Source organism: Acinetobacter sp. Root1280, assembly GCF_001425285.1.
GTDB classification, from domain to species: Bacteria; Pseudomonadota; Gammaproteobacteria; order Pseudomonadales; family Moraxellaceae; genus Acinetobacter; species Acinetobacter guillouiae.
On record NZ_LMED01000001.1, the window covers coordinates 518,098 to 575,768 of the forward strand.

The following is a 57,671-nucleotide window of genomic DNA, read 5'->3' on the forward strand; positions in this document are numbered from 1 at the left end:
TACAATTAAATTCATTCCTTATCCCTGCTGGATTAAGTTTAATACTCAGCTTAACGTATTGGTTTATTTATTTTCGGCATGGTTCGAAACACATTTAATGGTTGGTTATTGTTATGGTCAAAAACGCATTGCAAGCACAGTTACTCAAAGCTGGCTTAGTGGATAATAAAAAAGCAAAGAAATTGTCAAAGCAGGCACAGCATGAGCAACGTACAGGTCAGAGTAATGAAGCTGAGCTTAAAGCTAAAATTGAACAAGACAAACAAGAGAAAATCAGTAAAGACCAAGCGCTGAATCAAGAGAAACAACGCATTTTAGATCAAAAAGCCTTAAAAGCTTCAATTATACAAATGATTGGTCAACATAAAATCAAAGATACAGATGGCGATGCGGTCTATCAGTTTATTGATGGTTCGGTTAAGAAAATCTATATCAATCAGCAAGTTTATAATGCCCTAGTTTCAGGCAGTTTGGTAATCGCACATGACAATAATGATGCCTATGCAATTTTACCTAAAGCTTTGGGTGAACGTATCAATGAAAAAATGACTGGATTTATTATTGTCAATAATTCTGAGAAGAATGAACAAGTGACAGATGAAGAAGATCCTTATGCTGCTTATGTTATTCCAGATGACTTGATGTGGTAATCCTCTGTTCTATTTTTCAGTTTATATTTTTAGAAATTTCATCAGCCTAATGCTTCACTCATTAGGCTTTTTTTTGATTTAAATAAAAAAAATTCAGTATTAAATTTATTTTTCATCCATGCACTTTTCCTCAAAATTTCTACATAATTGTGCGCTAATCTTACGTGAAATTACATAAATGGAACGATGCAACATGCACCGTACAAAACTTTACTGGGGTACATTGAGTACTTTAAGCCTTGCTATATTCGCCATCACCTCTGCAAGCCTTGCAAATGATGAAACGACAGCTACAAATAAAACTACTGAAGCGACTCAACTTAAACAAAATGAATCACCAAAACAATTAAAAACCTTAGTTTTTGCAGCGGAACAAACGCCTGCTAAATATCCTGATATCAGTGCGGTCGCTAAAACCATTGTGACACGTGAAGAAATGCTGCAATTCGGCGATCAATCGGTCAATGATGCTTTAAGACGTGCAGCAGGTTTTCAAATGCCAACACCTGGACAAGGACCACGTGGATCAAGCGGTTCTGGCAGCATGCGTTTTCGTGGTGGTGGCGCACCAGTATTTTTGATTAATGGCGAAGCCGTACAAGGTGGACCACGTGGTGGAATGTCTATTGTTGACTCAATTACGCCTGAAATGATTGAACGAATTGAAATCACCAAACAGCCTAGTGTAGCTCAAGCCTCAGTTGCCTCATCCGCAGTGATCAATATCATTTTAAAAGAACCCTTAGACGATGCTCGAATCAGTGGCAATGTTAAATTAGGATATGGCATCACCCAATCGGATCAAAAAGAAGAACAGCGTAAAAATATCAGTGTACAAGCAGATGGGCGTGATGGTGCATGGATTTACAGTGTTTCAGCCAATCAAATGTGGAATGACAGCAAATCAAGCACAGAAATCGAAAATATAAATGGTACACGCCAACAAATACGCAGTACCAATCGTACAAATACCATGTTTGCACCACGTGTTGAATATCAAATTGATGATCAACAAAAACTGGTTTCAGAAATTTTTTATCGTAAGAATGAACGTGATGGCTCTAGCAGTAATCAAGTTCAAAATGATCAGAATGACAGTATTCGTTTAAACACCCGATATGAGCGTAAAGATAAAGGTGACTCAGACAAAGTCCGCTTGTCTATTGAAAAACAAAATGAAACTGAATCCACTCGTTCCAATCAATATAGTTCTTATATTGATGAAACTGTGAATGAATACGGCTTAGCGTATGATGGGGTACGCAAGTTTGATGAAAGCAAACAAGTAAAATTTGGACTTGATGCGCGTGCCAATGAATTAGCAAGCAATATTGCTGATACATTAGATGAGCAACGTTATGCACTTTATTTAGAAAGCAGTTGGAAGTTTACAAAACACCAAACCCTTACCTTGGGTGCACGTCAGGAATGGTTAGAGCGTTCAGGTTTGGTTGAATATAGTGATCAAAACCTAAGCCCTGTACTTGCACATCGTTTTGACTTTAGCGATCAATGGTCTTTGCAAACCAATATTAGTCGCGCCTTTAAAAGTCCAAATAGTAACAATCTCATGCCAACTGTTTCCGTTTCAACAGATGCTGATGCAGGCTCTATCAATAACCCAGACCGTGGCGGTAATCCCAATCTTCGACCTGAAAAAATCACCGCACTGGAAACGACCTTGGGTTATAACACTACAGCAGGTGGCGTAAATATTACGGCTTTTCATCGAGATATTGATGACTATATCGAAAAAGTGATTCGTCAAGAAGGCACACGCTTTGTTGAACGTCCGTATAACCAAGACCAAGCAACAACCTATGGTGTAGAAATTTCAGGTCGCTATGCTTTAAAACAAACCGAAAATGGTCATTCATTTATGTTGAATGGACAATTATCGACAATACGCGCCAAAATCGAAGACTCAGACCACAATACACGTTTAGCCAGCGATGTTGCCCCTTATACAGCAAGTACAGGCGTTTCATACAATTACCAGCCTTGGCAATTGGCAAGCAGTATTAATCTAAGCTACACGCCAGAATTTACCCGCGCTTTAGACAATCTCCCCTATGATCGTACAAGCAACAAACGTGTAAATGTTGATATTAGTGCGACAAAACGCTTCCCTAAAGGCTGGGCAACGACACTGAGTGCTCGTAATATTTTGAGTACAGATTATAAAGAGCGCTTAAATAATCAAAGTGATGGTGCTTTATATGAAGCTCGGGTCAATGATGCTATTCCAAGTTTCTTGTTCAGTGTAGAGAAAAAATTCTAATCTTGATTAGTATAGATGTATATAAATCAAAATCTTATCAATTATTTACTGATAAATAATGAGTAGATAAACGTAAATAAGTGATCAATTTAAAAACCGAAGTTTAAAAACTTCGGTTTTTTCTTAATCTGATTAAATATAAAAACCACAAATGATAAAACAGAGTAAACAGACGGTTTCTGCGATTTCTATACTGGCACCAATGGTGTCACCCGTAATCCCATCGATTCGTTGAATAAACTTATAGCGTAGATAAATTAAGGTCAAAATAAAAATCGTCGCGGTCACTAAACCCACCCAGACAAAATAACCTGCGCCTAATAAACTGATACCAAAAATGATCATTGCCCAAGTTTTAGGAATATATTGGGCAATAGACCAGCCTAAGCCCTTTTCACGGACATATTCAGTGGTCAGAAATAAAAATAATGGTGTTAAACGCCCTAAAATAGGAAATAGAATCAAAGCAGTATAGTGTTGTTCCTGTAATAACACATACAGTGCAGACCATTTAATCAAACAGATAACAATTAAACTCAGCACACCAAACGGTCCACATGCTGGGTCTTTCATAATTCTTAAGGTATTTTCTTTATCACCAAAGCCACCGACCCAAGCATCCGCAGTATCCGCTAAACCATCTAAATGTAAGCCACCCGTGAGCAAAATCCAGATGACCAGAATAATGGTACTGAGTAAAACTACAGGCAAAACATGTAGAAAACTGGCAACGGCAAACAGAACCAAACCAATCAAAAGTCCAATCACTGGATAAAATAGCAGTGACTGACCATTTTGTTTTGGCGAAGGCATATTTTTTAAATAAACAGGGAAAATCGTTAAAAATTGCAATGCAATAAAAAATGGAGTCATCTATTGTCCCCCAATAACTCTAACTGCATGGTTTCACTGTCCAAAATAAATCTGTTTAATTGCCCAAGTTCTGCTGACATTTTTAAAATGTCATCAAGAGATTGTTGTAGCGCCATACATTTTAAAAGTTTGATCACACCACCATGCGTTACAATCAAAGCTGTTTGGCTTTGTGTAACCAGCATCTGCTCTTTGATCGCTTGTAATGCTTGCTTAATTCGATACTGAAAATCTAAATATCTTTCAGCATTTGGCGGGGTAAAGTGTGTCGGAGATTGCCAAAAATTTTCTAATAACTCAGGCGTTTTTGCATAGATCTGCTGTGTTGAAATACCTTCCCAATCACCAAAATGAATTTCTTGTAGTCTGTGATCTTGCATTAGTGGTATTTGAACTTGTTCAGAAAGTCTCTGTGCAAATGAGAAACAGCGCTTTAAAGGCGAGCTAAACATAAAATCCCATTGTGTTTGCACAGAGGATTGATCATAGGAAATGGTCTGGTGCATTTGTTGCCAGCCCAATTCTGTCAATTCATCATCAGTCGAACCACGCAAAGTATGATTCAGCGTAGTTTCCCCGTGACGTAATAGATCAATCCTCAATTTCATGCATATGCTCTTTTTGAATTATGAATAAATTTAAACTTTCTCGCCAATTACCGCAGCTTCTGCAAAAGTGGCCATATTGTTATGTAAACTACATGCCAACTTAATCACACCCAAGGCAGCACCCGCACCACTACCTTCTCCCAAACGTAAATTAAGCTTTAATAATGGATCAGCATTCAATTCTTGTAATAGGCGTTGATGCCCATATTCAGCAGACTGATGACCGAACAACATCCATTGTCGAACTTCAGGATTGAGTCGTACTGCGACTAATGCCGCCACAGAACTAATAAAGCCATCGACAATTACAGGCATCCCGAGTTGAGCACAGCGAATATAAGCTCCTGTCATTGCAGCAATTTCTAAGCCACCTACGGCACACAAAACTTTAAATGCATCATTTTCAACATAATTTTTATGTAACTCAAGTGAATGCTGAATGATATTTTTTTTATGAATCAACTGATCAGCACGAATCCCCGTGCCTACACCTGTCAGTTGCTCAGCAGGTTCATTTAATAAGAAACATGCAATCGCTGAAGCTGAACAGGTATTTCCAATCCCCATTTCTCCAGCGATGTAAATTGAAGCACCCTGTGCAATGGCTTTTTCTACACTTTCGCGACCTAGCGCCATGGCTTGCTGACATTGTTGCTCAGTCATTGCCACTTGTTGAGCGAAATTAGCAGTCCCTTGAGCAATACTATGACGCTCAACCCCTTGATATTGGTAAGCCTCACCCACTGTGCCACAATCAATGACTTGTAAGGTCGCGACATATTCTTTAGCAATCACACTGATACAAGCCCCACCCGTTGCAAAGTTTTGCAACATTTGGCGCGTTACAGCTTGCGGATATGCTGAAATATTTTCAGCCATTACCCCATGATCACCTGCAAAAATTGCAATCCAAGGTTTATCTACATTGGGTTTTGAGTTACTTTGCAAAGCAGCCAATTGCACGGCGACATTTTCCAAAACAGACAGTGAGCCTGTTGGCTTGGTCAATTGTAATTGACGTTCTTCAGCCTGTTGTTTTGTTTCTGCGTTTGGCACTTTACATGCTTCTAACCACCAATTCATTGTTGCTCTCCATCTCGTATTTTAAAAATTCATTGTTAATCGTTAAAATGCTCAAGTTTATATGATAAAAATCACAATATTTATCCTTTTAATAACATCGGAAAACCAGCGACACAAAACACTACTTTATCAGCAATTTGACCTAATAGTTGATGTAAACGTCCTGATTCATCAACAAATTTTCGGGTTATTTCACCCATTGGTATAACACCTAGTCCTGTTTCATTGCTGACTAAAACAATTTTAGACTTTAATGTAGGTAGAATTTTCAGCAATTTTTCACATTCGATGCACTGCAGATTTGAGTTCTCATGCATCAATAAATTACTTATCCATAAGGTTAAGCAATCCACCAAAATCACCTGCTTTTCTTGATCTATTTGTTTTAAACAATCGGCTAGGTAAAGTGGTTCTTCAATCAGCCGCCATCCATCAGGTCGTTGTGTCTGATGGTGTGAAATACGTTGTCGCATTTCATCATCCCACGCTTGGGCGGTAGCAATATAAATGACCTCTAGATTTGAGTCTTTTGCGATTTGTTCAGCTAATTTACTTTTGCCTGAACGCGCGCCACCTAGGATTAATTGCAACATAAATTTGACTCCCAAGATCCATCTGTTTTTTTCGGATTGAGTATAAGCTGATGTAACGCGGTTAAAGGCCCCTGTAAGACTTGTGCCTGATATATACCAAAATTAAGCTGCTCAATACTAATTTCAAAACTTTTTTGATCAATCTTTTCAATAGCTTTAAATATTTGTTGGGCTTTAAATTCTGCTGAATACAAACCCAAGGTGATATGCGGGCAATAATCTAAAGCAGCAATTTCTTGGCTTGAGTGGGATAATAACTGTCGAATATTGCTTAGGCTATTTTCATGATCTTGAATTTCTATAAATAAAGCACTGCTAAAACTATTTATTTTTCCAGTTGTTAATTTAAAACTATTTAACTGGTTTTGGATCAAAATTTTAAGCTGTTGCTGAAATTTACTATAGATAAAATCATCATCAAATTGCTTTTTATCTTCTGTTAGAAAGCCACAAATATACAATGTGATATGAAATTGGCGTGTGTTGGGTTGCAATAAATAGTTCGAGAATTTTTCTGTTAAATCATTTAAATAAGCTAATAATTCAGGATGATGAATTTCGATGTACCATAAGGCGTAGTATTTTCTCCCTTTGTGCCACTCGGGATAATCATGTGTCTCAGTTGGAGTTGTTAAACTTTGAGAATCTAAAAACACATCAAATTCACATTAATTTTAATGCTTCTATTAAAGCACGTAATCATCATGTTTAAATCTTGAATTGACTGAGTGTTGTTCAATTGAAAATGAATTTTATTCAGTCAGATTTTATGATTGCCTGATAAAAATCCAACATAGATTCAAAGTAGTAATCTGTTCTCGCCAGCATGGTCTGATTTGGCACTTTAATATCCTCAATCAAAATCGTTACTCCCCCAGCCAAATCTGCTGAAGTAATCCCATTTTCTGAATCTTCAATCATCAAGCTGTGTTGCGGATTTAGATTTAATAAGGTGCAGGCTTTGTTAAAAATTTCTGGATGTGGTTTGCCTTGTATCACCTCATCGCCACACACCAACAAGGTAAAATAATGATCAATTTTTGCAAGTTTTAAATATTTTTCAGCAATTTTTCGGGTACTAGATGTAGCGACAGCCAATAAGATATTTTGAGATTGCAAATAAGCTAATATTTCTAAAATTCCAGCTTTTAATGGTACGCCTTGCGACAAAATCCTCTCAAGTTCAATTTGTTCAGCACGTTGCCGAATTTGTTGGTAAGGGATATCTTGACCATAGAATTTTTGTGCTAAGTGTTCTGAGTTTAACGCATTGAGCCCTAAACATTGCATCAAATAATCTAAACCAAATTCAACACCGATGACTTCCAAAGACGCTTGTTTTAACACATCAAACCTAAGCCGTTCAGTGTCCAGCATCGTACCGTCCATATCAAAAATAGCAGCTTGAATCGTATGTTGCTGGAATTTCACAGTGTTCCTTTTATTAGCCGATTAAAAGAGAGAAACCAGCTCCCCCTCAAATTTTATAGCAATCTATTGAATACTATAACATTGTTTCAACTTTAAATAATCATAATAATAGCTGTTTGCTTTATAGCGGGCATAATCACAATCTTTTTTAAAAGCAATCTCTTTTTCGTTATAGAGCATTTTTAACAAAGTTTGCCCTTGCGAATTTTGATAAATATCCCATTGTAAGTTTGCTGCCATCGGTGAGATATCTTCACCACGCCATGCACTATTTGAATAATTAAATGTCTGCGTCAAGGGCACAGATTGCATCATCCCCTTTAACTCTAAGCTGGTGGCTAAAGGGATAATGATTTCAGCATGAGCAAACCTTAATACAGCAGCATTCTTTTGTGTGTTGCTCATAACATCATCAACTTGTTTAAATAAATCCTGCTTGAGTGACTTGGCAATATCTGTTGTCACAGCTTTGCCTGTATCAAAGCTTGGACCCTTACTATAGAAATCATTGGCATCGTTATATTGCGCATAGAACTTAGCCGCTTCGGTTGGCATATATTTTTTAAAGTTTGTCGCACCAAGCTCGTCTTGCATTCCGCCAGTAATTGAATACAACTCGTACAGATAAGCAGCAGCATCTACTGCGCTGGCAATGGTATTTTTCCCCTTTCCTTTTTCAGTAATCTGTTCACCTTTAGGACTTGTTACAGTGAATGATCCTGAATTACTAAAGCTATAGCCTGTTTGACCAATTTTTTGAATAAACGCTGTTTTAAAAATTGGGCTTAATACTTCTGTTGCGATTTTTTTCGCATTAGAATCTTCACTCAACGTTTTTATTTTTTGTTTTAAGTCTGGATCATTCTCTTCAAAGTCTTGATATTTTAAGCTAGCCGCATAGACTGTTTTATCTAAATCCGTTTTAACATTGGTCAAATCGTCTTGCGCATTTAAACTATGAAAATACAGATGAAAGCGATTTACCCCACCATCGACAATACTTGGTACGGCGTTACTATTTAAACTTTGATAGCTTGCTGGTGTAATTGCAGTCTTTAAACTTGGTTGCTGTTTCAACAATTCATTGGTAAAAAATTTAGCACTGTCCACCGCTCGATCCACACCCGAGCTAACGATCTGTACAGATTTACCTTGTTGACTGGCTTGATTAAACAATTGTGGTAAACGTTGTAATAAGCGATCTGCAATACCCTGATGCTCTTTAATACCTACAGAAGTTTCGTTGCCATAGCCATATTGGCGTATACCTTCCACCCCATAACCCAATAAAATATTGGCTTTCATCATGGCTTCTAAATCAGCACCCAATTGTTCACCCAATGGCGTTAAAGCATTTTCCTGTTTTGCTTTTAACCACATATTGTATAAAGCTAAATCATATTTAATACTTGATAAACCTCGCGAACCATGTCGCGCGACTAACTCTGTAAAAACTGGGCGATAACCTGTAGGCATTGCTTCATAGCTGCTTAATTTCTGTTGCGGTTGATACGGTTGTTTGGTCTGTAAATATAGCGATGCATCAGCTTTAGGTGGCGCTACAACAGCTGAATTATCATCATGATCATTATTGCAGGCTGTTAAAAATAGTCCTGAAGCAAAACAAATGATTAGCGAATGTTTAATTTTAAATGGTTTCATCATTGAAATGTCATATTTGGTTTAATGCAGGCAAACTAATCAAAGAACATGACACTGGTATGACCATCCTCTATTGATTCCATTTAAAAACAACAAAATAAAAAGACAGCATTAAGAAAATACTAACCAGTAAATAATATGGGAAGATAATGTTAAGTTGGTACAGCCCTGTGCTCATTAATGGCGCAACAATCAAACTGAGCGCTTGTGCCATGGTACATAAAGCAGCAATTTTAGTTTGCAAATTTATCGAAACTGATTGTGATGCGCCTGTTGTAAATGCAGGCATTAAACATGCCACAGCGATACCATAAAAAACATAAGCCAACTGAAAAATCACGATCTGCTGCGTATAGATTGACAAGATCAGCCCAACCAGCATTGTGCTTAATCCAACCATTAAAAGCTGTGTTAAAGACCATTTTAGCCATTTAGAAATCGCAATTTGCATCAAAACCGATACAATCCCCACAATCAACAAGCATTGGGAAAAATAGAGGGCGCTTTGCTGAATGTTGAATTGAAATTTATCTTGAATATAAAAACCTGCAGTTAAATTCAGGGTAATAATCGCGATATACAAACTAAATCCAAGGATCAACCAAATCATTGATTTTTTTAGATCATCCTCACTCAGACATACCAATTTCGAATGATTAGAATTTTGCTGTGAAATCTCTTTTTGTAAAAGTGCGTCTTGAACATGCTCTTCTACAGCTAACTGATGGATTAAATCCCTATGATTTGGATCATGACTTGTTGTTTGTTGCTGCTGAGCATTTTCCACTTTGTGTTGATATAAACCTACAATCAGCATACTCATGACAGCCAAAAGCAATACGGCGAGCCACAAAGGAATCAATATTCCCCAAATAATAAGTAATGTGGTTAAAAATGGTCCTAAAATTAATCCTCCACTGTTTAAGGCACCAAAGGTTGCCATCTTCTGACTACGTATCGTTTCATCTAAATATCGCGTCATCACATAACTTTGTAATGCGATTTGCGGCATTGCCATAAAAAAGCCAATACTGCTTCGTGTAAGCAATAATAAAGCGAAAAGTAGCCCAATTGGCATGCTATACATTAGCCCATAACTTATTACCCCTGAAAATAGTCCCCAAGTTATGCTCATTCCAATAAAACCGATACTCAATAAATAATAATGATTTTGAAATTTGGTTTTTTTAGAAATCCACATTGCAGTCAGACTCATTAGCAATGCGCTGGCAGAGACCATCAAACCAGCTTGAAGCTCTGAGATTTTTAATAGACGAATAAGAGGTGCAAGTAAAGGTAAAATCATGGATAAGCTGATCCCGTTGAGCAGCGTTGCCATCATCCAAATATAATTATTTTTATCCATTTTAATCTCTTAGAATATCAGTCTTGGCCTGATCACGAAAATTTATTGAATCTTATTAAGCGCTACTCCTTATATCTCATCTAGATATTGCTAAATAAAAAAGCCTCTTTCATCATGTAAAAGAGACTTATCATTGATTAATACTTCAGTGTATAAGTTAAACCATAGGTACGACCTTGCGCAGCCAAACTTGAAATAGCACCATAGGTTGGCGCAACTGCTTGGCTAAATACTGATTTATAATCTGTATTCCATACATTATAAACGCCAAAGCCTAACCTGCCTGGACCTGCTTTTGCACTGGTGATCACATCCATAATCGCAAACCCCTTAATCTCTGCGGGTTTTCGGCTACTGCGGTCATTTAATGGATTGACATAGTCTTTAGCGGCTTTATCTGTACCTCCAATCGCTAAAGTCTGTACGCGTAAATTGATATCATCTGCAAATTGCCATTCTGAAAATAGTGTGCCTTTCAGTGGGGCAACCCGTACAGCATCTAACTCTTGCCAATCACCTAAAATATTTTTAAATTGACCTCGTGTATAAGCAATGGTTCCTCCCATATTCCACATATCTGAAATTGTATATTTTACATTGGCTTCCAAACCATAAATGCGTTCATCGGTATCAATCACTTCAATATTAAAATTTGGGGCAGCATTAAACCTCACAGATTTATCAGAATCATTATAAAAAGCAGTCAGCCCTAGATTGAGTCCATTTTGCTCTTGTAAACGCCAGCCGAGTTCATAGTTATTCACTTTAACCGGATCAATATTATTACTGGTCACAACAAAACTTGCTGGAACATCACGCAGCATCCGTTGTACGTCTGGAATACTAAAGCCTTGAGAAAAATTAGCAAAAACTTGTTGCGTATCGCTTAAGTGATAAACTCCACCCAAATTAAATAAAGTTGCATTATGTTTTACTTCACCACCTTTTAAACTCTTCGCCGTATAGCTAGGAATTAAGTCCACGACAATACTTTCAGGGTACGGGGTAGAATCACTGACATCACTATTAATTCGTTCGTGACGCACGCCTGCCTGTATATTTATACGATCCGTAACTGCATAATTCGCTTGAACAAATGCACCAAGTTTTGCAACTTGAACATCTGGTCCCATTGCATAGATTTTTGTCGCTTTATGATTTAAACCATTACTCGCAATAAAGGTATTGGTATCATACATTTGCCCTTCTTGACCATTTTTCTCATTTTCAAAATCTAAACCGTAACTTAGCCCTAAAGCCCGATCTGCAACTTTAAAATCTTTCTGCAAAGCTAAACGTGATCCCCAAATATTAATATCGGTATTGGACTGCATTACAACAGGAATACTTCTAGTAGGAAGAGGTAATTGCGGATGCGGTAAATTTACTGCCGTTGGAAACCATCTTGCCTGCTCTTTACGGTAATAAGCTTCTATGGTTAAACTTTGCCCCAATACATCATTATGGTTATATTGAGTATGTGTTGACCAGCGCTTTGTTCTAGGTTGGTCTTCAAGTTGTAAGCCTTTTAATGCTTTTAAACTGGGTGTAGCCCCTCTAAATAAAACAGCTAAGCCCTGACCATAATCAGGTCCATAATCACTGTCTTGTTCATCATTATAATATTGTGCGCCAACGGTTAAGTGCTGTTGATCTGAAATGTCCCAAGTGAGTTGTCCATTGACATCAAGGGTTTGGGTATCTTGACGATCAGTTTGTGCAACTTCAGGCCCAATACGGTCACCACGACTGTCTTGAATTTCACCACGTTTGGCATAACCAACACCCAAATTACCTTTGATGCGATCTTGATTAAACGAGACATTTTGTGAAGCTTCATAAGCCAGTGCATCGCCTTTAAAATTATTCCCAGGCGTTAGCCCCAGTTTAGTTTCAAAACTTAAAGCTTCGTCACCGCCTTTTTTGGTAATGATATTGATGATACCGCCAGTTGCACCTGAGCCATAAATACTCGTTGCCCCAGACACAACTTCTATTCTGTCAATCATTGACGGTAGAATGCTATTGAGCTGACGCGATCCGTCCCGTGAACCTGTTTGTGGTATCCCATCAATCATATATTGCACCACACGGCCGCGCATGCTCATACCATAGTTAGAGGTTGTACCGGTATTTGGCGTGAGTGAAGGAACCAATAGCCCTAAAATATCTGCTATGTTTTTACCCGCATTGGCTTGTTTTTCAATTTCGCTACGCTCAATGCGATAGACGGTCCCTGCGATGTCTGAAATACTTTTTGCTGAACGTGTTGCAGTGACCACGATAGGCGCTAAGCTTTTTACCTCTGCCCCAGTATTTTCAACTTTTTGAGTCGTAGGCTCTTGTGCATAGATCTGTGTCGCAATAGCCAAACTTAAACACGTCAGTTGTATTTGAATTGATGTTCTTTTCATGATTTATCCCTTACAACACCTCTGATCTTAGAGTTTTTTGTGATTTGGAAATAATGAGTTGTGAGAGAATCAAACTCACTACAGATGCAATAGCTAAAACAATATAAAAATTTCCATAACCTAATGATTTGGCCAGAAAACCTGAGCCAGCCCCGCCAATAAAATAGATCAGCAATTCAAAACACACCAAAATTGTAAAGTCGGTCCCTGCTTGCGCTTTTGAGCTATTCTGCATGAAATATGCATATAAAGAAGTCATTGCGATATAACGAATTGCAAGGAATGCAATCACAAAAACCCCCAGCAAAAGCTGCCACTGATTTAGCCATCCGAACAGAATAGCGATTCCTAAGAGTCCATATATTAGTGTTCTCACCCAGCCAGCCCATAGCAGTAATTGGGTCGCCTTTAGCTTTTTAAGCAGCAATGCAGCAGAAACGGCTGCAAGCAATCCAACACCAGCCCCTACCACAGACATCAGCACACCAATTTGTGAAAGTGACCATTTTTGATCAATCAGCATTGGATTGAGCATTGCCATTGCGGGGGCTTCTACAAAGCGATAACAAACAATTAAAAGTAATGCCCAACGAATTTCAGGACGTTTAAATGCTCGAATTAAACTCGGAGGTTGTTTAATCATGTGTTCTGTGGTTTTTTCTTGTATTTGAAAAACCGCAAACATCGTCAAAGCGGTTAAACTTGCTAAACAGATAAGTGCTGTTTGCCATCCATAATATTGATACAGCCAAAGTGTTACCGCGCCACCGAGCATACTGCCAAGTGCAACACCAATGCTTTGCGCCATGCTACCAAAGCGATAATCTTGTTGTGAAAATGCTTCAACGGTATATCCATCAATGGCAATATCTTGGGTTGCTGCAAAACTGGATATCCATAAACCAATGATGACAAAGACCAGCAGCCCATAAGAAAACTGAGTCAAAGCAAGTGCAATAATCCCTAAAACCAAAGCAATTTGAGTGAACAGTAGCCACGTTTTACGTTTACCTAATCTTTTAATATAAAAACGGTCAATAAGCGGTGCCCAAAAGAATTTGAATGCCCATGGAATATAAAGCAGTGACAATAGCCCAATCCAGCGTAGATCTACCCCTTGGTGCCTTAAAATCGCAGGCAATGCCACATTATAAAAATACAAAGGCAAGGCATGGGCCAGATATAAAACAACCACAACACCTAAGCTAAGTACGGAAATCTGTTGAGTGACAGATTGTTTGGTTAAATTACTTATGCGTTGCATAATAGCCACCTCTGTACAGCCCATTGCAATGCATCAGCGCGATCTAATGTCACATAATAAGGAACTTGCCATGCAACATGTAGCGCAGGTGTATTGAGTCGTTCTTGATCGGCTTGATCTAACGCGATCCGTACTAAACCTACACAGTACTTAAAAAAATTGGCTTTATTTTTTTTATACCAATTGGCTTGAATTTGACGGTATTCTTGTGGAAATGTCGTACCTGCTACACTTCTCACCACCAAAACAAAATTTTGTTGCTGACATAGAAATGTTTCAACTTCAGCCAACCAGAACTGAAACTCAACGATTGAGACATCTTTGGAAAAGATCATCTCTTTGATCTGAATATGTATAGATTGATAACTCATAGGACAAATTCAACTTACTGGGTTTTGTATTTGTTTTTTTGTGCTAAATATTGCTGAGATTGGATTAAATATTCACCAAATTTTTGGTAAAAAGTATCTCTAAAACAATAATATAACACCGCATTTTTCTCAGGCATTGTAAGCGTGCCCTGAGCTTCATAGCACATTTCATCGACAACCGCGGCATATGGTTTAACTGTTGAATCAGGTTCGCCTACGATTTTCAAAGAGGCTGCATGTTCAAAAATATAAAAAATGACTAAACGCGCGACTGCCCGAAGATAACCTTTTCCAAGTACCGATTTTTCACCAAATAGAAAATGCCAACCTAAATCTAGTTCATGAGCAGAATAATAACGACTTAACCGATCTCGCTTACCTTCATAGATTTCTGTATACCCCACATCGTTTCCATCCATACCCACAATGAATAAACGATGATGATCATCAGCCAACTGTTTTTCAAAATAGACCTTAAGTTCAAGTTCAGATTTATTCAGTTGCCATTGTGGAATCACATGCGGTTCATGCATCCATTTATGTAATAAAGCCATATCATCAGGGTATTCCACTTGACGTAAATAAAACTGATTGCCATTCTCATAATATTCATAAAAATCTGGTAATTGCTGTGATAAAGTTTTCATCACTTTCACCTTTATTGTATTTGTTAGATTATTGAGCTTTTGACTCGTGTTAAATCTAGGTGCTACGCAGATAGATACACACTCTGCTCGGGCACGGTTTATCATGCAGGAGCAGGTGAAAATTGTGCTGTCCAATTTTTTAAAGTCTCTGGGCTTACAGGGTTTGCAATCAAATCTAGAACTACAGGTACTGGGCGTTCTGCTTCATCGTTATAACTGGTGGTAAATAGACGAACACGATTTAAGCAAACCTTATTGTATTGATTTCTAAATATCGCAAACTTTTCAATTCTTGCTGAAAACTCTGGATGTTGCTGATGAAACTCAGCAATCACATTCGATACGGTTTGCCAAAATTCAATCTCATGATATTGTGGAAAATCCTGTAGAAATACATTACAGATATAGCGGTAATGCACCATAAATAAGCCAGTAAAAATAAAATGACTGAGGTCTTGTGCTGAATGCCTCAATAAAATTTTGGCTTCATCAGGAAGATCCGCCAGCTCAGGAAAATCTTCATCGACAAGATTCATATCATCGATAAAGTCTTTGAGCACCATGGCCTTAGGCACCCCATTTTCATGAATTAACATGGTATTTTCACCATGTGGTGAAAATGCAAGTCCGTATTTATAAAGGCAAATCAAGAGCGGCTGAATACTGACGGTGATGAATTGTTTGAGCCAATCTAATGGTGCTAATCCTGAAGCTTGAATAAGCACAGTTAAAATGGAAAGCCCCTGAATATCACGATGTAATAAGGCAGCTTGTGATAAAACCTGCTGATGATATTCAACAAATGGATCTACGCTCTCACGCCATAAACAGCCAAATAACTCTTTGAATTGATAAGGTGCACCTTCAATGTGATCATAACAAGGTTGCTGAATGGTCAAAGTTGCAATCTCGCCTAAAAACACCACACCCGTTTTTTGTAAATCCACATCTTGTTTTAAAATATTTTTTAACCACGCTGTAACAGCAGGTGCAGCTAAATTCCTTTGAGCAGGCAATCCTCGATAAACAGCGGTATTTAAAATACTCACTGGTAGTTTAATGTAATGACGTTGTGCATCTGATGTGTTACATAAAGTGCGAATTGATTGCATTGGCACATAATTATCCTGTCCAATGTTAAGTTCTACAATTTTTTGATCTACAATTTCATTGGCATAAGTTGGCACAATCCATTGGTGCCATTGCCAAGCATGTACAGGAACTAAATAATAATCCTCTGAATTTAAAGCAAGGTTTTGCATTTTTTCGCGAAATTCTAGCAATTCCTGCTCGTCAAACTCATGGCAATATAATTGCCCTGCATACCATTCAGTGGTAGAACGAAACTCTGCCAAATCTCGATGCACAGCCAGCCATAACACTTTGACTCTAGGTAAAATCTCAGGCGCTGAGTTCAAATAATCATCATAACCAAAACCGATTCGCCCCTTACTCATAATTAACCAAGGATGACCGCGCAACATCGCTTCGATTTGATAATGCGGTGCATTCAGTACTGCTACACTTGTTAAACGATTTTCATCCAGTACATGGGCTTCGGCCAACCACGTATTGTTCATCTCTTTAATCAAATAGGCTTTGGTAAAGGGTTTAACCCCAACCTGATTGGAAAAAGCGGCAATAAATTGATGTAAATTCCAAGCGGGTCTTCTGGTATCGACAGTTAAATCACGTACTGAACCTTCTTGAATATGCCAATGCCCCAATAAGTATTGTTGTGCATTAAACTGATAAATTCGGTCATCCAATCTCAATTGAAATACATCATTATCCAAGCTTTCAGCCTGAATAATTTCTTCATATAAAAACTCAGCGATTGCCATTTCAATCAAGCGTTGGCCTGCACTTCGCCATTGGTTCTGATTAATTTGTAACTGTGCAAAACTCATAAGCTGTTCTCAGTATTCGAATATTGTTGATGGTTTTGTTGATGCTGAGAATGTTGTGTATTGAGGCTTTGGGCTTGAAAATTCACATTTTTAACCAAATCTTCAACATGCTGAGCATGCACATGATGTTGTGTTGCGATGTTTTTCTGGATCACTTGGACTTGCGGATTTTGCAAAGGATCAAAATGTTGGAAACATTGTGGGGCTATTGCTAAGTCATATAACGAATAACCTATGAGTTGATTTGCAATTGTTGCCGCACGATAAGCGCCTAAACCCAAATCAGGGGTACCAACACCATGACTATGCATATCCATGTTCTGAACAAAAATTTCACCAATGCCAGCATATTCGACAGCATAATTTGCTGAAATATTCCAATGTCCTTGTGGATTGGTTTTAATCCAGGGCTTCAGTTGCTTTAGAAATTTAAATTCAGGACAGCGATAGCCTGTAGCACAGATCACATAATCACTGTCTAGACTGAACTGATTTAATGTCACCCGATCTTGAAAAATCAGTCTAATTTTCCCCTGTTCCGTTAAAACAGCATCTATTAGGTTGGACTGACTGTGTAAATGCGTCGCTAAATCATTTCCAGCAAGATGTCGATGGTAAAGTTTCTTATATATTTCACGAATGGTTTGCGCACTGATTCCTTTATATAAAAGTGACTGTTTACTCAGTTGTAAATCTTTATTGAGGTCATCAAAGCAATGAAAATGTTGACTATAGTCTGGACTAAAATGTTCTAAAGCTAATGGTGTATATTCCATAGGGAAGAAACCATTGGCTCGAGTCAGCCAATTGAGATTGAATTTTGGTTGAGACACCTGATCAAATTGATATTGACGATCGAATAAATCTAAAAAGATTTCTGCCGCAGATTGCCCTGATCCCAGTACCACAACATTGCCTTGTAAATTTTTTGGCTGATGTTCTAAATAATGTGCTGAATGTTTACATCGCTCAGGATAGCTTTGAATCAATGTCTGCATGCATTGTGGGATATAAGGCACATTTCCCGCACCCAATACAATGTTTCGACAGCTATAGCGTTGATGAATTCCTCCCTGTATAACTAAAACTTCAAAGCCATAGTATTTGGGTACAATTTCTGTGACCACAGATAAATATTGAATATGTTCAATTTGTTCTGCAACCCATTGACAATAATGATTATATTCCTTACGAGGGATATGTGGCTGTTCTAAAAAATAGAACTTATAGAGTTGCTGTTGCGCTTTTAAATAATTTAGAAAACTAAATGGGCTGGTCGGATCTACCATAGAGACCAAATCAGCCATAAAAGGCACTTGCAACATACTATTTGGAAGCTGCATTCCTGCATGCCAATCAAACAGGGCTTGTTTTTCAAAAAACAAATATTTTAGCTTTGATTTTTGTTGTAACAAACTTGCTAAACTTAAGTTAAACGGTCCTAAACCCACAGCAATAAAATCAAGCATAAATTGCATCCTTCCGTTTTAGACATAAAGGATTTGGCAACTGAATATAAATTGATTGCTGTTCTACTGGCGCAATCAGTTCATCCAGCTCATATAAACGCGTAAGTAAATTCCCTTTATATGGCAAGGTTGGTTGATACAATAAGCCTTGTAATAAACTGCTGTCAGAATACTGTACATATAATTCCATCAATTTATCTTTTAATAGATCAATGAGTTGCTGTTCAGAAACACTCCCTGTTGCACCAATTGCGTTGATAATGCCAAATAAAGTATTACCAAAAAAATAATAACTGAACCGTTCATCAACCAAAGATTTGTGACCAACAGCCTGCGCTTTCCCATCAAGGTCAGGGAATTCTTTTAATATTTCAGTGGCATATTCTTCGATATAGAAAAAACCCTGATTGTCCCTGAGCCATAAATTCTTAGGATACGCATTTTCCAACTCAACCAATACATTCTGCTGATGTGACTCAAATGCCATCCCATAGTGATGATACAAATACATCAAGGGAACTAAGCTGATCTCTAAAAATCGCTCAAACCAATTTAAAGCAATTTTTTCAATACTTAGTTGCGGTTCTGCCTGTGCAATTTGTTCAAATAAATGATCAAAGCGATTTAATTTTTTTGCTGGATGATCTTGGCATAAGGAGGCAATACATGACACTTGCTGATGTCGATCAAATGGCTGATCTCTAAAAATGCAAATCGTTTCATTGACAATTGTTCCATCGATGATTAACGCAGTCCATGCGGGGTCATTTATTGCTTTCAATGTAGGACAAGATTTTAAAATCGACTGACCTATTCGCCCCTGCCAAAGTTGACGCGTGATTTCTCCACGATGACATTCTTTGGCTAAATTGACTCGGATGGAATTGGTAATCATCACGGATAGTGACGGTTTCACCATCCAAGGTGCTGAATAGCTGACCAATGTTCTGACGGATGTTGTTGCGGAAAAATGCCAAGCCTTTTCACCAAAATCAATCAGTTTTTTCTTAGCTTTTAATTCTTTATACCAGTCTTTAGTCTGTAAATAACGTGCTTGCCATGGATGCAATGTCAATAATTTATAGCTTGAATGTGTATGAATTAAATCTAATTCTGCTTCGCTCAAATACCATTGCATATGCTTTATGAGTTGGCTAGTAATTGGCTGATCTGATGTCGCACTTTCTGCCAGATATTCTGGTGCAACTAACCAGTAATACAGTTGTGTTTGACCCTTATGTTCTGGTGAGAACTTTAACCAATCTTCATGAACGAAACCTGTGCGGCTCTTAGGCGCTGGATGCATACTATGCCCAAGAATCAGTGCTTGTTCTGTCTGAATGAAATCTTGTTTGGCTTGAATTAATTGGTCAAAATCATATTGACGCTGCTTTAAAAACTCAGCTAAAGCATCTCGGCTTTGTATCCATTTTTCAACCAATGATGCTGAATCTAAGGATTCAACAGCGTTTCGTACCAGTTCTTCCAGAAGTAAGCACACAATTGCAATTGGACTAAACCTTTGCACTTGTCCTTTATTAAAAATCTGTGGCAGTTTTTCTATTCGATGCCGCCCTACAAGACTCGTATATGCAAGCGGTACAAATAATTGGGATTGGATGGATTCCAGTGGAATCATTAACAACGTCAAGCCTTGGCTAAACGCAAGTTGAGTAGAGTTTTGCTGATACTTTTCTAGTAAAATTCTACCCCCAGTTTCTTGTGAGTATGCATTGATTAGGTGCTGCATCGCCAATCGGCTGGCAAGCTCTTTCATCTGACCATATCCTCTGTACAAGACTTTTTACTGCACTAAAAAGATCTAGAAATTTGATTTATGTTTTTCTTGGATCGTGTAGCTCTGCTTAACACAAAATAATGATAATCATTCTCATTTGTTAATGCAATTTTATACACTGCTTCTTTGTATAGATTTAACACTATGATTCTGTGAATATTTATGATGAATTGGTCTTTTTCTTATCGTTTATCTGTTAAAATTTTCAATTGTAATAAATGATAATATTCTCATTTAGAATTGAGAAATTTCATCGAAATTTCCATTTTAAGGGATTATTTAACAAGTTTAATTAATCTACAACTTCACTAGCAGATTTTAATCTAAAGCTTATTTATTGATTTATTGTGATATTTTTATGGGAAAATAAAAAATAGATTTAACAGCATACGGGAATTGTATCCTTTCTTTAAAATCATAACTCCTCTTTACCAGTTTTGCTGTTTTTTAGTATTTCTTCAGTGTAGTAACGTTTATTCAGAATGTAGTTTTGCTTGGGTAATCTCGTGAATACTTCACTTGAAAGCTTCATTATTCTTAATTTTATTGGGATTTGTACTTACGTGGTGTCGAAGTTAATCGATTAGAGCTTGAACAAAAGTCAAATGCGTACCCTTTTTATACTGCAACAATTATCATTAAAAATAGTATTAATGTAATAAACTCAAGAAAAACAATATAAAATATTGATTTTTTAAAATAAAAATCAAATAATTTTATCTGAGAAGCATAAGGTGTATTATCTTAATTTTAGATACAAAACTGAGCTATAGATTTTTATGTTGGAACATAGCGATATTAATTTACCGATTATTATTATTGGCGCTGGGATAGCAGGAATCGCATGCGCTAAAAAATTACAAGAAAATGGTAAAAAAGTTACCATACTCGAAGCGAGGTCTCGCATAGGTGGGCGCATAGATTCATTGCAATCTGATGCTAATGTTTTTGATTTAGGTGCATCATGGATTCATGGCGTTGAAGGTAATCCTATCTGGGAAATTACCCAAGAGAATCATATAGCAACAACTGTATTTAACTATGACAAATCGCAATATTTTCATGAAAATGGCTTGTTATTTTCTGACAAAGAAGTCCATGAGTTTGAATCTTATGTAGAAGAAATAGAAAAGCAACTTTCTCAAACACAAACGTTATCGGCCCTCAACGCGACTGAAGAAATAATTTCTTCTTTACATTATTCAGGTAATACATTTTCAAAAGATTATCTTAAAAAATTATTATTTAACTTTTTCAACCGAATAGCAAATGATCCATTTGCGACCAATCTTGAGCTACTTTCATCGAATTATAAAAATTACGAAGGTTATTTTGAAGGTGATGAAGTTATTTTTCCCAATGGTTATGCTCAAGTTATAGACGTGCTTTCAAAAAAAATAGACATTCAATTCAATATAGATGTAAAAAAAATCATCTGTGAAAATGATTATGTAAAAATCATTGATTCCAATGATAATTTTTACATAGCTTCCCGCGTAGTGGTTACTGTCCCACTCGGAATCTTAAAGAAAAACCATATAGCATTTTATCCAGCATTACCTCATCACTATGCGCAATCTATTCAAGATATTGGATTTGGATCCTTCAATAAAGTATTTTTCGAATTAGAACAACCACTCTCTTTTAGATCAAAAATGCCGATAGACAAGATAAGTGATTTCTATTGGAATGAGCTTGGCTGTTTTAATATCCTTGACTTATCTGGAATTTATAAAAAACCAATTTATTTAATGCTGTTTGGAGGAAAGCAATCTGAGTTTATCGATAATTCAGCGGATCATGAAATATCAAACTTTATTTTTAGTAGCTTGCAAAAACAATTTAACAATATTCCCCATACACCTAAAAAACTCATCGTGACACGTTGGGGCTCCGACCCTTATAGTTATGGTTCTTTTAGTTTTCCCTCACTAAAGCACAGTGAGGATATTGTTAAAGTACTGCATCAACCAATTCAAGAAAAAATCTTCTTCGCTGGCGAACATTGTAGCTTGAAATATGCGGGTACTGTTCATGGCGCATATTTAAATGGCGATGAAACAGCTCAAAAAATATTAGCTGAAATACCACTTATTTAAGCCTAATCTCAGCCATGAAAAAACCTCCCTAGGGAGGTTTTTATAATGTTGTCTAGTGTTAGACGCATTGATAATAGACTTCTTTCATAAGTCCTTTTTAAAACCATTAATCAACATAAAAGTACCCTCATCCTAGCCTTCTCCCAAAGGGAGAAGGAACTTTCAATACCAACACTTATAAATTAAAGCGCCAATCACAGCACCAACAATTGGTGCAACCCAGAAAAGCCATAATTGACTCAGTGCAGCTGTTTCAGCAAACAAAGCCACTGCTGTACTACGTGCAGGATTGACCGAAGTATTGGTGACAGGAATACTGATTAAATGGATCAAAGTTAATGCCAAACCAATAGCAATAGGCGCAAAACCTGCTGGTGCACGTTTATCTGTAGAACCGAGAATTACAATTAAGAAAATAGCAGTTAAGACAATCTCAATTAATAATGCAGAAACCAAAGAATATTTTCCAGGCGATAAATCACCAAAACCATTTGTTGCAAATCCGCCCGTACCAGTGAATCCTGCTTGACCTTGTACAATCAAATACAATATAAATGCCGCGAAAATACCACCTACGACTTGAGCGATAATGTATGGTGCTAAGTCTTTTGCATTAAAACGACCGCCAACCCATAAACCTATACTTACTGCGGGATTGAAATGTCCACCTGAAATATGACCTAATGCGTAAGCACCAGTCAGTACAGTGAGACCAAACGCGAGTGCAACACCGACAAAACCGATACCCAATTCTGGAAAAGCTGCAGCAAGTACTGCACTACCACACCCTCCAAAGACCAGCCAAAATGTTCCAATAAATTCTGCAAAATATTTATTCATATTCATTACTTTTCTGTTCAATAAATCCAACCGGAATTTAGCAAAACAAGTCACACTTTTAAATAAAAATATGAATTATTTTACAAAAAACATAAGTAATTGATGAAATGACTAAATTTATAATTTTTATAGAACAAACCCTTCGATTGAAGGGCTTGTTAGACAAATTAAAATTCCAATTCAGAGGGGGAAGAAGGAATGATTTAATAAATCTATTGCTAATTATTAACATGTATATGGATTTATACAATCTTATTTAATAGAACACAGCATTCTAAAAATTTGAAGATAAATCAAAAAGCCCATCTGCGGGTGAACTCTTTAGCCGATTTATGGCAAAGAACTACTTATGATTAAAAAGCTGATCTGTTATCTTTTGATCAACTTTACTTCGATGTCCATTGTCAAAATATCGATCTACATGGCATCGTTTTGTATTTGTATCGCAGAATACTCCATTTGAGAAAGTAAATGCAGAACGATCAAAATCACCTTGTGAGAAAACTTTATTCGCTTTTTGGGTTCCTAAATATTGAGCCGTAAGTGATTTTGATACACCTTTCTTATTTACACAAATATATTGATCACAAATCACACCTTTTTGAGGTGAAACTAAACTTGTGCTGGTTTTAGCAATCGTTGGAAAACTGATGATTAAACAAGCGTAGCTGATGATATTCAATAATCCTTTAGAAATTTTCACTTTTAAACCTGCAAAACAATACAAAAAAATAAAGGGAAATTATAAGATCAATTAGATTTAAGATATACAACAATTATGTTTAAACCTATATAAGAAAACACGTTAGGCTTCTTTTATAAGACATTTTTAAAATGATAAATCAACATGAAAGCCCCTCATCCTCGCCTTCTTTCAAAGTGAGAAGGCGATTTCAATAGCAATATGAATCACTCATTATAAACATTCATTCAGTTTAGAAATAATCTAGAGATATTATGATTAACAGCAGAATTATCGATAAAATCAAATAAGTATTGATATTATTAAAGCTCTTAAGATAATTTAACATTCGTCATTTCCCATAAGAATTTAATAAAATACTATATGGTTGACGGATAGATAAAAGACTAGGAAAAGAAAAGCAGACAAAAAAATACCATCGATAATAAAATTGGTTAAAAATGTTGCACGATGAAATTTAAATAAACTTGTAAAGCTAATAAATTAACACTTTTATATTCAAAAAAACTTAAATCACAAGTTAAGCTAATAAATAGTTTTAGCTATTTTAAATAAGTTCATTTTAAAAACCAAAATTTAGATTTATTGGTGATATAAAACTTTAAATCGGTGGCTCCACTAACTCTCTTCACTTATTTATTTAAAATTTATCGACGTAAAATGACAATTAAGTATTTTTAGAAAATGCTTGGAATCAATTCAATTCATCAAGTTTTAAAAAATAATTCCTTTTGTCAGGTCTATCATTTTTTAAATGCTTTAAAAATATTTTAGCAGTTTCCTCAGATACATCCTCTCTTAGGCAACGTTCAACAAAAGATATATCTACAAATTCATCTGCTAATCCAGCACGACCAAGATCTAAAAAGTAAATTTCACCAGATTTATCTATAAAAATATTACTATCCGTGATATCGCCATGAGAAAAAACCAATCTTTCTTCAACACGAGTCTCATTTAACTCATTCCAAAGACTTAGGTAAGTTTTATGGTCTCCCCATAATTCAGCCTCAAAATCATCTTGATCTATCTCGTCAAGGAGTTGGTTATCAATAAAAAATTTTGACTCTTTTAACCGATGATCAATGCTTGAAATAAATGGGCAATCAATAATAGCAACTGCATTTAACTGATTGAGTGTTTCCTTATAGATAGCAAGCAATTCTTGCTCTGTTAAAAAAAGCGCTGAAATTGGTTTTGCATTGATCGCTTTAGTGATCATGAATTCAAACTGCTCATCCTGAAAAGTCATGATGAGTTCAGGCACCTTTAATTTATCAGAGAGCCAACTCAACATTTTCGCTTCACGAGAGACACTGTATGTGGTCTCTGTATATAAAGTGCTAGATCGCTTAAGAAAAAAAGTTTCATTATTTCGATTAAAAGAATAAACATCCGATGGCGACTGACCAATTTTATTTGGCTCTAAAACGCTGTTTCCAATAAATTGTTGAATAATATTAGGCAATTCCATCAAGTTTTCCTTTTATTCAGCATTAAAAACCTCGCAAATGCGAGGCCTAGTAAATAGATGATCTTAATTAGGTTCACTGTAGCAAAAATATGGCTTATTCTCTATAGAGGGTCAATGCATCAAACTTTTGTCATTACCTCTCAATTGCATAAATAGCGCTAGGCTTAAGGAAAATGGGTTGCTGTATTTCTCTGTCTCAAATCTCAAGAATAAGCTAGAGCAGAATATTAGACAGCAGCAAGACCTCAGGATGCAGACAAATCGCGGAGTAGTTGCTCCAAATCCTGTTCGCCTACTTTTGTTTGAGCACCTGCCTGCAAGCCGCCACGAATGAGTTTTTCAGCAGCCGGACGCGCAAACAGACCAGCCCATGCCTTGTGCTCTCGAAGGAAGTCTTCACTTAAATCCGTTGGTGGGATTGCTTTCTTTGCAGCGGCGATGACCCCTTCAGGTAAAGCTGCAATATTTGTGGCGATGCGATGAACAAAAGCGTCTAACTCATTTGCCGGAAGCGCACGATTTACCCAACCATATCGTTCGGCTAGCAAAGCGTCAATAAGGTCAGCACCAAGAATTACCTCTAATGCACGCCCCCGTGTCATACGCTGTGAAAGATATTGAGTACCACCACCGCCAGGAATAATCCCCATCAATGCCTCACATTGGGCGAGACCAGCGCGCCCAATAGCAGCAAATGCCATGTCCACTGCTGCCACAAATTCAGCACCGCCACCACGCGCCAAGCCTTCGAGCTTAACAATTGTCACTTGCGGCTGTGCCTGAATCATCTCTCCCAAAGCCTGAAATGGATTCAATCCATTAGGTACATCTTTTGCGAACTGGTCAAAAGCGTTTGGCTCATCAATTAAGGTCATGTCTACATGAGCGATGAAAAACTCAGGATCGGCGCTTTGGAACACGATTACACGTGTTTGTGGGTCATCACGTACCTGAGTGAGAAAAGCTCGAATATCACTCATCAATGCAACATCCAATACATTAACTGGTGGATTGTTAATGCTGACAGTCGCCACGCCTTGATCATGCTCAATGTGAAGTGTGGAATAAGTTGGAATGGTCATCATATACCCTTGATTTTAGCTGTGTGCAATCATGGTATCTTATGTATACTTAGTGTCAATTACGCACCTTAAGCATCCTAAGTATCTTGGAGCATACCTATGAACCCTGATCACGATCCAATCTACCGTGCCGACTGCCCAAGCCGTGCCATTCTCGATCAAATCGCAGATAAATGGTCAATGCTGGTTTTGATGGTGTTACATGAACCACGCCGCTTCAACGCCATCAAACGGCGTCTTGATGGTATTACCCAACGTGTATTGACACAGACACTTCGCAAGTTAGAACGCAATGGTATGCTGACACGCACCGTTATAGATGGGAAAACGCTAGGGGTGGAATATGCCTTGACGCCACTTGGTCAATCACTCAAATTGCCTTTTAACGCGCTCTACGACTGGACCGTCGAGAATATGGATACCATTCAGGTGTGCCAATCTCACTATGACCAATCTGATGATATTATTCGCACAGCTACCACCCAGCAATCAGGCATAACACTGAAATAACGTGTGTAGTCGCTAGCTAAAAAGATGAGAACTTGGCTTGCTCGTCCAAAATCTGATGAATATGGAAAAGATTATTTAGGTTTTAAAACTACCACCTGTTTTGCTTACTTAATTTTGTTCCACTTTCATCTATACAATAAAAACCACCGCAAAGGTGGTTCATATCTTGAATTAATGACTGTAATCTTTGTCTTTAATTTTCAGTTCTATTGCCTTAGTGGAGTCAATATTTTTGTGACTAATATAGTGAATAACAGTTTTTTTTAAATTTAACGCTAAAAACACATCTCATTCATCAACAATATCAACAAAATTTGCACCCAACACCTTGGCTAAATTTTGAGGTTTCACCCCAATGTCTAAACCACGTTTACCACCACTAACATACATCATTGCTAATGCTGTTGCGCTAGCATCAATCACCGTTTTTAAACGCTTTTTTTGACCTACAGGACTGATTCCACCGACTAAATACCCAGTTAAACGCTCTGCATCTTTAGGATCTGCCATATGTAGTTTTTTACAAGCAAAAGCACTCGCCACTTTCTTTAAATTTAATTGATGGTTCACTGGAAGGATGGCAACAAAATAATTTTTATCATCTGTCACCATCAACGTTTTAAACACTTCTTCAACATTTAAGCCTAATTTTTCAGCAGCCTCTAAGCCAAAACTTTTTGCATTTACATCATGTTCATATTCATGAATTGAAAATTCAATTTTATTTGATTTTAAAACTTTGCAAGCAGGTGTCATAGAATAAACAAGATCAAAATTAAGAAGACTTTTGAATTATAGGACTATTTATATAAATTTTAAAATAACAATACAAATTTAAATGGTGAAAATTAATACTTGTAAAATCATGGATAACTTGATTAAAATCCTGTCATATACCTTATATTACTAGAACAATGCCATCAATCTATCAATTAAAACCAGCATTTCAAAACTTACTGCGCCCTTTTGTTCAAAAGCTTTTTAATATCGGAATCACGGCAAATCAAGTCACTTTGTTAGCGATGTTTATATCGCTCGGTTTAAGCTTTTTTCTATACCAGTATTATCTGAATCATGCTGTAAATGGGTGGTTATTGCTCTTTCCCTTGTGGATGTTGCTACGAATGGCTTTCAACGCCATCGATGGAATGCTTGCTCGTGAATTTAAACAACAATCCAACTTAGGTGCATTTTACAATGAATTGTGTGATGTTATTTCGGACACAGCACTCTATCTATGCTTGATTGCTTTTGGCTTTATCAGTGCAAAATTACTGTTATTGATTGCTTTCCTTGCAATTCTAAGTGAATACACTGGTGTAATGGCGCCACTGATTGGGCAAGAACGTCGTTATGATGGCCCAATGGGGAAAAGTGACCGTGCATTTTGGTTTAGTTTAATCACAGTCGTGATTGTCACCGTGCCATTATTCACTACAAATTTACAACTTCTCGGCTTAATCTGTAATGGCATACTCATTTTAATTGGTCTGCTGCTTAGTTTAACCATCTATAACCGAATTAAAAATAGCTTAAAAACAGCTTTATAAAACAGTTTCATATTTAGGGTAAATTCGTATGTATAACAACAGTCATCACACCTTTAAGAGTCATGATGGAACAGAATTGTTTTATCAACATTGGGCAACCAACTCACCAAGCGAAACAAAAAAAGCCATTCTTCTGTTTCATCGTGGACATGAACATTCAGGACGTATGGCGCATTTGGTCAAGGAACTCAATTTAAGTGATTTTGATTTCTTTGCATGGGATGCCCGCGGTCACGGCGATTCCCCTGGTGAACGTGGTGATGCACCTAGCTTCTCAGCATGTGTAAAAGATATTCAATATTTTGTCCAACATATTGAAGAAAACTATGGTATCGATGCCAAGAATATTGCTGTAGTTGCACAAAGTGTAGGTGCGGTATTGGCTGCAACATGGGTACATGATTATGCGCCTAAAATTCGCGCCTTGTGTCTCGCGTCCCCTGCTTTTGATATTAAGCTTTATGTGCCATTTGCCGAACCAAGTTTAAGAGTCATGGAAAAAATTCGCGGTAATTTTTTCATCCAAAGTTATGTTAAAGCCAAAATGCTGACCCATGATGAAGAACGTGCTCAAAGCTATGATACCGATCCTAAAATTGCTAAAGCCATTTCGGTGAGAATGTTGCTTGGGCTCTATGATGCCTCTAAGCGAATTGTTGCAGATTCACAAAACATCTTTGTACCAACTCAAGTGTTATGCTCAGGTTCAGATTTTGTGGTTTTTCAAAAACCGCAACGTGAATTTTACCAAAAGCTTCCGCATCCTAAAAAAGAATTACATATTTTAGATGGCTTCTTTCACGATACTTTAGGTGAAAAAGATCGCCATATAGCAACAGAAAAAATACGCCGATTTATCCAGCAATGTTTTGCTGTTGAATATCAAGCTCCAGACGTTTTAAATGCGGACAAAATTGGTCCAAGCTGTGCTATAGCTGAAGATCTCAGTTCACCATTACCCGCTAAATCAATTAAGAATGCATTTTGGGAAATCACCAAAAAGAATCTAAAAATTGGTAGCCATTTATCTAAAGGCTTAAAAATTGGTGAAGACACAGGCTATGACTCTGGAAGTACCTTAGACTTTGTTTATCGTAACCAATCTGAAAGTAGCAATCCTATTGGCAAAATCATTGACCGCCAGTATTTAAATGCGATTGGTTGGCGTGGGATCCGTGTTCGTAAACAAAACATTGAACATTTGGTTCAGAAATATGCAGATATTCTAATTAAAAAACGCAAACCATTGAGAATCATGGATATTGCATCTGGTCATGGACGTTATATTTTAGATGCTGTGGTTCAATTACCAAAACGACCAGATTCAATCTTATTGCGTGATTATAGCGATATCAATGTACAAGCTGGTCAGCAAATGATTGCAGCACGTGGACTCAATGACATTGCTGAATTTGTTCAAGCAGATGCATTTGATACACAGTCTTTGGCCTCTGTTAAACCAAAACCATCACTTGCTGTGGTTTCGGGTTTATATGAGTTATTTGCAGACAATGATTTGCTACGTCAATCACTTGAAGGCTTAAGTAAAGCAATCCTTAAAGATGGTTATTTGATTTATACCGGTCAAATTTGGCATCCACAGCAAGAATTTATTGCGCGTGCACTAACCTCACATCGTGAAGGTGATGCATGGGTAATGCGTTTACGCTCACAAGCGGAAATGGATGCACTTGTTGAAGCTGCTGGCTTTAAAAAGGTTGACCAATGTATTGATGAGTTTGGAATATTTACCGTCTCAGTCGCACAGAAACTTTGACACCATGTAATCAAGTTAGGATCAATCAAATGTGCAAGGATGCACACTTAACTTAGAAATGGATTAAAGAATATGTACACACTTGAAGATATGCGTAGATTTCCACTTTGGCCTAAAAACCAATTCCGTCTGAATTATGATGTAGATTTTGATGGTGATAATTATGAATGGCGTGAGTGTGTAACACATATTTTAAATGTATTAGAAAAAATTTATCCTATTAAGGTCATTTCAGAACCGCCTTTCGAACCATATGAAGATTTTATTGAACTTACATATTTAATTGGCGATGAAAAAATAACTATAGGAAATGATTTTGCATTTTCTACAATTTGGATTCAAGCAGATAGCGTAGAATTAGCTTTGGAAATTAAAAATATCCTTTCTCAAGAGGTTCCCCTACCTAAAGAAAGACTTTTAAAACCAAATCATTCGATAACTGAAATGAATACTCTATCTGATTCTGAATCACATATTACGGATAGAGAGATTGTTTCTGATTATTCTAAAAATCTCCAGCCTTATCAACCTAATAAAATTTTTATGAGCAATAATCTAATCAAAGAAACAGGGACTTGGAAATGGGGCATACTTTGCTTAGTTTTTCTTGCGCCTTTCTTTTTTCTCACTTATGGCTTTGCAAATCAATATGCATCAGGTCTGAGTGATGTTCCAAGTATTGTCTTTGCTTGGGAAAAGCATATTCCACTTTGGGCTTGGACAATTGTACCGTATTGGTCAATTGACCTGTTTTACGGCCTCTCCTTATTACTTTGTTGGAACAAATTTGAGCTTAAACAACAAGCGCTTAGGTTATTTTTAGCGCAAGTCATTTCGATTAGTTGCTTCTTACTGTTTCCTTTAAAGTTTAGTTTTGAACGTCCACCTTTAGATGGTTTTTTCGGTCTATGGTTTGATGTCCTCATGGGCTTTGATAAGCCCTTTAATCAAGCGCCCTCATTACATATTGTTTTGCTGATGATTCTTTGGGATTTCTATCGTCGCCATGTATTTGGGGCATGGAAATATGTGGTCGATTTTTGGTGTGTGCTGATTGGAATCTCTGTACTCACGACATGGCAGCATCATTTTATTGACCTTCCCACTGGAATACTGGTTGGCGCTTTATGCTTATGGTTATTTCCAATTTCAGTAAAATCCCCATTTAGAAAAGATGGACTGCAACTGTTAACAGCAAAGCATTTAAAGCTTGGTAGTTATTACCTTTGTGGCTCAGTGATTTTCTTTATCTTAGCCTACGAGTTTAGACCTTGGGGATTGTGGCTAATTTACCCCGCTGTGAGCCTGTTTATCGTTGCACATAGCTATAGTTTTGTACGTCCACATTTTTTTCAAAAACAAGAAAATGGTAAAATGACGGTTGCTGCACAAATACTGCTTGCGCCTTATTTAATCTTTGCTTGGTTTAATAGTCGTGTTTGGACCAAAAAGCATCCCGAAGATTCTTTTATCATTCAACATGAACTTAAAAAAATCTATATTGGAAGAATTCCAACACAACAAGATCACCACCAATACAATGCAATATTTGATTGTGTTGCTGAGTTACCCTTAAATCAAGCAACTGCATATCAGCAATATCTCAGTCTAGATCTGATTCCATTACAAGCCAATCAGCTTGAGTTAGCCGTAGCACGATTAAATGATTTGATGTCAAAGCTTGAACCAAGCTCTACCCAAAATATTCTGATTTTTTGTGCCTTAGGTTATTCAAGAAGTAGCGCTGTACTCACCGCTTGGCTGATTCAACAAAACCAAGATGCCAATATTGATGAAATGGTAAACATTATTCGTAAAGCTCGCCCTTGGGTGGTATTAAAACAAGCCCAATTGGAAGAATTAGAAATTTACCATCTAAAACTGAAAGGTTTAGCGCCATGAAAATGAATTTTTATGTGGTTGCGCAACTGTTGTCTGCAACCACAGCTATATTACTTTCAGGTTATTTGGCTTTTGCCTTATCTATTTTTGCCATCCTGTTCAAAGGCTGGCAATCCTTTGAATTCTGGACGTTCATTGTCATTACATTGTTATTATCTGGGCTTCATCATTATCTCTCATTTAGAGTTAAGTTTGATGCTCAACTCATTAAAATGATTGCACGTGAATCCCAAACTGAATCTATTGAAAACTTAACCCTGCAATTTGATCAAACCCTAATGAGTATGAAATTGATGCCCGCATCTAAAGCAGGACGTGATTGGTCACAGCGTTTTGCAGGATGTTTTAAACTTTTAAAACTTCAAATTGCTTTATTATTGATACAATATCTGGTCTTAATGATTTTGATTTCTAGAATTATTTAGAGCGATTTTAACCTCAACTGATACAGTTTTAGCTGATATATTCAATTGTTATTGTATGATGGTTTGAATCATCTTAAATCAAGAAAATTCTCAGCTTCTCAGCAGTGAAGATCTTGAAATGCTATAAAATTCTTCTATGATTCAAAAAACAGAAATGATAAATTTGTAAATGGAGACCAAGTTTTTTACTTTTTATTCAAAACTAAGTTTGGTTATATTTTTATTCTAGTCACTTAAAAAGTAGAATTTTGTACTTTAATCACCCTATTATACAGCTTGCCCCACAATAAAATGCTTCAATATCAATCGGCTTAGAGAATGAATCAACTACCTGAACAACGTTCCGAACAAGATAAAGAGTCATACAATAAACAGTCTTTAGAGCAAAAGACTCAACACTTAGATTCATCTAATGGAAATTTAGCATCACACTCTATTGCTCGCTTTATCGCATTTTTGACACGCCGTGGCGCACGACTCTTAACTGGTGCTCGTAGCTTATGGGTTGGTTGTCAGCCTGAGATGAAACAACGTATTTACTATGCCAATCACAATAGTCATATCGACTTTATCTTATTATGGTCTTCACTTCCAAAACTGATGCGTCGTAAAACTAAACCTGTTGCTGCTTCAGATTATTGGCTGAAAGATGGCTTTAGACAATTTTTAATTAAAGACACCTTTAATGGTGTTACGATTCAACGTAATCGCGAAGATAATGCAGACCCTTTACAACCTGTGAAAGACGCTCTTGCTCAGGGTTATTCCATTATTTTTTTTCCTGAAGGTACTCGAAATCTTGATGATGATCTTGAGCTGTTACCTTTTAAAAGTGGCCTCTATAACTTACATAAACAATTTCCTGAGATTGAGATTGTCCCTGTTTGGATTTCAAATCTAAGACGTGTCATGCCAAAAGGTTCTTTTGTTCCTTTACCTTTACTGTCTACCGTATGCTTTGGCTCTCCTTTAGAACAACATTTAGAAATGGATAAAGCCACATTTATAGATTATGCACAGAAGCAGCTATTACAATTAAAAGAGGTTGAGAATCAATGATTTTAGATAATCTAAATAAAACCTATCTTTTATTTGGTATTTTTGCGGGAATTTTAGTTTTTGCATCTAGCGTGGGCTTTATTCTCAAGCAAAAAACTGGGCAAAAACCCTCATCAGTGATTGATAATTTAAACGCACGGATCAATGCTTGGTGGGTGATGTTGATCGTCATTGGCGCAGCCATCCTATTGGGTCAAACTGCATTTATTATCTTATTTGGGATTATTTCCCTGTTTGCTCTACGAGAATTTACCAGTCTATTGCCGACACGGCGTGGTGATTATTTCCCTTTACTTATCGCCTTTTATTTTGTTATTCCCTATCAATATTATTTGATCTATATCGACTGGTACGGCTTATATTCAATTTTTATTCCACTTTATGTATTTTTACTGATTCCAATAGCCAGTCTAAAACAAGAAGATACCAAACACTTTCTTGAACGCAGTTCTAAAATTCAATGGGGACTCATGGTCTGTGTTTTCTGTATTTCCCATGTTCCTGCATTACTCAATTTAAAACTAAATGGTTTTAAAGGTGAACCGATTTGGTTAGCAATCTGGCTGATTATGGTTGTTCAAGCATCCGATGTTTTGCAATATGTCTGTGGTAAGCTTTTTGGAAAGCACAAGGTTGCACCGGTCTTGTCACCATCAAAAACAGTTGAAGGCTTAGTGGGTGGTATTGTTTTAGCCACAGCTTTAGGTGTTGCTATGGCATGGCTTACTCCATTTAGCTATCTACAAGCTGCATTGATAGGACTGGTTGTGTGTATCTTTGGCTTTTTCGGTGGTTTGGTAATGTCTGCCATCAAACGTGACCGTGGTGTCAAAGATTGGGGACAGTTGATTCATGGTCATGGTGGAATGTTAGATCGGATTGATTCTATCTGCTTTTCTGCACCCATCTTCTTTCATATTTTAAGATATTGGTGGAGTTAGTGAATAAACATGATTGTGAGAGATATAGATGAATTACAAAATAATATTTACAATGCTCTGTGTAGGTTTTGGTCTGCAAGGGTGCAGTTTATTTAATCAGTCTGAATGTAATAATCAACAAGTGACTGATCGTGTAAAAAAACTCTACTCAAGTCAGGTAAATATCAATTTTGGATCAAAATTAAATCAACTTACTCAACAATTTAATCCAAATGCAAACACAACAACAAAAACCATACCTTCTATAGAAGGAATCACTTTAACTAAAATAAAGCGATTAAATCTGGAAAAATTACAGGCTGATAAAGACAATCAGGATTCACAAAATCTAATCGATTTGATTACTGATCGCTTTGAAGGTGCGCAATATATTTGCCAAGGTGTAATTCAACAAGAGATTAGCACCAATGTACTTGCTGATATGACCAAAGAACTTTCAGGTGAAAACTCAAATGTGATTGAAGGAAATAAATTAAATATTCCAGTAATTTATGCTCTGTACCAGCACAATGGAAATCAACAATTTGAAGTCCAATATACTGCTCAGAATCCATTGCATTTAATGTTGGCAATAATGTTACAGAAAAAACAAGCAAAAATGACGAAATAACGCCTAAATAGCAAGCAACCAGAAGCTTAAGATACAAATCACGAATAAATCTACCAATTTTCATAGATTGACAGGTTTAAATCAGCTACTTAACATCAGGGCAATCTTGGATACATAGCATTGGTTTTATTTTGAATTTTCAGTATCAGTTAAAAATAATTTTTACAGTGGGCTTAACACTTGCGATCACAGCATGTTCGTCTTTGGGTGGTGGCTCTGTGCAAAAACGTGCTGCTAAACTTTCGACTGGAATCCAAAAAGCCTATTCTGTCTCTCCCGATGTTGCCAATCGTGTATCCCCAATGATTGTACAAAGTGCGGATCAGTATGATGTAGATCCTTTACTGATTGCAGCGACCATACGTCAAGAATCAAGCTATCGGAGTTATGTCACCTCTCCATCTGGTGCTGTTGGGCTTACCCAGATCATGCCGCGTTATTGGCAACAAGCCTGCCCTGGTGATTTGTTTGATGAATATACCAATGTACGCTGTGGCACCATGATCTTGGCTAAATACAATCAAAGTGCAGGAAGCTGGAAAAAAGCCTTAGCCTACTACAATGTTGGACCCACAAATTACCAAACAAATCGTAAAATGAAACGCCAAGGTAAACGATACGCGAAACAAGTCAAACAACATGAAAAACAGTTAAAGTCTTCATTATAAAGTTTAAGAATAGAAACTGAATATCAATAAAATAAACCCACTCTTGCAGATACTTGAGTGGGTTTATTTTTTATCCATGACAACAATACACAGCATAGATATAGACGATTTAATTCAAACTTAATCTGCTGAAATATCTTCAAACAAAACGGAAGACAAATAACGTTCACCCGCATCTGGAAGAATCACCACAATGGTTTTGCCTGCATTTTCAGGACGAGCAGCTAATTGTGCAGCAGCAGCTAAAGCCGCACCACTAGAAATACCGACAAAAATACCTTCTTGAGTGGCACTTTGACGGGCAAAATCAATCGCTTCTTGGTTGTCGATAGCAATAACTTCATCAACTAAGTCTAAATCCAAGTTTTTAGGAATAAAGTTTGCACCAATCCCTTGGATCTTATGTGGCCCAGGCGTTAAAGTTTCACCACGTTTGGTTTGTCCAATAATTGGTGAATCTGCGGGTTCTACAGCAACGGAGTAAATCGCTTGCTGCTTGACCTTTTCAAAATAACTTGAAATACCTGAAATGGTACCGCCAGTTCCGACACCAGCAACAAGAATATCGACTTTACCACCTGTTGCAGCCCAAATTTCTGGACCAGTTGTTGTTTCGTGTATTTTAGGATTGGCTGGGTTTTCAAATTGTTGCGGTAAATAATATGTTTCAGATTGTTCTGTTGCTAAACGTACTGCCTCATCAACTGCGCCTTTCATACCTTTTGCGGGTTCAGTTAAAATTAAATTTGCACCCAACGCTTTTAATACTTTACGGCGCTCTATACTCATACTTGCTGGCATGGTTAAAGTGATCGCATAACCTTTTGCCGCTGCTACAAATGCCAATGCAATACCAGTATTCCCGCTGGTTGGTTCTACAATATGCATGCCTTTTTTCAAAAGCCCCTTCGCCTCTGCATCTGCAATAAGTGCAGCACCAATTCGATCTTTAACAGAAAAAGCAGGATTACGACTTTCAATTTTTGCTAAGACCGTTGCGCCACCTGTAATAAGACGATTGATACGAATAAGTGGTGTATTCCCAATTGCCTCAGCATTATTAGAATAAACAGCAATACCTAAGTTTTCAGTTGCTGGAAAATTTGGATCTGTAGACATGACCTTTCCTTGAATTTAAATGAATTTATATCAATCTATCATAATGCTTTTCTATGAAACTTTGATATTGAGTAACTGAATTTAATTATACCAATATCGAAATAGTTTATTGATAAAAATCATAAGTTTAGTTTTTAGGCAAAGTGTTTGACCGATTTGTCGTCAAATCAAACTATATATTTGTATATTATTTCAAGCATAATAACGATATGACTCATATTTAGAGAATATTATGGCAAGCAATGCTTATCAAAAATTTTATCGTCAATTTACAAAAAAAATCTTAGATAAAATCGTCAGCCCACAAGTTTTAGGCGATACAAAAACTCTTGAAAATACAGTTAATGATCCAAACACAGCTAATTTTCCGATTTGCTATGTCATTCAAGATGACTCAACTTCAAATAAAGTCTTGATCGACAATGAAACAGAAAAAAGAAAACTCAGCCCTGCTTTTGCGCCACTTAATCTAGGGGCAGATTATCAGGAAGAGGATCGTTTTATCACCTTAGAACCAACCAAAAGCAATGCTTCTGCATACTACCCGGATAAAATTATTCGCTTAGTCGAATATTTATTGAAACATCCTGAGCAAGATGTACTTTTAGTGCCAACAACGATTTTATGGGGACGTGCACCAGAGAATGAAGATAGCTGGTATAAAGCATTGATGACCGATGCTTGGGCTAAACCAACGGGCATTAAACAAGCACTGAATATTACCCTCTATGGCCGTAATAATTATATTGAATTCCATCAAGCAGTTTCTTTACGCCAGTTAATTAACTCAGCCATTGAACTCACACCCAATTTTTCACCAGCACACTATGTGGTGACTGAGCTCAATAAACAATTTAATGGCTATAAAGAAGCAATTCTTGGTCCTGATATTTCAGATCGTCGCAATGTGATTAACAAACTCATGCTGAGTGATGCGGTCAAAGAAGCCATTCTCAATGAAAGTATTCATAAAAAAATCAGCATCAATGAGGCCGAAGCACTCGCGCATAAATACCTCGATGAAATCGTCTCTGATTTTTCTTATTCGACCTTACGCTTTGCTGAAATTGCTTTAACTAAATTGTGGACCCAGCTCTATGATGGTATCGAAGTACATAATTTCGATACGGTTCGTGAACTTGCCAAAGATTATGAAATTGTCTATACCCCTTGTCATCGCAGCCACATTGACTATTTGTTATTGTCTTATGTGATTTATAACCGTGGCTTGATGGTTCCCCATATTGCAGCAGGTATTAATTTAAATATGCCAGTGGTTGGGCAACTGATGCGTGGTGCAGGTGCATACTTTATTCGACGTAGCTTTAATGGTAATGCGCTTTATACCGCTGTTTTTAAAGAATATATCTACAGTATGCTCAATCGAAATACACCGATGGAATACTTTATTGAAGGTGGTCGTTCTCGTACTGGACTTTTATTGCCGCCTAAAAAAGGGATGCTCGCAATGACCATCCAAAGTTATTTGCGTGGGAATAGTAAACCGATTGCCTTTATTCCGACTTACTTTGGATATGAAAAACTGATCGAAGGCAGTTCATACATAAAAGAACTGGGTGGACAGAAAAAACAAGCTGAATCACTATTTGGACTACTTAAATCTATTCAAAAGATTGAAAAAGTCTTTGGTGTTGTCCACGTCAATTTAGGTGAACCAGTTTTCCTGGAAGAGATCTTAAAAAAGAACAATGCACCTCAACGTGTTGCTTTGCATGAAGAGATGCCTGAGTCTGTTAAAGCCACGGTCAATGATGTTGCATGTGATATTTTGGAAAATATCAATAAAGCCGTAGTGATTAATCCTATCAGTTTGATTTCTCTGGTCTTATTAAATGCACCAACGCATGCTTTGGCAGAGCGTGAAGTATTGGTACGTTTAGAACAATTCCGTAATCTACTCAAACAGCATCGTTATGATGAGCGTATGCAAATCACTGAGCTTTCCAACACAGAAATCATTCAATATGCCATGAAGCTTAAACAAGTTGAATTGATTGAGCATGATAATGAACGTTGGGTGAAAGTCAGTGATATACAGGTGGGCTTGCTTAAGTATTTCAGTAATAACATTCTGCACACGTTTATCCTGCCAGCACTGATTGCCAAAGTATTGCGTGTTGAAACAGAGCAGCAGCAATTTGAGATTTCAAAATCTGATTTATATACCCAAGTCATCGAACAATACCCACTTATACAAAAAGCTTTCTTTTTAAAATGGGATGAGTCTGAGATTGAGAGTGAAATCACACAAATTGTCGATTATTTTGTTGTGGAGAAATTAATCACACTTGAAGCAGATGAAAGCATTAAAATTTCAAATGCAGATCCTAAAATTCGTTTACTTTCCGCGCTTGCTCATTTGTATGATGTCAATGTCGTGAAAGAACCAGAAAAAGAAAGCAAAGAGAAATAATCTTTTAAGCTTTGACGATGATCCGCAATAAAAAAGTTCCTTCAACCATTTGGATAAGGAACTTTTTTTATAAGCGTATATAGCTCATAGAAATATGACTAATTGATTTACTTTAAAGCAAAAAATGATTTTTAGTTATTACTTAGACGTTTTTCTTAGTCCGTTTTAAATGCAATAAAACCATGATAATTCAATACTTGAGCAAAGTTTTCCACACGCTTAAAACCTGCTTGCAAATACAAAGCGCTCATTTCATCAACAGAAATTAAAGCAAAATCTTGTTCAATACGATCTGCCATAAGTTGCGCCTGTTTTTCTGTTAATCCTGTTGCTAAACTCAGATTTTTTAAAGCTTGTAATTGTTTGGCATTCGAAATTTCCATCAATTCATAACTTAAACATAGACCAGTACTGCTTAGGTGATTTGCAATATCTTTTAAAAATTGTGCTTTTGCATCAACTGGAACAAAATGTGAAACCAAGATAGCCAAAACCACATCAAAATTCTCATCAACTTGTTTAAGAACAGATGTATCACCTTGCACAAACTGAATTCGAGAACAAAGCCCTAAATCTGCTATATGTTGTTTGGCTTTATCAATCATATTTGCTGCAGGATCGATTGCTGTAAAATTCCAATGAGGAAATTGCTCAGCCAAATATTGCAGTTCATAACCTGTACCACATCCCACAACTAAAATCTTCGCTTGAGTCGATACATAGCTCTTTAATACAGCATGGACTTGTAAATGTATCAGTTCATAACCGGGAATTAATTTACGAATATGTACATCATATCCTTCAACTACAACTGGATTATTAAAGTCCTTTGCCATTTCTTTAAGCCTTGCAATGATGATTAATATTATTCCTGAGGATGTTTGACTTTCACTGCTTGTAAACAAAAATCAGCGATTTGTTTTACAAAATACTCTTTATAACTTTTATCAAAACGCTTGGTCTTGGCGATACTTAAAGGTTCAATCACAACAAAAGTCATTGCACCCACGATGCACAATGCCGTGGTGTTTAGATCCTCAAAAATAAACTCGCCTGAATGACGTCCTTCGGTCAAAATTTTAATAATACTTTCTTTAATCAATTGCTTACTTTGAAAGCGTTCTAACTCAAATTGAGGATCGACAGGTTCAAACAATAAAGAATAAGACAGTCGAGGGCTGTTCATTGCCCTTTTTACAAAGGTTGTAACGGCGCGATCTAGTTTTTCTAGCGCGCTGAGTTGGGTATGTGCAATATCATTGAGAATATTGACTTCGATATGAATCGCCGCATTTAAAACTTCAATCAGTACCTGATTTTTATTTTCAAAATAACGGTAGACCAGACCACTTGATACGCCTGCCCGATCCGCAATCGCTTGAATTTGTGCATCTTTAAATCCTCCTTGTGCAACCAGTTCTCGTGCAGACAATAAAATCATCTCGCGGTTCTGTTGCATTTTCTCTTCCATGACAGAGGATCTTTTATAGTTCATAGCGATACGTAAATTCCATTCCAAATAAACTGGCAGCGAATAGTTTACCCTGTTGGTACTACAAGGTAATTCAGATTAAATACTAATAAATTTTGCAGCAATAAGCTATCTACCCAGATCGCTTCATTCAATATTTAATAAATCATTGATCAACTTAGTTATCTTGTTGAGGTTATTTTGTACTATTGCTGATCTATCAATTCCTGATCAATCAAAGCAGTCATTTTAAATTAATTCGGTTGGAAAATAATCTTTTTTAAATCAGCGATTGATCCTTCAATATTCATCAATGATCTAAGGCAACTTCTTAAGACAATGCACATATGAATTGTCCGATAATCCCCCCTTAAATTGGTCATTACACCCCTTTATTAAATCCAGTAAAAATGATTCACTAAAATCATAAAGCTTTCAGATAAAACTTAAATAAACTAATAGCTTAACTTCTATTATTCACTATAGTTTTGTCTGAATTTTATATGCGAAATAAAAAAAACATTCAAGGAAAGAAAAGCATGAAAACTCAATCACTCATTCTCAGTATCCTCAGCATTTTACCCACTGCTTATACTCATGCAGCCGCGATGGATCAATCTGGTCAATCGATACTGGCGTTTCTTGAAGACAAGAATTATTTCGAAGCCGGTATTGCCACAGTTGACCCGAAAGTATCAGGTAAAGTTCGAAATCGACCTGATTTAATCAATGCAGGCAGCAATGATTTGAGTACAGGTGATATGGCACAATCATATCAATACTATAATGCAGCATTAAAACTGCAAATTGCGCCAAAAGTTTCCTTTGGGCTCATCTATGATCAACCTTATGGTGCTGCAATCGAATATCCTTTACGTAGCAATAATACCTTCTCTGATACTGAAATCAGTATGAAAGGTACCCTTGCGGATGTTGATACTCAAAATATTGCGATGCTATTTGGTTTTCAGCCAGATGCTCATTTTAACCTCTACGGCGGTGGCGTATACCAGACAGTCAAAGGCAAAGTGTCTTTACGTGGTAATTCGATGAGTGTGTTTAATGGCTATGATGCTAACTTTAAACAAGATAGTGCTGTTGGATGGCTTGCTGGTGCTGCTTTTCAGATTCCTGAAATTGCTTTAAAGGCAGCCGTGACTTATCGTTCTAAAATTAAGCACAAAATAGATGCTCAAGAAACCATTTTTGGACAACCTTTAGCATTCACTCCTGATAAAGATACAGAAATCAACACGCCACAATCGGTAAATTTAGATTTTCAAACAGGTGTTTATAAAGATACGCTGGCATATTTAAATGCGCGTTGGGTAAATTGGAAAGATTTTAAAATCCGTCCAACACAGTTTGGCGCACTCACTGAACTGGCAACAGCTGAGTTAAGCCAAGGCCTATATGCTGGTGGATTTAATCTTGATGACTATCAAAAAGACCAATACAGCATCACTGTTGGTTTAGGACATCAATTTACACAAAAATGGGCTGCGTCGGCTGATGTTTCATGGGATTCTGGTACTGGAAATCCTGCTTCTGTATTGAATCCTACCAAAGGCGGTTGGGGCTTAGGGTTGGGTGTTCAATACAACCCTGCTGACAATTACTTTATCGCAGGAGGCATCAAATATATTTGGATTGGTGATGCCACGGCACAAGATGGTACCTATTACATTCCGGTACCCGGTGCTTCAGAAATTGCCCAACAAGGCGATTATCGAGACAACAATGCCATAGGCTATGGTTTAAAAATAGGTTACCGTTTCTAATGCTCAATGCATGATCTTGTTAAAATTATTTTTTAGCGTAGACTTCATTCTAGTGTATATACTTGAGAATGAAGTCTTTTTATTTTTATTCAAAGACAAATTCATTTTTCCGTCACTTGTATACGCTATAAATTTTAATGATCAATATGAATAAACCTCAGCAAAAAACCAACTTAAATTAAAGGATCTGAATATGAAATTATTACGTTTAATTCCAATTCTCGCTTTAGGCACTATCTTAACCGCATGTGGTGGTATGCCAAAGGAATGTGAAGAATCTTGGAGGCATATGGAAGACTTGGCAAAACAAAGTGGCATTCCTGAAGATTCACTAAAAGAACAGAAGAAAGCCTTTGAAGAAGAAATTAAAAAGTTATCTAAAGAAGATGCTATTCAAGCCTGTAAAGCGCAGTCTTCAATCATTGGCATGGTTAAGTAATTTATCTTTGATCTACAAAATGGATGCTTCTGTTTGCAGGCATCCATTTTTGCCTGTAAATAAAAACTCAAACTTTAATTTTGCCATTTTAATCGTCACAATTTTTTGCTTCACTATAAATAAACATTGGGCCTAAATCATAAGTCTGATCATTCCTTTTCACTTGTGGAATGAATGCACTTGAAATTGAACCATCTAAATATAAAGCTTGATCTGTTTTAAGCTGCGACTTAAAAATATCAGCAAAATTATAAAAATTAATTTTTCCACGACTTATCACAAAATACAGTTGATTATTTTTAATTCCCACCCCATTGCGAACTTTTAATGAATCTGAGTTTTTAACGAAAATTGGATTGATCTCACCATTGATCAATAACATTGGACCAGATTGTGTAGCATAGCGAGCTTTAAAATTAGATTTAAGATATTGCTCTGTGGTTTTAATCACAGCTTGCTTATTGTTCCAAGCAACCACACCATTGGGTTGCATAAAAAAATTACCAAATTTGTTTTTTTGTTGGTTTAATTCTATTTGTTGTTTACCTTGTTCAATGTACAAGCCTACTGGTGCAAAATTAGGGTGATACATTCCTGCATTCATGGCAAAACTGATCTGGCATTTTTTACGCTCTTTTTGCACAGCTGCGAACTTTTTATAGATTTGCCCTTGTTGGTTTTTTAAAAATAGTTGTAGCTGATCTAGATCATCGATACGAACAGCATCTGCGATCACCTTCTTGTCTTTGATTATTTTGATATAGTCAGTATTGGCATTGACTTGAAAGGAAAGTGCACTTAATCCCATCATGCTTATCAGCGCATATACCCCAGTTTTCAAATTCATAACATCCCCATGCAAAGCGTTATATTTTATCGTGTGATCTATTGAATAATGAAGGCTAATTAGCACTTTTAATGCATTTTTTTACTTAATTATCACTTTAAGGGCTATCAAATTCATTTTGCATGGTTATAATCAAACTATCCTTTCAATTAAATACATGTGTACACTTTATTTGAACTGAGTGGAATATGCAGACAAAACAAATAGCTAAATACCCTTTAGGTGCGCATTTAATCGTCAAACATTTTGGCTATAGCCATCATGGAATCTATGCTGGAAAAGGTCGTGTTATACATTATTCTGGGCTGGCACATTTTGTAAAAAAACGCCCAATCGAAATCACTTCACTTGAAAAATTTTCACATGGTAAAGTGATCCGTGTCCGTTACTATGATCAACCTAAGTTTTCTGGTCGTCATGTGGTCCGACGTATGCGTACACGCATGAACGAAAACAGCTATCATTTGATTATCAATAATTGTGAACATCTGTGTAGTTGGGCAATTACAGGAGTTGAAAGTAGTCCTCAAGTGGTAAAAATGATGAACCGTTTAACCACGATTGGCTATATCAGTTCAATCATGACCTATATGAATGGCTTATTTTTAACAGTTGCAACCACCTGTTTTGCTTTAGTTTTATATATAAAAATGAAACTCAGGGCTCAGTCAAAATTAAAACTTCCAACCTATTTATCACTTAAAGAACAGCAACCTAAAAAGTAAAATACTCAGCTAGGTTTATCATATGACATTAGGCAAAAGCCCTGATTTTAAATCACCATTAAAATGGTGGAAATTTGTCTTCAACCAATTTGAGTTCTAATCCGTGTTCCAAATAAGCTTTTAAACCATCCAGCACTGTGGTGAATCCCCCAGTTGCATCTATAATAAATTGAATCAGTTCAGAGCCTTGCAACGAAATATCGTAATTTCTAATTTTTAAATAGGTGTGCTCGGGGCTGATTTCTTCAAATATAAAATCTACCGATGTTTTGGGTTCACCCCAAGTAATTTGAATCAATTTATTTTCAATAATGTTAAATACCATAACCTTTGAGCTGACTTGATACTTATCCCAACTCCATTGCACAATTTTGCCTTCTTTTAGGGGTCCTGTAGAACGACTAAACCAGAATTTTGAAGTAATTTCAGGGTCAATAAATGCATTAAAAACCGCAGAGACGGGTTTACGAATTAACATTTGAGTTTCAATGGTTGGATTCATTCTTATTACTCTTCTAAGCTTATATAGAACTATATGGATAACAAAGTGATACTGATAACATAAGTGCTATGTAATCAGTATCATGTTTTTGTTAACAAATTTAACGAATTAGTTTTGAATAAGTGATGATTCAACAATGCTCTGATAGCGCTCTGAAAATTGACCATTCCAATACGGGTAATATGGATATGCTGGATGAACCGCACTGACTTGATTTAAACGCTGTAATTGTGAATCCGTAAGCACTAGATCTTTTGCGATTAGATTATCTTGCAGTTGTTGTCGATTTCGAGCACCAATCAGTACAGTAGACACTGTAGCTCGTGTTAACAGCCATTTTAAAGCAATTTGTGGGACTGAATATCCCGTGTCTAATGCAATCTGTTTTAATGCGTCTATCACTTGATAGAGATATTCTTCGTTTACAGGTGGCGCAAATTGTGCTGTTTCATGTAAGCGACTATTTTCAGGCAAAGGATGATCACGATCAAACTTACCTGTCAAACGTCCCCATCCCAAAGGACTCCACACAACAGCACCTATATGCTGATCATGATTTAAAGGCATCAGTTCCCATTCATAATCCCGACCTATCAATGAATAATACACCTGGTGTGCCACTATTTTTTCATAACCATAACGATCTGCAATCGACTGCGCCTTCATCAATTGCCAGCCTGAAAAATTAGATGCCCCGATATAACGAACTTTTCCACTTCGGACCAATTCATCTAAAGTTTTCATAAGCTGATCTAGCGAAGTAAAGCTATCAAACTGATGTAACTGTAAAACATCGATATAGTCTGTATTTAAGCGTTTTAACGATTGTTCTACTGCATGAATTAAATAATGACGACTCAATCCGACCTGATTCACTTGCTGATTGGTACGAAGCGCAACTTTAGTTGAAATAATCGCATTGTGCCGATAAGGCGCTAATGCAATTCCAAGCATTTTTTCAGATTCACCGTCTGAATACACATCGGCAGTATCAAAGAAATTAATTCCTGCATCTATACATGTGGTAATCATTTGATTGGCTTCTTTCTGCCCTGCTTGTCCCCATGCAGAAAATAGAGGACCTTTTCCTCCAAAGGTTCCAGCACCGAATCCCAACTCAGATACTTTTAAACCAGAATTGCCTAAAAAATTATATTTCATGATCATTCACCTTGATTGAATAATGTGTTTCATCACAAAATAACAACTTGGTATTATTTTAAAAATCAGGATAATGAGGAATTACTTTTTCGATTTTATGGAAAATGAATACACAAGACTTCCAATTCTTCTTACGTGTCGCAGATTTAGGTTCAATCAGCCAAGCGGCAAAAGAAGCCAATATTGCAGTTTCAGTGGCAAGTCAACGAGTGCAAAGGCTTGAAAATCAGCTCAGTCTTAAACTCTTTTATCGTACGACACGGAAACTAAGTCTGACCGAAGAAGCCAAAATATTGATTGAGCAAGGACGACCACTTCTCGATAATTTCCAGACATTAACCGAAAATTTAAAGCTTCAAGATCAAAAACTTTCAGGAAGCATCAATATCACAGCTTCCGCAACCTTTGGTACACAGATACTGGTTCAGGTTATTGCTGAGTTTTTAAAACAACACCCTGAATTATTAATCAATTTAGATTTAAATGACCAAAATGTAGATCTTATTACCAAAGGTATGGATCTTGCGATTCGCATTGGCAAACTACAAGATTCTTCTTTCATCGCAAAACCATTATCTATCAATAAACGCTTACTTTGTGCTGCACCTGAATATCTCGCTAAATTTGGTATCCCCAAACGTTTAGAAGATTTACAACAACATCGTTGTATCGTGCAGCGTCATCAACAAGGCATCAGCAATACATGGAACTTTCTGGATCACAGTAACCAAAATAGAAGATTAGATATCCAGGTAAATGGCTATTTTATTACCAACTCAGGCGAAGGGATTCGTCAGGCATCTTTGGCAGGGCTCGGCATATCCAATCACTCGCTTTGGCATGTCAAAAACGATTTAGATTCAGGAGAACTGGTTCATGTGCTTCCTGATTTAAGGGTAGAACCCACTGCTATTTATGCTGTTATTTCAGATAAAAAATTAATCTCTGATAAAGTAAAAGTTTTTATTGAGTATTTACAGGATTACTTTAAAGAATTCTAATGATGATTTGGCTAACGTTATCTGTTATTCCAGATGACAAACATAATCTACAACTTCGCTGGATTGCAGACTAAAACGGCTATTTGCAGGAACAGTAAAAGACTCTCCAGAACTGTAAACTTCCATTTCTTCTTGATCTGCTATCCGAACCAAGCATTTTCCAGAGACAATCTCAATGCGCTCAGTCACATGAGTTTCAAAAGTTAAAGGTTTCTCTGTGGGTAAAATTACCCCCAATGTTTTCTTCGAACCATCTTTGCATTCGATAAGATAACTGATTGATCGCCCTTTATAATGAATATTAGGTTTAATATGGACCGTAACAAAATCAAATTGGGAAGACATATATTTGTCCTGATTATTATTTGTGCATTTACTATATCGCTTTTCTATAGCATTCCTCAATCAATTTTCAATAGCATAAAAAAAACCTAGCCGAAGCTAGGTCTTAAATCATGATTTTATTCAGGATTGAATAAAATTATTTACCCGGTTTAAAGCTATCTTTCAAATCTAAGACACGGTTAAACACAGGTTTATCTGCTGAATGATCATATTGATCCGCAACAAAATAACCCTCACGCTCAAACTGGAACCGATCTTCTGATTGCGCTTGAGCCAAAGCAGGCTCGATCACCGCTTGAAGTACCGTTAAAGATTCTGGATTTAAATTTGCCAAGAAATCATCATCTGCATCTGGTGCAGCTTCGGTGAATAAACGATCGTAAACACGAACCTCAGCAGGAATCCCTTTCGACGCAGAAACCCAATGAACAACACCTTTCACTTTACGACCTTCTGGGTTTTTACCTAAAGTTTCAGGATCAATTGAACATTTCAACTCGATCACTTCGCCATTGGCATCTTTAATCACTTCATCACACTTGATCACATAAGCATGACGTAAACGTACTTCACCCTCAGGAACTAAACGTTTAAAACCTTTTGGTGGAACTTCTTCAAAGTCTTTACGATCAATAAAGATTTCAGAGGTTAAAGGAATAATACGATCGCCCATATCTACATTTGGATGACGTGCATGGCTTAAATCCAAATCTGCTGGCAAGTTGGTCAAAGTCACTTTTAATGGATTTAAAACAGCCATACCACGTGCTGCTGTATTTTCAAGAGATTGACGAATACAGAACTCAAGCATAGCCACATCAACGATACCATCTGTTTTAGACACGCCTACACGCTTACAGAACTCACGTAACCCTTCAGGGGTAAAACCACGACGACGCATGCCCACCACAGTTGGCATCCGTGGATCATCCCAGCCATGAACATAGTTACCTTCTACCAATTTACGTAATTTACGTTTAGAGGTAATCGTATAATCTATATTTAAACGGCTAGATTCATACTGACGTGGAACTGATTGTGAATGTACTTTCTCAACCACCCAATCATAAAATGGGCGATGGTCTTGAAACTCTAAGGTACATAATGAATGAGTAATCCCTTCAATCGCATCTGACAATGGATGAGCATAGTCATACATTGGGTACATTTTCCATTTATCACCAGTTTGGTGATGTTCTGAATGAAGTACACGATATAGAATTGGATCACGCATATGTACATTTGGTGAGGTCATATCAATTTTGGCACGTAATACTGCTTCACCCTCAGCCAATTCACCATTGTTCATTTTTTCAAAACGAGCAAGGTTTTCTTCAATAGATGCATCACGATAAGGTGAGTTTTTACCTGGCTCGACAAAATTACCACGGTTAATTCTAATTTCTTCTGGGCTTTGTAGATCTACATAAGCATCGCCTTGTTTGATCAACTGAACTGCCCAAGCATGTAATTGGTCAAAATAGCTTGATGCATAGCGAGGTTCGCCATTCCACTCAAAACCTAACCATTTTACGTCATTGGCAATACCATCAACATATTCTTGTTCTTCAGCATCTGGGTTGGTGTCATCAAAACGCAAGTTACACAAACCATCGTATTCTTGAGCGATGCCAAAATTTAAGCAAATAGCCTTTACATGGCCAATATGTAGATAACCATTTGGCTCAGGTGGAAAACGTGTAACAACTTTTTGTGTACGGCCCGCTGCCAAATCCTCTGTAATGACTTGGCGTACAAAATCTAAGCCCGCTTGTTGTTCTTGCTGCGCATTATCGACAGGGCTTGGACTATTTGTCGGGGTTTTCGGCAGTTCTGAAACAACATCATTTGGCTTCATAGTTGATAAATCACTTCTAAAAGTTAAAATTGAATATAGAAAATGTGATTTTATCCTTTTTTAACAAAAGAATTTCACATTTTTACTTGCTATGTAGTTTACAGTTTGCTTATGCTTCTCTCAACCAAAAACCCATGACATTTTTAGTCATGATTAGGAGATTATAGAATGAGTTTTCCTCAAGTCGAATTAAACACCAACAAAGGACGCATTGTTCTTGAACTTAACTCTGAAAAAGCACCAAAAACTGTTGCTAACTTTTTAGAATATGTTCGTGATGGTTTTTATGATGGCGTAATCTTCCATCGTGTTATTGATGGTTTCATGATCCAAGGCGGTGGCATGGATGAAAACTTCAAAGAAAAAACCACACGTGATTCAATTGAAAATGAAGCGGACAATGGTTTAAGCAATGACGAAGGTACGATTGCAATGGCACGTACTCAAGCGCCTCACTCTGCTTCTGCACAATTCTTTATCAATGTAAAAAACAACTCTTTCCTTAACCATACAGGTAAAACTGCTCAAGGTTGGGGTTATGCAGTATTTGGCAAAGTAACTGAAGGTTTAGACATCGTTGAAGCAATCAAAGGCGTTCGTACAGGTAACCGTGGTTATCATGCTGATGTTCCTTTAGAAAACATTGTGATTGAATCTGCAAAAATTATCTCTGAATAATTTATAAATCCTCCCGAAGCTGACTTTTAAATAAAGGAATACTGTTCCCTTTACAAAGCAAGCTTGGGAGGAGTTATTAAATAGGAAAAATAAGTGACCTATCTGTTTATCGCTGATTTACATTTGTCACCAGAACACCCTCGACTGGTTCGAGGGTTTTTTGATTTATTAGAACACTATAAATATCAAAACACGCAACTCTTTATTCTCGGTGACTGGTTTAATGCTTGGATTGGGGATGATTATACTGCGCCTTGGTTAGATGAAATTATTGAGCATCTAAAACAATTTTCCTTGCAAGCTGGTAATCAAATTTATTTTCAAGTGGGTAACCGTGATTTTGCCTTAGGGCAAACATTTTTAAATCAGTTTAATGGAAAATTACTTCCTGAATTTTATACATTTAACATTGGTAATAAAAAATTTCGTCTTGAACATGGCGATGCTTTATGTACCGATGATATTTCTTATCAACGATTTAAAAAAATTATTCGCAATCCGATTGTATTGGGACTTTTAAAAAGCACCCCACTTGGTTTTAGACAAAAACTTGCCAATGGTTTTCGTAAAAAAAGCCGTGAATCTCAACAAAATAAATCCTATGAAATTATGGATGTTAACCAGCAAGCTGTTGAAAAAGCAGTTAATAATGTCGATCTGTTGGTTCATGGTCACACCCATCGCCCTGAAATTCATGATGTAAATGGTAAAGCTAGAATTGTTTTAGGGGATTGGCGTGAAAAAACATCTGAAGCAATGATTTTAGAAGTGGATGAAATAGGAAAATGGCAATTTATAAAATGGCGAATCCGTTAAAATCTATATAACCTTGCATATTATTTTTCAATAAAACACTTTATTTTTTCAGTATTAATAATATTTTCAATAAAATTTTGAATATTTTTTAAATTTACTTTGTCAATCACAACTAAATTTTCTTCAAAAAAATATTTATATTCACTTAAATCATCTTTAATCGTTTGCTCTAGACGAACAGGATCATAAAAAGTAAAAAAATAACTTTTTTCTGAAATATCGATCATCACTATTAACCAACCTTTCTTTTCATATTCCCATTCGTAATCATGAAAATCTTGCGGTAAATGAGTATAATATGCCGTCATGTTTCCCTCTCCAATTTTTAATTATCATCTTGTTATACAATCACTTTATATCGATTTAATATTTATTTCAAACTAGCATTTCAATTTTTTTAACTTTCTCAATTTTGCATATTTATTGCACAAAATTTTATAATTCATGACAATTCTATTCGCTATAAACTCACATAATAAGAATATAATAAATTTGATTTTCAAATATTTCTATTAGGTTTAAAGATGGACTTATTAACCGTTTCAAAAACACGTTACACCACAAAAGCTTATGATTCTTCTAAAAAGATTCCTCAAGCACAATTTGCACGTTTACTTGAAATCCTGCGTTTAACCCCATCGTCAATCAATATCCAGCCTTGGCATTTTTTTATTGCTGACAATGATGCAGCTAAACAACGTATTGCTAAAGCCTTAGTCGGAAAATATAGCTATAACGCACCAAAGGTTTTAGATTCATCACATACGATTTTATTCTGTACCAAAGCAGATATTACAGAACAGCACCTGAGTAATTTACTTCAGCAGGATGATCTCAGTGGCCGCTTTAAAGATGACAAGGCTAAGCAAGGTCAAAAAGACAGTCGTACAGGCTATGTCTCTTATTATCGCAATGAAAAAGGTGATATTCAGCGCTGGGCGGAAAATCAAACCTTTATCGCACTGGGTCAAATGCTATTAGCTGCAGGTATTGAAGGTATCGATGCAACGCCAATCGGTGGTTTTGACGAAGATATTCTGACTGAAGAATTAGGCTTAATTGAAAAGAATTTGGTCCCGTCTGTGATTATGACACTCGGTTATCGTAGTGATACTGACTTTAATGCAAAATTGCCCAAGTCTCGTTTAACCCAAGAAGAAGTCTTTACTCGTCTATAACGTTTAAAGTGCTTGCTTCCACTCAATAAGTGCTGTGGGGCACATCACGTCCCTCAGCATTGAATCATAAGCATATTTTGTTAAGAGAAATCACTTTCACAGGCATCCATAAATTCATTGATTAATGCACTTGGATTGGCTCTTTTGGTCCACGAAATGGGTTCTTCATAATATTCAAGCTCATGAATAATGACTGGAAGATTTTTCCCAAATGTATCTTGAAGAATATTTTCAGAAAATAATTGCTGAACCATTTTGATTATTTGTGTAATAAACAATTGAGCAAACTGCTCGCCTTTTTCTAAAAGTTCATTAAATAGTGCATCATCTTCTTGTTCAGCATATTCCATCTGTTTTTGAGAATAATAAAATGGTGTTTGCTCAAACCATTGTGCCAAAAGCTGATCATTCTCTCCACCAATATCCCAAGACGGTTCTTGTAACCAATAGGCATAATTCCATTTCGCTTCAGCTTGACTCGAAGCTTCAGAAATTTGCGACTCAAACTGTTCAATGGTATTAAAGTTCAGCTCAACTTTGGGAAAACAAGGTTCATCATCATCACAATAATAGTACAAGGCCAAGGCGTACACATCGTGATAATTTTGTCCAATATATTGAATCGATTCAACTAACTTTACATAGCTCGTTTCATGCCAGTGCTTTTGAGTTGTTGATTCTATATTCATAACACACCTAATTATTTTTACCAGCACTCTGATGAATATGGACATTCACCAGAGTGCAAATACCAAAGTATTGCCTATATGATTAAATCGGATGCGAGCTTGCAATTTCCTGGCTAATCATCACAGCTGTTGCAGCAGACAACGTCCAGCCTAAATGTCCATGCCCTGTATTATAAAATACCCGTTCACGTTTTCCACGTTTTACCACAGGCATCATATTCGGCATCATCGGACGTAAACCCGCCCACGGGATACAATGCTCGGTTGAAATATCGAAATTCTTATTAACCCAATCTGTTAAAGGTTGGATACGATCTGAGCGGATATCTCGATTATAGCCATTAAATTCAGCGGTTCCTGCAATACGTAAACGATTAGCACCTAATCGTGACGTGACGATTTTCGCACTTTCATCGAGCAAGCTGACCCAAGGTGCGCCATTGATACTTTTTTCATCATCCAATTGTACGGTGATTGAATAGCCTTTTACAGGATAAACATTCACACGATCGCCCAATTGATTGGCCAATTGATAACTGCCAACACCGCCACAAATCACCACGGCATCTGCACTGAGTTGTTCGATTGCTACTGAGCTGCCTTCCATGTTTTCAACACTTGAGTGGTATTTAATATTCACCCCGTTGGCTGTGTGCTCTACATCAACAACTTCCATACCAAATAAATATTTTACCCCATATTTTTCAGTGGCTTTGGCAAGTCCAGTAGTAAATTTATGGATATCACCAGTTGCATCACCTGGGCAATAAAAACCACCATAGTATTCACCCATTAAACTCGGTTCGATGGATTTAATTTCTTCATTGGTCACTGCATGGCGTTCTAGACCACCTTTACATAGCAATTCATTTACACTAGTTGCAACTTTATAATCATATTCCGAATGATAGAAATGCAAGATACCTCGTTTTTCTAAGTCAAAATCAATGCCTTCTTGTTCAGCAATATTAAATAGCCTTTGACGTGCTAAAAGTGCCATTTTCACTGTATTTTGAGTATTTTCTTCATAGTGTTTGATGTTGCCAAGAAATTCAACCAGCCATGCATACTTGTGCAAATCAAAAGACGGATTGAGCAATAATGGTGCATTTTTTTTTGCCATCCATTTGATGCCTTTTAACACGGTGGATTTTTGATTCCACACTTCAGCATTACACGCAGACAATTGTCCACCATTGGCAAATGATGTTTCCATAGCAGGAAATAAATGTTTATCAATAACAGTAACTTGATAACCTAATTGAGCAAGTTCATAGGCAGAGGTAACACCTGTAATACCAGAACCAATAATGACGACATGACACATACGCACACTCCGTTGAAATGCAATATTTTTTTATTACATTGTCAATGTATGCCCCATCTGTCATGTGTACCTGAGAGCTTCGATAAAAACCTAAACTATTTAGGCCTTACCATCCCCTTCGGTGAGTCATTTCTTTTTTGTTTTCAATAGAATGACTTCTCTCCAGAGGTTTTACAATGATTACAGTCCTTTTGCCTGAGAGTTTCCGGGGTCGTTGCTCCTTCGGCGAGTCCGCAAGAGACTTCTCTCCTGCAATCATCTTTCCTTGTATTAGCAATTAATATGCCATGAATTTGTTCGAATACAAGTAAAATTGTTTAATTATTCTCTAATTTTTAAATCAAGTTCTTCAAATAGGTTTGGAAATAACTTGATCACCGACTCTCGCGTTGTTGTTGCTTGATTCAAATCAGCGCCATACTTTATCAATAATTGAAAAAGCTGTAGGACATCTTCCAAAGTTGCAACTGACAATTGATGCTGATCAAACCGTCTATTTTCAACATCTAAACAAGCTCTATGCAGCACTGTATTACCTTTACTGTCTTGAGAATTTACATCAGCACCTTTTTCAATCATTATTTCTAATAACATAAGTACAGCGTCAAAATTTTCTTTCTTCCCACGAATTTCCATTTGACTTTTTTTAATTTTATCCCACGGATCAATTGGATACTCAAAGCGAGCCAATGCCACAATTGCCATCACAGCATCATGTAATACAGGCATATTCCAAGTATTAACTTCCGATTGATCCATATAATTAACATCTGCACCATGTTCAATAAAAAATCTCACAGCCCATATGTTGAAGGTTTTAAATGCAACTTGTAATGGAGATAAACCATCATCTTTCTTCGGAGGTGCTTTAGCAACACAATTGACCAATTCAGGCTTTTTCTCAATCAGTCGTTGAATATTTTTAATTTCCCTATATCTAATGGCTGTAAACAACGCTTTCATTGTTATTTTCCTATTTAATCATGCTTTAAAATAAGATTAATGGTTTTTATATGTTCCAAATCATCAGGATATAACTCAACATTACGCATACTATGATTTTGTCGATTTAATAACCCGATTTGTTCATCCTGATAAAACTCTTGATTCATCCTTAACCCATTCACGATACAATTTGCGATGTAATCTTGTTGTCCTTGAAATGTCTGAATGTTATTTAATCTTTTTGATATTTGAATTTTAGCGTCTAAAGTCTGTTGAGGTTCAACACCCAGCATTGCTAACAATAATAAGAAGTGCTGATCATTCAATTGAAAACTCAGGAACTCTTCTAGCGTAAAAAACCATGCTTCAAAGTGCCCACCCAGATTGCCTATATATAGATCATTTAGATAATAATTAATCTGCTCTTGAGCAAACTGGATATCTACCCAAATATCCGCACTAATGGAAAATTGATAATTTCGAATGCTATTATTTTCACTGAGTAGAAATGATTGATACCACGCGGCTAATTCTTTGTTATATGGATCTAAGCCAACAGCTTCCTGAATCGCCTCATCTAAATTCAGCTCTTTTTCTTCATCAAAACCACGAAATAAAAGCAGAAACCAATGCCAAAAATGCACATTGGAAAATGAAATTTCCTGTTCTGCGACTTGTTGGTGATTTTGATTCATATCGCCTTAACAATCATCTTAGTGATTCACTGAGTCATATCGGAACACATTCAAATCATCATATTCAATTTGTGGTGTGGTTCCAGAAATAATATCGGATAATAATTTTGCTGAACCACATGACATAGTCCAACCTAAAGTTCCATGCCCTGTATTGGTATATAGATTTTGATACCTTGTTTTACCAACAATCGGTGTGCCATCTGGCGTGGCTGGTCTTAGACCCGTCCAGAAATGTGCATCTGATATGTCACTTGCATTTGGAAATAGTTGTTGTAAAACCATAAGCAAAGTGTCTTCACGGCTAGATTTTAAAGAGCGATCAAAACCATTAATTTCAGCCATACCCCCTACACGAATTCGATCATCAAAACGAGTTAAGGCAATTTTATAAGACTCATCTAGGATTGTAGAAACAGGTGATAGTGCCGGATCAACAATTTTGGTGGTGATCGAATAGCCTTTTAATGGGTATACAGGTGCATCTATCTCCAATTGTTTGAGCATTTCATGACTATAACTGCCCAATGCCATGACATAAGCATCTCCCTTGATTTTGCCACCATCTTTCAAGTGAATCGCGGTAATCCGTTCAGGATCTTTTTCTATTGATTCGATTACCGTATTAAATAAAAAATTGACCCCTTGTTTGGCTGCAAGTTCTGCCAACTCTGTTGTGAATTTTTGGCAATCGCCTGTCTGGTCATTGGGTAAACGCAAACCACCAACAAAATCGACTGTAGCATGGGCTAAAGCAGGTTCAGCCTTGATAACCCCAGCTTTATCCAGCAACTCAAAGGGTACACCTTCATGTTTTAAAACTTCGGTATCTTTGCCTGCCACATCCAATTGATGTTGTTTACGAAAAAGTTGTAATGTGCCTAGTTGACGTTCATCAAAATGAATCTTGGTCTCTGCACGTAACTCATCCAAACAGTCACGGCTATATTCAGAAATTCGTACCATTCGCTCTTTATTGATCTGATAACGATTGATATTACATTCAGCTAACATGCGCACCATCCACTGATACTGATGCATATCGCCTGTTAGCTTAATCGCCAATGGTGAATGTGGTTGAAACATCCATTTAAACGCTTTTAGTGGAATACCTGGTGCAGCCCAAGGTGATGCATAACCCGGAGAAATCTGCCCTGCATTGGCAAAACTGGTTTCTAAAGCCACATTGGGTTGTCGATCAATCACAGTGACTTCATGACCTGCTTGTTTTAGATAGTAGGCGGATGTTGTACCAATAACACCTGCCCCCATGATGATGATATGCATACTGAACCGAACCTTATACGAATTAATCGTCTTATAATAAAAATGATGTAGTTAGAGAAATAATTTATATGACTATTTTAATTTAGCACTTAGAACAGATTTAGCAATACCGATTTGATGTTGAAATGTCAGCTTTAACTCAATTTTAAATAGATAATTCATTCACAATATCACATGATTTTTAAACTATTAGGAAGCTATATAAGCGATTTAATTTTAAGAAAAATATTTTTTATTTATGTTTGATACTATTCCCTCTCTTAAAAAAGAGGAGGAATAGCTTTAGTTTGAGAAATTATAAATTGTGAAGATT

General features: G+C 36.7%; 55 protein-coding genes and 1 riboswitch (1 of these 56 running past the window's edge). Of the genes, 21 read left to right on the top strand and 34 right to left on the bottom strand.

Going from position 1 to position 57,671, the window contains the following annotated elements; genetic code table 11:
- The 3 genes from ASC84_RS02525 to ASC84_RS02535 all read left to right on the top strand — a co-directional run.
- A protein-coding gene (locus ASC84_RS02525) for a YoaK family protein (RefSeq protein WP_004720212.1) crosses the window boundary here: on the top strand, positions 1–98 show its 3' end. 577 nt of this gene lie to the left of the window's left edge; 98 of the gene's 675 nt are visible here — the last part of the coding sequence; the start codon falls outside the window, past its left edge; it ends in the stop codon at positions 96–98.
- 15 nt (positions 99–113) lie between these two features.
- Positions 114–650 (top strand): DUF2058 domain-containing protein, encoded by a 537-nt coding sequence (locus ASC84_RS02530; protein ID WP_056511394.1) that lies wholly within the window; start codon positions 114–116, stop codon positions 648–650.
- A gap of 193 nt (positions 651–843) precedes the next feature.
- On the top strand, positions 844–2,931 hold the full coding sequence (locus tag ASC84_RS02535; protein WP_056511397.1) for a TonB-dependent siderophore receptor: 2,088 nt from the start codon (positions 844–846) through the stop codon (positions 2,929–2,931).
- Between the two features lie 132 nt (positions 2,932–3,063).
- Here the strand turns inward: ASC84_RS02535 and ASC84_RS02540 are convergent, their stop codons facing one another.
- The 15 genes from ASC84_RS02540 to ASC84_RS02610 all read right to left on the bottom strand — a co-directional run bounded on the left by ASC84_RS02540 (position 3,064) and on the right by ASC84_RS02610 (position 20,399).
- Complete coding sequence (locus tag ASC84_RS02540) at positions 3,064–3,804, bottom strand: adenosylcobinamide-GDP ribazoletransferase (protein ID WP_034616781.1); 741 nt, start codon at positions 3,802–3,804, stop codon at positions 3,064–3,066.
- Positions 3,801–4,412, bottom strand: coding sequence for a histidine phosphatase family protein (locus ASC84_RS02545; protein WP_056511399.1), 612 nt, complete (start codon positions 4,410–4,412; stop codon positions 3,801–3,803). Before ASC84_RS02545 ends, ASC84_RS02540 begins: the two co-directional genes overlap by 4 nt.
- Before the next feature lie 30 nt (positions 4,413–4,442).
- A complete protein-coding gene (gene cobT / locus ASC84_RS02550) occupies positions 4,443–5,495 on the bottom strand; it encodes a nicotinate-nucleotide--dimethylbenzimidazole phosphoribosyltransferase (RefSeq protein WP_056511402.1) in 1,053 nt (350 codons plus the stop codon).
- An 80-nt stretch (positions 5,496–5,575) separates the two neighbouring features.
- Positions 5,576–6,088, bottom strand: coding sequence for a bifunctional adenosylcobinamide kinase/adenosylcobinamide-phosphate guanylyltransferase (gene cobU, locus ASC84_RS02555; RefSeq protein ID WP_056511405.1), 513 nt, complete (start codon positions 6,086–6,088; stop codon positions 5,576–5,578).
- A complete protein-coding gene (locus ASC84_RS02560; protein ID WP_056511407.1) occupies positions 6,076–6,744 on the bottom strand; it encodes a 2'-5' RNA ligase family protein in 669 nt (222 codons plus the stop codon). Before ASC84_RS02560 ends, cobU begins: the two co-directional genes overlap by 13 nt.
- A gap of 100 nt (positions 6,745–6,844) precedes the next feature.
- A complete protein-coding gene (locus ASC84_RS02565; protein ID WP_056511410.1) occupies positions 6,845–7,519 on the bottom strand; it encodes an HAD family phosphatase in 675 nt (224 codons plus the stop codon).
- 63 nt (positions 7,520–7,582) lie between these two features.
- Positions 7,583–9,181, bottom strand: coding sequence for a histidine-type phosphatase (locus ASC84_RS02570; protein WP_171252522.1), 1,599 nt, complete (start codon positions 9,179–9,181; stop codon positions 7,583–7,585).
- Positions 9,182–9,251: 70 nt separating this feature from the next.
- Complete coding sequence (locus ASC84_RS02575) at positions 9,252–10,547, bottom strand: MFS transporter (RefSeq protein ID WP_056511415.1); 1,296 nt, start codon at positions 10,545–10,547, stop codon at positions 9,252–9,254.
- A gap of 137 nt (positions 10,548–10,684) precedes the next feature.
- Positions 10,685–12,961, bottom strand: a complete 2,277-nt coding sequence (locus tag ASC84_RS02580; protein WP_056511416.1) for a TonB-dependent receptor — start codon at positions 12,959–12,961, stop codon at positions 10,685–10,687.
- Positions 12,962–12,971: 10 nt separating this feature from the next.
- Positions 12,972–14,225 (bottom strand): MFS transporter, encoded by a 1,254-nt coding sequence (locus tag ASC84_RS02585; RefSeq protein ID WP_056511418.1) that lies wholly within the window; start codon positions 14,223–14,225, stop codon positions 12,972–12,974.
- On the bottom strand, positions 14,213–14,596 hold the full coding sequence (locus tag ASC84_RS02590; RefSeq protein ID WP_056511420.1) for a hypothetical protein: 384 nt from the start codon (positions 14,594–14,596) through the stop codon (positions 14,213–14,215). Before ASC84_RS02590 ends, ASC84_RS02585 begins: the two co-directional genes overlap by 13 nt.
- A gap of 14 nt (positions 14,597–14,610) precedes the next feature.
- Entirely contained in the window at positions 14,611–15,243 is a 633-nt protein-coding gene (locus ASC84_RS02595) for a GNAT family N-acetyltransferase (RefSeq protein WP_056511423.1), read from the bottom strand.
- A 101-nt stretch (positions 15,244–15,344) separates the two neighbouring features.
- Positions 15,345–17,153 (bottom strand): IucA/IucC family siderophore biosynthesis protein, encoded by a 1,809-nt coding sequence (locus tag ASC84_RS02600; protein ID WP_056511425.1) that lies wholly within the window; start codon positions 17,151–17,153, stop codon positions 15,345–15,347.
- The gene (locus ASC84_RS02605; protein WP_056511428.1) at positions 17,150–18,622 is read right to left on the bottom strand and encodes a lysine N(6)-hydroxylase/L-ornithine N(5)-oxygenase family protein; all 1,473 of its coding nucleotides are present in this window, start codon (positions 18,620–18,622) and stop codon (positions 17,150–17,152) included. The genes ASC84_RS02600 and ASC84_RS02605 overlap by 4 nt, the downstream gene beginning before the upstream one ends.
- Positions 18,615–20,399: an IucA/IucC family siderophore biosynthesis protein gene (locus ASC84_RS02610; protein ID WP_056511430.1), complete on the bottom strand. Its 1,785-nt coding sequence runs from the start codon at positions 20,397–20,399 to the stop codon at positions 18,615–18,617. The genes ASC84_RS02605 and ASC84_RS02610 overlap by 8 nt, the downstream gene beginning before the upstream one ends.
- An 800-nt stretch (positions 20,400–21,199) precedes the next feature.
- Here ASC84_RS02610 and ASC84_RS02615 point away from each other — a divergent pair.
- Positions 21,200–22,519: an NAD(P)/FAD-dependent oxidoreductase gene (locus ASC84_RS02615; RefSeq protein WP_056511433.1), complete on the top strand. Its 1,320-nt coding sequence runs from the start codon at positions 21,200–21,202 to the stop codon at positions 22,517–22,519.
- A 162-nt stretch (positions 22,520–22,681) separates the two neighbouring features.
- Here ASC84_RS02615 and aqpZ read toward each other — a convergent pair whose 3' ends face one another.
- The 4 genes from aqpZ to ASC84_RS02635 form a co-directional block, all read right to left on the bottom strand.
- The gene (gene aqpZ / locus ASC84_RS02620; RefSeq protein ID WP_056511893.1) at positions 22,682–23,359 is read right to left on the bottom strand and encodes an aquaporin Z; all 678 of its coding nucleotides are present in this window, start codon (positions 23,357–23,359) and stop codon (positions 22,682–22,684) included.
- A gap of 343 nt (positions 23,360–23,702) precedes the next feature.
- Positions 23,703–24,056 carry a YcgJ family protein gene (locus tag ASC84_RS02625; protein WP_224965527.1) on the bottom strand — a complete coding sequence of 118 codons (354 nt, stop codon included), beginning with the start codon at positions 24,054–24,056 and terminating at the stop codon, positions 23,703–23,705.
- A gap of 700 nt (positions 24,057–24,756) precedes the next feature.
- Positions 24,757–25,536: an APH(3')-VI family aminoglycoside O-phosphotransferase gene (locus ASC84_RS02630; protein ID WP_056511435.1), complete on the bottom strand. Its 780-nt coding sequence runs from the start codon at positions 25,534–25,536 to the stop codon at positions 24,757–24,759.
- Positions 25,537–25,781: 245 nt separating this feature from the next.
- Positions 25,782–26,621, bottom strand: a complete 840-nt coding sequence (locus ASC84_RS02635; protein ID WP_319822749.1) for an enoyl-CoA hydratase/isomerase family protein — start codon at positions 26,619–26,621, stop codon at positions 25,782–25,784.
- Positions 26,622–26,717: 96 nt separating this feature from the next.
- Here ASC84_RS02635 and ASC84_RS02640 point away from each other — a divergent pair, with 96 nt between their 5' ends.
- Positions 26,718–27,128, top strand: coding sequence for a helix-turn-helix domain-containing protein (locus tag ASC84_RS02640; RefSeq protein ID WP_056511441.1), 411 nt, complete (start codon positions 26,718–26,720; stop codon positions 27,126–27,128).
- A 288-nt stretch (positions 27,129–27,416) separates the two neighbouring features.
- Here ASC84_RS02640 and ybaK read toward each other — a convergent pair whose 3' ends face one another.
- Positions 27,417–27,884 carry a Cys-tRNA(Pro) deacylase gene (gene ybaK / locus ASC84_RS02645; protein WP_056511444.1) on the bottom strand — a complete coding sequence of 156 codons (468 nt, stop codon included), beginning with the start codon at positions 27,882–27,884 and terminating at the stop codon, positions 27,417–27,419.
- A gap of 158 nt (positions 27,885–28,042) precedes the next feature.
- On the opposite strand from ybaK, the gene ASC84_RS02650 reads away from it, so the two are divergent.
- The 8 genes from ASC84_RS02650 to ASC84_RS02685 all read left to right on the top strand — a co-directional run bounded on the left by ASC84_RS02650 (position 28,043) and on the right by ASC84_RS02685 (position 36,060).
- Positions 28,043–28,678, top strand: a complete 636-nt coding sequence (locus ASC84_RS02650; protein WP_056511447.1) for a CDP-alcohol phosphatidyltransferase family protein — start codon at positions 28,043–28,045, stop codon at positions 28,676–28,678.
- 28 nt (positions 28,679–28,706) lie between these two features.
- Positions 28,707–30,455 (top strand): bifunctional alpha/beta hydrolase/class I SAM-dependent methyltransferase, encoded by a 1,749-nt coding sequence (locus ASC84_RS02655; RefSeq protein ID WP_056511449.1) that lies wholly within the window; start codon positions 28,707–28,709, stop codon positions 30,453–30,455.
- 543 nt (positions 30,456–30,998) lie between these two features.
- Positions 30,999–32,357, top strand: coding sequence for a phosphatase PAP2/dual specificity phosphatase family protein (locus ASC84_RS02660; protein ID WP_056511899.1), 1,359 nt, complete (start codon positions 30,999–31,001; stop codon positions 32,355–32,357).
- The gene (locus ASC84_RS02665; protein ID WP_056511452.1) at positions 32,354–32,782 is read left to right on the top strand and encodes a hypothetical protein; all 429 of its coding nucleotides are present in this window, start codon (positions 32,354–32,356) and stop codon (positions 32,780–32,782) included. Before ASC84_RS02660 ends, ASC84_RS02665 begins: the two co-directional genes overlap by 4 nt.
- 318 nt (positions 32,783–33,100) lie before the next feature.
- A complete protein-coding gene (locus ASC84_RS02670) occupies positions 33,101–33,841 on the top strand; it encodes a 1-acyl-sn-glycerol-3-phosphate acyltransferase (RefSeq protein WP_056511453.1) in 741 nt (246 codons plus the stop codon).
- Complete coding sequence (locus ASC84_RS02675; protein WP_056511454.1) at positions 33,838–34,782, top strand: phosphatidate cytidylyltransferase; 945 nt, start codon at positions 33,838–33,840, stop codon at positions 34,780–34,782. The genes ASC84_RS02670 and ASC84_RS02675 overlap by 4 nt, the downstream gene beginning before the upstream one ends.
- A gap of 28 nt (positions 34,783–34,810) precedes the next feature.
- Entirely contained in the window at positions 34,811–35,392 is a 582-nt protein-coding gene (locus tag ASC84_RS02680) for a hypothetical protein (RefSeq protein WP_056511459.1), read from the top strand.
- 131 nt (positions 35,393–35,523) lie between these two features.
- Positions 35,524–36,060 (top strand): lytic transglycosylase domain-containing protein, encoded by a 537-nt coding sequence (locus ASC84_RS02685; protein WP_056511463.1) that lies wholly within the window; start codon positions 35,524–35,526, stop codon positions 36,058–36,060.
- Positions 36,061–36,180: 120 nt separating this feature from the next.
- On the opposite strand, the gene cysK is transcribed toward ASC84_RS02685, so the two are convergent.
- Positions 36,181–37,179, bottom strand: coding sequence for a cysteine synthase A (gene cysK / locus ASC84_RS02690; RefSeq protein WP_056511466.1), 999 nt, complete (start codon positions 37,177–37,179; stop codon positions 36,181–36,183).
- A 232-nt stretch (positions 37,180–37,411) separates the two neighbouring features.
- Here cysK and plsB point away from each other — a divergent pair, with 232 nt between their 5' ends.
- Positions 37,412–39,613, top strand: coding sequence for a glycerol-3-phosphate 1-O-acyltransferase PlsB (gene plsB, locus ASC84_RS02695; RefSeq protein WP_056511469.1), 2,202 nt, complete (start codon positions 37,412–37,414; stop codon positions 39,611–39,613).
- A 155-nt stretch (positions 39,614–39,768) separates the two neighbouring features.
- Here the strand turns inward: plsB and ASC84_RS02700 are convergent, their stop codons facing one another.
- Both ASC84_RS02700 and ASC84_RS02705 read right to left on the bottom strand, forming a co-directional pair.
- Complete coding sequence (locus ASC84_RS02700) at positions 39,769–40,449, bottom strand: class I SAM-dependent methyltransferase (protein WP_056511471.1); 681 nt, start codon at positions 40,447–40,449, stop codon at positions 39,769–39,771.
- Positions 40,450–40,478: 29 nt separating this feature from the next.
- Entirely contained in the window at positions 40,479–41,108 is a 630-nt protein-coding gene (locus ASC84_RS02705) for a TetR/AcrR family transcriptional regulator (RefSeq protein WP_056511474.1), read from the bottom strand.
- Positions 41,109–41,623: 515 nt separating this feature from the next.
- On the opposite strand from ASC84_RS02705, the gene ASC84_RS02710 reads away from it, so the two are divergent.
- Together ASC84_RS02710 and ASC84_RS02715 are read left to right on the top strand one after the other, a co-directional pair.
- A complete protein-coding gene (locus ASC84_RS02710; protein WP_056511476.1) occupies positions 41,624–42,865 on the top strand; it encodes an OmpP1/FadL family transporter in 1,242 nt (413 codons plus the stop codon).
- A gap of 193 nt (positions 42,866–43,058) precedes the next feature.
- Positions 43,059–43,304 (top strand): hypothetical protein, encoded by a 246-nt coding sequence (locus ASC84_RS02715; RefSeq protein ID WP_056511479.1) that lies wholly within the window; start codon positions 43,059–43,061, stop codon positions 43,302–43,304.
- A gap of 88 nt (positions 43,305–43,392) precedes the next feature.
- Here ASC84_RS02715 and ASC84_RS02720 read toward each other — a convergent pair whose 3' ends face one another.
- Positions 43,393–44,151 (bottom strand): phosphodiester glycosidase family protein, encoded by a 759-nt coding sequence (locus ASC84_RS02720; RefSeq protein WP_056511482.1) that lies wholly within the window; start codon positions 44,149–44,151, stop codon positions 43,393–43,395.
- Between the two features lie 188 nt (positions 44,152–44,339).
- On the opposite strand from ASC84_RS02720, the gene ASC84_RS02725 reads away from it, so the two are divergent.
- Positions 44,340–44,876 carry a lecithin retinol acyltransferase family protein gene (locus ASC84_RS02725; protein ID WP_004821822.1) on the top strand — a complete coding sequence of 179 codons (537 nt, stop codon included), beginning with the start codon at positions 44,340–44,342 and terminating at the stop codon, positions 44,874–44,876.
- Between the two features lie 58 nt (positions 44,877–44,934).
- Here ASC84_RS02725 and ASC84_RS02730 read toward each other — a convergent pair whose 3' ends face one another.
- Positions 44,935–45,378 (bottom strand): SRPBCC domain-containing protein, encoded by a 444-nt coding sequence (locus ASC84_RS02730; RefSeq protein WP_056511483.1) that lies wholly within the window; start codon positions 45,376–45,378, stop codon positions 44,935–44,937.
- 108 nt (positions 45,379–45,486) lie between these two features.
- Positions 45,487–46,539, bottom strand: coding sequence for an aldo/keto reductase (locus tag ASC84_RS02735; protein ID WP_056511486.1), 1,053 nt, complete (start codon positions 46,537–46,539; stop codon positions 45,487–45,489).
- Positions 46,540–46,643: 104 nt separating this feature from the next.
- Between ASC84_RS02735 and ASC84_RS02740 the strand changes: the two genes are divergently transcribed.
- The gene (locus ASC84_RS02740) at positions 46,644–47,540 is read left to right on the top strand and encodes a LysR family transcriptional regulator (RefSeq protein ID WP_056511490.1); all 897 of its coding nucleotides are present in this window, start codon (positions 46,644–46,646) and stop codon (positions 47,538–47,540) included.
- Positions 47,541–47,564: 24 nt separating this feature from the next.
- Here the strand turns inward: ASC84_RS02740 and ASC84_RS02745 are convergent, their stop codons facing one another.
- Complete coding sequence (locus tag ASC84_RS02745; protein ID WP_004719963.1) at positions 47,565–47,885, bottom strand: pyrimidine/purine nucleoside phosphorylase; 321 nt, start codon at positions 47,883–47,885, stop codon at positions 47,565–47,567.
- A 136-nt stretch (positions 47,886–48,021) separates the two neighbouring features.
- Positions 48,022–49,743, bottom strand: a complete 1,722-nt coding sequence (locus ASC84_RS02750) for a glutamine--tRNA ligase/YqeY domain fusion protein (RefSeq protein ID WP_056511495.1) — start codon at positions 49,741–49,743, stop codon at positions 48,022–48,024.
- A 168-nt stretch (positions 49,744–49,911) separates the two neighbouring features.
- On the opposite strand from ASC84_RS02750, the gene ASC84_RS02755 reads away from it, so the two are divergent.
- Positions 49,912–50,421 (top strand): peptidylprolyl isomerase, encoded by a 510-nt coding sequence (locus ASC84_RS02755; protein WP_004821835.1) that lies wholly within the window; start codon positions 49,912–49,914, stop codon positions 50,419–50,421.
- Positions 50,422–50,514: 93 nt separating this feature from the next.
- Positions 50,515–51,237 (top strand): UDP-2,3-diacylglucosamine diphosphatase, encoded by a 723-nt coding sequence (locus ASC84_RS02760; protein ID WP_056511498.1) that lies wholly within the window; start codon positions 50,515–50,517, stop codon positions 51,235–51,237.
- Positions 51,238–51,257: 20 nt separating this feature from the next.
- On the opposite strand, the gene ASC84_RS02765 is transcribed toward ASC84_RS02760, so the two are convergent.
- A complete protein-coding gene (locus ASC84_RS02765) occupies positions 51,258–51,545 on the bottom strand; it encodes a hypothetical protein (RefSeq protein ID WP_056511502.1) in 288 nt (95 codons plus the stop codon).
- A gap of 216 nt (positions 51,546–51,761) precedes the next feature.
- Here ASC84_RS02765 and nfsB point away from each other — a divergent pair, with 216 nt between their 5' ends.
- Positions 51,762–52,415, top strand: a complete 654-nt coding sequence (gene nfsB / locus ASC84_RS02770) for an oxygen-insensitive NAD(P)H nitroreductase (RefSeq protein WP_056511505.1) — start codon at positions 51,762–51,764, stop codon at positions 52,413–52,415.
- Positions 52,416–52,495: 80 nt separating this feature from the next.
- Here nfsB and ASC84_RS02775 read toward each other — a convergent pair whose 3' ends face one another.
- The 5 genes from ASC84_RS02775 to ASC84_RS02795 form a co-directional block, all read right to left on the bottom strand.
- The gene (locus ASC84_RS02775) at positions 52,496–53,104 is read right to left on the bottom strand and encodes a DUF4303 domain-containing protein (RefSeq protein WP_056511508.1); all 609 of its coding nucleotides are present in this window, start codon (positions 53,102–53,104) and stop codon (positions 52,496–52,498) included.
- A gap of 82 nt (positions 53,105–53,186) precedes the next feature.
- Positions 53,187–54,431, bottom strand: coding sequence for a D-amino acid dehydrogenase (locus tag ASC84_RS02780; RefSeq protein WP_056511511.1), 1,245 nt, complete (start codon positions 54,429–54,431; stop codon positions 53,187–53,189).
- Positions 54,432–54,604: 173 nt separating this feature from the next.
- Positions 54,605–54,693: riboswitch (glycine riboswitch) on the bottom strand.
- Between the two features lie 59 nt (positions 54,694–54,752).
- Positions 54,753–55,394 carry an ankyrin repeat domain-containing protein gene (locus ASC84_RS02785; protein ID WP_227515080.1) on the bottom strand — a complete coding sequence of 214 codons (642 nt, stop codon included), beginning with the start codon at positions 55,392–55,394 and terminating at the stop codon, positions 54,753–54,755.
- Between the two features lie 14 nt (positions 55,395–55,408).
- Complete coding sequence (locus ASC84_RS02790; protein WP_056511513.1) at positions 55,409–56,071, bottom strand: Imm19 family immunity protein; 663 nt, start codon at positions 56,069–56,071, stop codon at positions 55,409–55,411.
- A gap of 18 nt (positions 56,072–56,089) precedes the next feature.
- On the bottom strand, positions 56,090–57,358 hold the full coding sequence (locus ASC84_RS02795; protein WP_056511516.1) for a D-amino acid dehydrogenase: 1,269 nt from the start codon (positions 57,356–57,358) through the stop codon (positions 56,090–56,092).
- Positions 57,359–57,671 lie beyond the last annotated feature (313 nt).

What these genes read in the sequence shown, in the direction of transcription:
- ASC84_RS02530 (WP_056511394.1), top strand. Translation starts at nt 114, where the DNA reads ATGGTCAAAAACGCATTGCAAGCACAGTTACTCAAAGCTGGCTTAGTG.
- ASC84_RS02535 (WP_056511397.1), top strand. Translation starts at nt 844, where the DNA reads ATGCACCGTACAAAACTTTACTGGGGTACATTGAGTACTTTAAGCCTT.
- ASC84_RS02540 (WP_034616781.1), bottom strand. Translation starts at nt 3,804, where the DNA reads ATGACTCCATTTTTTATTGCATTGCAATTTTTAACGATTTTCCCTGTT.
- ASC84_RS02545 (WP_056511399.1), bottom strand. Translation starts at nt 4,412, where the DNA reads ATGAAATTGAGGATTGATCTATTACGTCACGGGGAAACTACGCTGAAT.
- cobT (WP_056511402.1), bottom strand. Translation starts at nt 5,495, where the DNA reads ATGAATTGGTGGTTAGAAGCATGTAAAGTGCCAAACGCAGAAACAAAA.
- cobU (WP_056511405.1), bottom strand. Translation starts at nt 6,088, where the DNA reads ATGTTGCAATTAATCCTAGGTGGCGCGCGTTCAGGCAAAAGTAAATTA.
- ASC84_RS02570 (WP_171252522.1), bottom strand. Translation starts at nt 9,181, where the DNA reads ATGAAACCATTTAAAATTAAACATTCGCTAATCATTTGTTTTGCTTCA.
- ASC84_RS02575 (WP_056511415.1), bottom strand. Translation starts at nt 10,547, where the DNA reads ATGGATAAAAATAATTATATTTGGATGATGGCAACGCTGCTCAACGGG.
- ASC84_RS02580 (WP_056511416.1), bottom strand. Translation starts at nt 12,961, where the DNA reads ATGAAAAGAACATCAATTCAAATACAACTGACGTGTTTAAGTTTGGCT.
- ASC84_RS02585 (WP_056511418.1), bottom strand. Translation starts at nt 14,225, where the DNA reads ATGCAACGCATAAGTAATTTAACCAAACAATCTGTCACTCAACAGATT.
- ASC84_RS02590 (WP_056511420.1), bottom strand. Translation starts at nt 14,596, where the DNA reads ATGAGTTATCAATCTATACATATTCAGATCAAAGAGATGATCTTTTCC.
- ASC84_RS02595 (WP_056511423.1), bottom strand. Translation starts at nt 15,243, where the DNA reads ATGAAAACTTTATCACAGCAATTACCAGATTTTTATGAATATTATGAG.
- ASC84_RS02600 (WP_056511425.1), bottom strand. Translation starts at nt 17,153, where the DNA reads ATGAGTTTTGCACAGTTACAAATTAATCAGAACCAATGGCGAAGTGCA.
- ASC84_RS02605 (WP_056511428.1), bottom strand. Translation starts at nt 18,622, where the DNA reads ATGCTTGATTTTATTGCTGTGGGTTTAGGACCGTTTAACTTAAGTTTA.
- ASC84_RS02610 (WP_056511430.1), bottom strand. Translation starts at nt 20,399, where the DNA reads ATGAAAGAGCTTGCCAGCCGATTGGCGATGCAGCACCTAATCAATGCA.
- ASC84_RS02615 (WP_056511433.1), top strand. Translation starts at nt 21,200, where the DNA reads ATGTTGGAACATAGCGATATTAATTTACCGATTATTATTATTGGCGCT.
- aqpZ (WP_056511893.1), bottom strand. Translation starts at nt 23,359, where the DNA reads ATGAATAAATATTTTGCAGAATTTATTGGAACATTTTGGCTGGTCTTT.
- ASC84_RS02630 (WP_056511435.1), bottom strand. Translation starts at nt 25,536, where the DNA reads ATGGAATTGCCTAATATTATTCAACAATTTATTGGAAACAGCGTTTTA.
- ASC84_RS02635 (WP_319822749.1), bottom strand. Translation starts at nt 26,621, where the DNA reads ATGATGACCATTCCAACTTATTCCACACTTCACATTGAGCATGATCAA.
- ASC84_RS02640 (WP_056511441.1), top strand. Translation starts at nt 26,718, where the DNA reads ATGAACCCTGATCACGATCCAATCTACCGTGCCGACTGCCCAAGCCGT.
- ybaK (WP_056511444.1), bottom strand. Translation starts at nt 27,884, where the DNA reads ATGACACCTGCTTGCAAAGTTTTAAAATCAAATAAAATTGAATTTTCA.
- ASC84_RS02650 (WP_056511447.1), top strand. Translation starts at nt 28,043, where the DNA reads ATGCCATCAATCTATCAATTAAAACCAGCATTTCAAAACTTACTGCGC.
- ASC84_RS02655 (WP_056511449.1), top strand. Translation starts at nt 28,707, where the DNA reads ATGTATAACAACAGTCATCACACCTTTAAGAGTCATGATGGAACAGAA.
- ASC84_RS02660 (WP_056511899.1), top strand. Translation starts at nt 30,999, where the DNA reads ATGAGCAATAATCTAATCAAAGAAACAGGGACTTGGAAATGGGGCATA.
- ASC84_RS02665 (WP_056511452.1), top strand. Translation starts at nt 32,354, where the DNA reads ATGAAAATGAATTTTTATGTGGTTGCGCAACTGTTGTCTGCAACCACA.
- ASC84_RS02670 (WP_056511453.1), top strand. Translation starts at nt 33,101, where the DNA reads ATGAATCAACTACCTGAACAACGTTCCGAACAAGATAAAGAGTCATAC.
- ASC84_RS02675 (WP_056511454.1), top strand. Translation starts at nt 33,838, where the DNA reads ATGATTTTAGATAATCTAAATAAAACCTATCTTTTATTTGGTATTTTT.
- ASC84_RS02680 (WP_056511459.1), top strand. Translation starts at nt 34,811, where the DNA reads ATGAATTACAAAATAATATTTACAATGCTCTGTGTAGGTTTTGGTCTG.
- cysK (WP_056511466.1), bottom strand. Translation starts at nt 37,179, where the DNA reads ATGTCTACAGATCCAAATTTTCCAGCAACTGAAAACTTAGGTATTGCT.
- plsB (WP_056511469.1), top strand. Translation starts at nt 37,412, where the DNA reads ATGGCAAGCAATGCTTATCAAAAATTTTATCGTCAATTTACAAAAAAA.
- ASC84_RS02700 (WP_056511471.1), bottom strand. Translation starts at nt 40,449, where the DNA reads ATGGCAAAGGACTTTAATAATCCAGTTGTAGTTGAAGGATATGATGTA.
- ASC84_RS02705 (WP_056511474.1), bottom strand. Translation starts at nt 41,108, where the DNA reads ATGAACTATAAAAGATCCTCTGTCATGGAAGAGAAAATGCAACAGAAC.
- ASC84_RS02710 (WP_056511476.1), top strand. Translation starts at nt 41,624, where the DNA reads ATGAAAACTCAATCACTCATTCTCAGTATCCTCAGCATTTTACCCACT.
- ASC84_RS02715 (WP_056511479.1), top strand. Translation starts at nt 43,059, where the DNA reads ATGAAATTATTACGTTTAATTCCAATTCTCGCTTTAGGCACTATCTTA.
- ASC84_RS02720 (WP_056511482.1), bottom strand. Translation starts at nt 44,151, where the DNA reads ATGAATTTGAAAACTGGGGTATATGCGCTGATAAGCATGATGGGATTA.
- ASC84_RS02725 (WP_004821822.1), top strand. Translation starts at nt 44,340, where the DNA reads ATGCAGACAAAACAAATAGCTAAATACCCTTTAGGTGCGCATTTAATC.
- ASC84_RS02730 (WP_056511483.1), bottom strand. Translation starts at nt 45,378, where the DNA reads ATGAATCCAACCATTGAAACTCAAATGTTAATTCGTAAACCCGTCTCT.
- ASC84_RS02735 (WP_056511486.1), bottom strand. Translation starts at nt 46,539, where the DNA reads ATGAAATATAATTTTTTAGGCAATTCTGGTTTAAAAGTATCTGAGTTG.
- ASC84_RS02740 (WP_056511490.1), top strand. Translation starts at nt 46,644, where the DNA reads ATGAATACACAAGACTTCCAATTCTTCTTACGTGTCGCAGATTTAGGT.
- ASC84_RS02745 (WP_004719963.1), bottom strand. Translation starts at nt 47,885, where the DNA reads ATGTCTTCCCAATTTGATTTTGTTACGGTCCATATTAAACCTAATATT.
- ASC84_RS02750 (WP_056511495.1), bottom strand. Translation starts at nt 49,743, where the DNA reads ATGAAGCCAAATGATGTTGTTTCAGAACTGCCGAAAACCCCGACAAAT.
- ASC84_RS02755 (WP_004821835.1), top strand. Translation starts at nt 49,912, where the DNA reads ATGAGTTTTCCTCAAGTCGAATTAAACACCAACAAAGGACGCATTGTT.
- ASC84_RS02765 (WP_056511502.1), bottom strand. Translation starts at nt 51,545, where the DNA reads ATGACGGCATATTATACTCATTTACCGCAAGATTTTCATGATTACGAA.
- nfsB (WP_056511505.1), top strand. Translation starts at nt 51,762, where the DNA reads ATGGACTTATTAACCGTTTCAAAAACACGTTACACCACAAAAGCTTAT.
- ASC84_RS02775 (WP_056511508.1), bottom strand. Translation starts at nt 53,104, where the DNA reads ATGAATATAGAATCAACAACTCAAAAGCACTGGCATGAAACGAGCTAT.
- ASC84_RS02780 (WP_056511511.1), bottom strand. Translation starts at nt 54,431, where the DNA reads ATGTGTCATGTCGTCATTATTGGTTCTGGTATTACAGGTGTTACCTCT.
- ASC84_RS02785 (WP_227515080.1), bottom strand. Translation starts at nt 55,394, where the DNA reads ATGAAAGCGTTGTTTACAGCCATTAGATATAGGGAAATTAAAAATATT.
- ASC84_RS02790 (WP_056511513.1), bottom strand. Translation starts at nt 56,071, where the DNA reads ATGAATCAAAATCACCAACAAGTCGCAGAACAGGAAATTTCATTTTCC.
- ASC84_RS02795 (WP_056511516.1), bottom strand. Translation starts at nt 57,358, where the DNA reads ATGCATATCATCATCATGGGGGCAGGTGTTATTGGTACAACATCCGCC.